The sequence below is a fragment of the Paenibacillus sp. IITD108 genome (assembly GCF_036541265.1).
GTDB lineage: Bacteria > Bacillota > Bacilli > Paenibacillales > Paenibacillaceae > Pristimantibacillus.
Genome location: NZ_JAZHCT010000027.1, coordinates 1 through 57,671, shown reverse-complemented (window position 1 = coordinate 57,671; position 57,671 = coordinate 1). Strand labels below are relative to the sequence as shown.

Sequence of the window (57,671 nt, the reverse complement as noted above, 5' to 3'; positions counted from 1 at the left end):
TCCGCCGATCGGCCGTTCGCTCGCTTACCGCAGCGGCGCCTTCCAAAGTCTCGCGCAAAGCGCACTGCGCGATGAACTGCCGGAGGAGCTTGCACAGGGAAGCGTGCGCAGCGCGCTTACGGCTGTTATCCGGCGCACGCTTGAAGCACCAGGAACGTTTACGGACGCCGGATGGCTGACGATTGGCCTGGCGGGACATCAGCCTGGGCTTGGAGAGGGATATATTTCGACGGGCAGCCTGTACTTATGCTCTACAGTGTTCCTACCGTTGGGGCTTCCCGCCTCGCATCCGTTTTGGAGCGATCCTGCTGCACCTTGGACCTCGCAGCTCGCGTGGGGTGGAGCGGATATTCAGATTGATTCTGCATTAACATAACGAAACAGAGGGCCTGCAATTGCCGCTTTACGGCATGCAGGCTCTTTGCTTGCTGGACACCGCCGCGTAGACGGGCGGTGGGAGCAGCCATTCGAAAGCACTACAGCCGCGAACTGCGTCTTCCTTTGTTAAGACTGCTCTAACGGTTGCTATGAGACTGTCGATTAATTGTGGATAGTTGCAACAAGCAATAGAAAGGGGACCACTGCACTCAAGATTTGGATTCCGACCGCTGTTGTAGTCCAATTACTAATTTAATAATTACGGTAAACATAAGGGTCCTCTGGCTCGGTAATCGGCTCCCATGATGTCACTCTCAGTATGGGTATCGTTTGCTTGAACGGTTGGTAAAATTCTGATGAGAGCTTGCCCGTAACACGCACCCAATCATCGTCATGAAGGACAGTTCCTTTTGGAAATTGAACCAGCATGCCAAAGATACCAGAATCCGCGGCGCAATGAATGAATCCAAAACGGAAAACGAAATAATAGTTTTCAGCAGCCTGCTCGCCTTTATAGGCAAAACCTTCAAAGGAAAGCGTATTGCCCATAAATTCGCCTGGATAATTATAAATGACTTCCATGCCTTTCATATAGTTGTCGTCATCCAAGGAAATGTCGCCGCGGTTCAGAAATTGCTTCAGTTCTTTATTTTTAAGCTTCTCATAGTTTTCTTTTCCATAAAACACGCTGGAGTCAGGTTTAAGAAACTGATGCTCACCTGGAGCATCATCAGACATGTATTCTGTACCAACGGGCAAGGTGAAGCCCTTAGCCCTGACGAAGCTCGAATCCAATGTTTGAACGGGCAGAAAAATGCCAGTAATGATTGGGAAAAAGAGAATCATATAACCAAATGTACGCTTCCACTTGGAGGACGATTCGTGAGAATGACCGAAATCGTCATGGTCATGGCGATGGCCGCTTGGATGCTGTGCTTGGCAATGGCTATGATCGCAGTTTTGTGCAATATCAAGATTGTGATTGTCTTGAACTGGATCATTAGCACGCTCAATCTGCTTCTGCTTGGCTTTATCAATCAGTTGAAGACGAATAAATTCAATTAAACACAAGATTAATAATAAAATAATGGCACTAATAGAAAGATAAGAATATTTCGTATTAATATATTTATTCAAATCCCCTTGCTTATGGATTAATGCAAACATAAGTGCAAATCCAACCAAAATGACAAATCGAATCAATTGAATAACCTCCCGACGATTAATGATCCTGCAAGTGTACACACACTGACGAGAGCAATGAGCACAATGACAAATTTAGTACGGAATGAACCTAGCAGCATTAACGTATTTTTGATATCAATCATAGGTCCATAAACCAGGAACGCGGATAGTGATCCAATTGAAAACGTGCTGCGGAACGAAGAGGCGATAAAGGCATCCGCTTCTGAACAGAGCGACATGGTGAATGCAAGGAACATCATGACCAAAGAGGCCATTACTGGATTGCTTCCGACGTGCAGAAGCGAAGATGTTGGGATGAACGTCTGCATGCTGGCTGCTATAAATGCGCCCAAAACAAGATATTTGCCAACGGAGAAAAACTCATCTACGGCATGTGTCAAAACAGAGCCAATTTTTTGAAAAATAGGAACACGGGGCTGTTCAATGATAGCGAACTCTGAAGTCGCAGCTGTTTCTGAAGCTGTTGTTCTTGGGATGTCTGCCTCCCTAAGGGGAAGCACTGGGAATAAGAGGGCCAACGTCATCGAAACGACCAAAGCTACGGCGAAAGCCATACCTGCACGGATTGCCACAAACCGCCAATCGTGCCCAAAGGCGATGAATGTTGAGAAGAGCACGATTGGGTTAATGATCGGCCCCGTCAGCATAAAACCAATGCCCGCACTCAGTGGCACCCCTTTCTTCAGCAATCGTCGTGTAATTGGAACGATACCGCATTCGCAGGAAGGAAACAGAATACCGATGCTGCAGCCAAACAATGAAGCCATAAATTGATTCTTCGGCATAATGCGTGCGATCCAGCGTTCTGTAATAAAGGATTGAATAAACCCGGAGATAATTACACCTATAAGTACAAACGGGATAGCTTCCATGATCATGCTAAGAAAGACCGTATTTAATTGAAGAAAGGTTTTCAATTCTATCACCTGTTAAATTAGAATGATAACTTTTATGCCAGTACACTTAAACGTTCCATAACCAACTAGGTCCGCCTCTGAACAAAAGTTTACTTCAGTAAAAATTATTGCGTATGCTCAAATAATTTTTAGTATACAATAACTTCGAATCAAAATAAAGGATTCGTTCCAGTCGTGCGCTCATATTGTAGGTGCAGGATTTTGCTATTGGTTGTAATAAATAGAAAATTATCTTAATATGAGTTCATATTTATCGTTACTTTTGCAATCGCTTTCATTCTATCTCCAATATTGTATAGGGAGGCATTCGATGTACAGCATATTGATCGTCGATAATGAACGGATTGATCGGGAAGGAATTAAGCTGCTGATTCAAAAGTTTAATTTGCCCCTGCACGTCACTGAGGCGGATAGCGGCAAACAAGCGCTCGCTTATTTGCAAAATGGCGAGTTTGATATTTTACTGTCTGATATAAAAATGCCAATAATGGACGGTTTGGAGCTGGCGCAGCGGGCCCGCGAATTAAAGCCGCAATTGAAAATCGTTATATTCAGCGCCTATGGTGAATTTGATTATGCCAAACAAGCGATTCATATCGGTGTTGCCCAATATATTTTGAAGCCGATACGGATGGAAGAATTTTTGAAGGTAATGGATCAGGTGCTGTCCTTATGCAAGGAGGAAGAGGAAGCGCGGGTTCATAATGAAATGCTTTTGCGAGGGTACAAGAAGGGGCTGCAGTATGAGAAGGAAAAGGTGCTTTTGGATATTTTGCAAGGAAATGAGCTGGAGAACAATCAAATCAATGAGTTAAAGCTGCACATCGTAGAGAAGCCTGCACTATTGGTCTTGTTTGATTTCAAAGACCGCTTTTTTGATACTCGGGGTGCTGAATTCGAGCAGCATTTGCCTGCTTGGTTCCCGGCTTTTGCGGTTTTGGAGTATGTCAATTTGAATGAATATCAGAGTATGGTATTTATACAGCTGGATGATTCACTTGATTCGGCAAGCACGGATCAATTAGGAGAAATGCTTAAGCATGCCGTGACGGATACGTTTAAGTCTAATGTTTGTATTGTTTTAAGCAATCCGGTTAATAGCAAAGAACAGATACATATGGAATATATGAATATGGAAAAAAGTATAGAAAGCAAGTTTTTTTATGACCGAAGTGTTGTTTTGTTTTCATCGGGGACAGATAAAGCGACTCAAAGCAATATGTCTGATGCCGAATTTTACATTGCGCAAATGGATCGTCATATCGAATTAAGAGAATATAGCGAAGCAGGCAAAATGATCGAACAATTTTTTGATGCTTTGCAGATGGACAGAAAACTGCCCGTAACCTATTTGAAATTTGTATGCACTTCGATTATGCAAAAGCTATTTAAAAGCTCAGACCGCCATCATCAGCTGATTCCGGATATGGCGGAAAATATTTATGCCTCTTCCACGCTGCTGGAATTAAAATCGATTTTGATGCAAATCGTGTGGCAATACGGTGAAAATGCACTTGCTGTCAAACAAGGGGGCAAACTGATCACAGATGTGCTCGATGTGATTCACAAGGAATACAGCAATGATATCAGCCTGGAGTACGTTGCCGATAAAGTTTATCTATCCCCCAGCTATTTAAGTCACCTTTTCAAAAAAGAGACAGGCCAAAGCTTTATGAAATATGTTACGTCCTTTCGTTTCAATAAGGCGCTTGATCTATTGCAAAATACGAACATGAAAATATCGGATATTAGCCGGGAGGTTGGCTATAACAGCCATTCCTATTTTTGTTCGATTTTTAAAAACTACTATGGCCTAAGCCCGGCGCAATCCCGCGAACGGGGGAGCTCATAATGCATAAGATGCTTGCCAGTTTTAGAAATTTACCTTTCAAGTATAAAATCTTGCTTTCCTATATGATTGTCATTTTAATTCCGGTTTTAAGTCTCGGCATCTATTCTTTTCAGCAATCGCAAGCTTTTCTGGTCAATCAAGAGAAGCGTAACTTAACTGCCTCTGCGGAGAAAATAGTCGATCATCTTAGCTATAAAATAAGCTTGTACAATAACATTACGGATTTCATTGTTTATAACACGCGGCTGCAGCAATTGTTCAATAACAATTATAAAGATAAAGTTTCCCTGGCCGCGGATTTGAAAACAGTTTTGGTGCCCACTATTACGAATATTCAATTTATTAATCAGGGAATAAAGGAGATTACCTTTTATTCCAAGCAAGGTATTCCTGAGTTCGGCAGCCTCGTGCTCGATTATTCGAGAATAGCCGATGAATTGTGGGCAGTTGAAACAGAAGGCGCTTATCATCCCAGATGGGTATCGCGAAACGGCGAGTTATTTATTACAAAAAAATTCATTGATATATACAGCGACAGAGAACTGGGCATCGTCAGCATTGCACTCGATTACGATGAGATTTTCAAGGAGAGCTTGTTTATGAGCGCGCAAGAATATGGCGTGGTCATAACGGATGAAAGCAACAGTCTGATTTATTCGAACCGGAGCGCCGACACGGCCGATTATGCGCTGACCAGCAGCCGCTATATGAAGACGGAGCTTCCGATCACAATTTCCGGCTGGACGCTGCAAAGTTTTGTACCCTACGATTTTTTTCTGAAAGAAAGCGATCAAATTTTGCGGGCTACGATTGTTGTATGCGCAGCTTGCATTCTGTTTCTGCTACTACTTATTTGGATATTTTCCAGTACCCTGGTGAAACGTATTCGGCATTTGAACGCCAAAATGAAGCAGGTGGAAATAGGTCAATTGGCGATGGATGTATCAAGCGACGCATCGGACGAAATTGGGCAGCTGACGAATCGCTTCGGCAAAATGCTGAAAACGATCAATCATTTGATAGAGGATGTATACCGCAGCAAGCTAGTACAAAAAGAAGCGGAGCTGAGGGCGCTGCAAGCGCAAATCCGTCCGCATTTTTTGTATAACAGCTTGAACATTATTAATTGGAGAGCGATTATGAACAACGATACGGAAACGAGCAGCATTGCAACAAGGCTGTCAGAGTTTTATCGGACAACACTGAATAAAGGCGACAATATTATCTCAATTGGGGACGAGCTGCAAAATATGAAAGCTTATATTGATATTCAATTGATTATGCATGAGCATAATTTCGATGTGATTTACGAGCTGGATGATGAAATTTATGCCTTCGATATGCTTAATCTTATTTTGCAGCCTATTGTAGAAAATGCAATTGAGCATGGGATAGATTGCAAAACAGAAGGAAAAGGGAAATTGATCATAAGCGGAAAAACTGAAGGAAACTATATTCAATTTACAATTGCTGATAACGGCCCCGGAATGGAGCAAGAGCGGGCCAATCAAATTTTGTACGAGCAATCTTCCGGTTACGGTCTGAAAAATGTAAATGAGCGACTTTCTCTCTATTTCGAAAATAAAGCAAGCATGTTCATTGAAAGTGTGCCGGGTAATGGGACAATTTGCCGAATCCAAATTCCGAAGTATAATCGCAGGCTTAGCCAGGCTGAAGTCGGGTAAGAGAGGGGCGGGAGCAATGAAAAAGGAATAACGGTTTAAGCTTCAGTTATTGGGAAGCTTCTTGGCATTGGCAGTTTTATCAAGCTGTTTTGGGAAAACAGCGATCAAGCCGGAAGGTGAGCCTGTTTATTTGGAGCAGCGTACACCATATAACCCTCAGATCCAGCAGATGCTGTTACAACAAAAAAGCAAATGGTTCATTGGGGAAGAGTTCAATTTCAACTGGTATATTAACTTGCCAAACTGGAAGTTTAACGGAAAATGGACGGATTATCCGATTCTGAGGGATGTAAGTGAAATTACAGGAGCAATCCCTGTTATTAAATACCCAAAAGGCAATTTCAATGACAATATGAATCTTATGATAGCTTCCGGTACGCTGCCGGATATGATTACATTCGAAATGAATGATCCGACGATAGACCGGCTTATTCGCCAAGGTCTGTTGTATTCCTACGATGAATTGATTGATAAGTATGTTCCGGAGTTCCGTGATGAAATTCCCGAAGATGTATATCAATACACAAAGTCCGAGCTGGACAATCAGTTGTATGGCTTGCCGAGCTTTTTTATTTCACAATGGCGGTTTGATCAAAAAAATAATATTGGCGTACTTGCGTATCATGTACGCGAAGATATGTATGAGGAGCTGGGCTCACCGGATATGACGACGCCAGAAGGCTTTATCGCTGCGCTGCGCGCTTTCAAGCAGAAATTTCCAACAATTGAAGGTAAGCCATCCATTCCATTGTCGGCGGGGGAGAACGGCTGGTCGCTAGAGATTATGGAGCAATCCTTTGGCATTAAGCCCTTATATATCGATCAAGAGGGTAATGCTCATCTTAAATTTAAAGATCCGCAATTCATTCCCTTTATTAAATTTGCCAATCAATTATATCGGGAAGGACTGCTCGATCCGGATTATATGCTGAAGCAGCAGCCGCAATTGCAGGAAGACTTCGAGAATCGTGTATTTGCCGTGCCCCTTCATTATTTCGGACTAGGCGATGCCTCACAGAAATATGTGGCGATAGAACCTATGCAAGCTGTTCCTCATGTAGAGTTTCCAAGCCATAATCGCTTAGGTTGGACCTTTACTGCTATTACGAAAAATGCTAAAAATCCTGAAGCATTAATTAAGTTCGCCAGATATATGTGGAGCTCTGACGGCAATTTACTTGTCAACTACGGCCATGATCGGGAAAACTATATCATTAGGGATAATCTTATTGAAAGTACAATCGGCGCTGAAAAAGACGGTGCCTGGACGTTTCGTTTTTTTTATCACGAATGGATTCCTTTAAAAGAAAAGCTTCAGGATGTAAGAGGTCCTGTTATTAATAAGTATGCGGCCGATTGGTCAGCCTTCTATTCCAAAATTAATCCGCCTGCAACGAGCCATGAAGGAATCATCGAGACGCAAATACTAAATATTATCGTATCTGAATATCCGAAAATTATTGTCGCCGAATCAGAAAAAAAGGCATTAGAGCTGTACGGAAGCATGCTGGATATGATGAAAGAAGCCGGTCTTGAGCAATTGGAGCAATACTATGACAAAAGATATAAGAAAAACATAGAGCAGTTTTTTTGAAATTAAGCTTAAAACCTAAAGCTTTCAAAAAAAAGTGGAATTTAAATCCTCCCTTTAATCACCCATAATTAAATTATCAATCGATGATTGCATAAGTGAGATGAAAGCGCTGCCTTTATGGCAGAGCAGAACATGCAATCGGGATTGACAGTTTAATAACAATAGGGTCAAAGGGGAGGATTTTTAGTGAGAAAAATCAGTCTTTATGGCAAAATGCTAGCGGTTGCAATGGTTGTTGTTTTAATTTTAGCCGCATGCTCCAAGGAAACAGGTAATTCGGGTAAAGACGGGAACGTGCAGCCTAGCGGGGAACAGCAAACAAATAAACCAGAGGAAAGCAAGTCGGCGGAAGGGAACAAGTCAGACGATGAAAAAATTAAAAATATCGATCTTACTTTTTATGTGCAGTGGGTTCCTACTGAAGAGCAATTAGCTAAATTCAACAAGGCTGGAGATGCATGGATTAAAGATCATGGGGGCACCTTCACCATCGTTAACGCTCCGGACTGGTCACAGCACAACTCCAAGCTGGTCACATTAATTGCAACCGGAGATTCGCCAGATATTACAACGGCCGGCTCAGCAGATATTCCAGAAATGATTGTAAAAAATGCCTTCTTGCCGATAGACGAGTATTTAATGAGTGATAATCCCTATTCGGACTCCAAGATGACAGACGTCGCTTTTAAGTGGGGGGACAAGCGCTACGGATTTACGACTAATAACGCGGATATGGTTGTCGTTATGTATAACAAAACGATGTTCTCGAATAATGGATTGCCGACACCTAGCGAGCTGTATGTGCAAGGCAATTGGAACTGGGATACGTTCAGAGAAGCAGCAATTGCGCTCACACAGGACTTGGACAACGATGGCTCGACTGATCAATGGGGCTACGGCTCATGGATGGATGAAGTGTTTTTCCTTACCAATGGCGTGTCTGACCTTATAAAGGTTGCGGATGACGGAAAAGTAACACCGTCCACAGATAATCCGAAATTCGTAGAGGCGGCTCAATTTATACAGGATCTTGCATCGAAGGACAAAGTGGTCTTCCCGGATCAGTGGGGCGGAACAGAAGGATTCAAAAACAAAAAAATTGCCATGATCATCGACTACAGCTGGGTAATGGCATCGATTATTAATCAAGGCTTTAACGATGAGTGGGACTTTGTTCCTCTGCCTAAGGGGCGTAGTGCAGATAGCCATGTCAACTATGTAGTTCCGGGCGGCGCAACTGTTGTGAGCGGCTCGAAGCACCCGGAGGCAGCGGCTAAATTTATTCAGGAATATTTGCTCAAGGCCTATGATGATGAGGCGAAAAATCCAGTATATAACGATATTTGGCAAGGCTGGTCGCCAGAACAGAAAAAGCTTATGGATGATATGAAAGCAAACTTACCTGCTGTACTGCCGAAATACTTGGGAATTGGAGAATTCGGCAGCCATAAGACTAGCTTTTTCGCGGAAATAAAAAATGAAGGACTATCGGTTAGCTCTGCCATTGAAAAGTATAATCCGCTGTTTCAGGCGCAAATCGATTTAACGATGTCGGGAACGGAATAATGCTCCGAAAAACAACCCTGTTCATTCTATGCATGGCAGCAGCCTTTAGCATAATGATTACAGGCTGGATCTACTTAATATCCAAAGATTATAAAAGTAATGGAGTGGATACGATGGAACCGGTACAGAAGCAGTTCAGTGCAAGCGGCATATGGCAAGCACCGGCTAATCCGCATTCAACTGAAGCAGTATATGCGGAAAAGTATCGTCCTCAATATCATTATTCGCCTAAGGAAGGTTGGTTGAATGATCCAAACGGGCTTGTTTACTACGAAGGCGAATATCATTTGTTTTACCAAAATCACCCGTACAGCAAGCAATGGGGCCCTATGCATTGGGGGCATGCGGTGAGTGAAGATTTGCTCCATTGGGAGGAGCTTCCAATAGCGATGTATCCAGACGAACTGGGCATGATTTTTTCTGGATCGGTTGTCGTAGATTGGCAGGATACTAGCGGTTTTTTTAATGGAAGCTCTGGTCTGACAGCTATATTTACTCATCATACGGAAGAGGGGCAGGCACAGAGTGTAGCTTACAGTAAGAATAAAGGAAGAACATGGACCAAGTATGAGGGAAATCCTGTGCTCCCTAATTTCGGTGAAGAAGGCTTTCGTGATCCAAAAGTTTTCTGGCATGAGCCTACGCAGCGATGGGTCATGATCGTTGCCGGGGGGAAGGTGCGTTTTTACTCATCCAGTAATTTGAAACAATGGGCTTTAATGAGTGAAAATGACATTTGGACCGAGTGCCCGGACTTTTTCGAATTAGCTGTTGACGGCAATCCCGAAAAGAAAAAATGGGTGCTTAATTTAGGGGGGAGGGAATATATTATCGGCCAGTTTGACGGGGAACGGTTTATACCCGAAACGGCCGCTCTTCCGCTTAACTACGGACCGGATTCCTACGCTGCGCAGACGTTTAGCGATATGCCTGAGGCAGACGGCAGGCGCGTTATGATCAACTGGATGATGAACTGGGAATATGCAGCAGCACTTGGGGATGTGACGGATCCCTGGAACGGCGCGATGACGATTCCGCATGAGCTATCGCTGCGGACTTATTTCGAAGGCATCAGACTGGTGCAATCTCCAGTTAAAGAATTGCGATCCCTTCGCAAGCAGCATGCCCGTTTCGAGAATGAGGACATTGCCGAAAATTCCAATCTTCTTGATGCGATCCACGGCGGGCTGCTGGAGCTTGTCGCTGAAATTGAACTGGATACAGCGGCTGAATTCGGTTTTAAAGTCCGACAAGGAGATGGTGAGAAGACGGTTATCGGCTACGACGTGAGCAATGGCGAATTGTTTGTTGATCGGTCAAGTGCGGGAAAAGTCGTAACCGGCAAGTTCTCGGCTCCGTTATATCCCGAGAATAAACGAGTGAAGATGCAAATTTTCATAGACAGCTCCTCGGTTGAAGTGTTCGGGAATGAGGGGAAAGGCATTATTACAAGTCTTATATTTCCTGACCCGGCCAGCGATAAGCTTGAAATTTATGCAAATAACGGCAATGTCCGGCTTGTTTCCCTCGACATCTATGAGCTTAAGCCAGTATGGGATATTGCAGGGACAAAGCAAGCGGACACCGCTATGGAGGAACAATGAAGCAAAGAAGTGCGATTTTGCTTGCGGGGAGCATCGTTATTGCGATGCTTCTCCTAATTGGAGCAGGGCTGTATGTTATAGGCAAAGGAGCTGGAGAGGACAAAATGAGCATGGAGTCTAATAGACCAATCGAGACGGCAGGTCATAAGGCAGAGCCGGTTAATTATACGATTGCAGCAGCAAGCAGCATGGTGAAAGTGATGCCTAAGGATATGCTGCCCGACAATCGGGATATCAAGCTTTCGCTTGCGGGCAATGAATATGAAAGCTTCCAAATCGTGGTAAGAGCGGATGCAGACGTCGAAGAAGTGAAGGTGACTTTGGGTGAGTTTCGAAATGGCGAGCATCAACTTACCGATGTGCAATGGTATCAAGTCGGCTATGTGTGGATCGAAACATTCAAAGGGCATCCGACTCCCGAAGTTGCAGAGCTGCAAGAGCCCGGCTGGTATCCCGACCCCCTTCTTCCGAGCGACAGCGCGCAGTTAATCAAGGATTGGTCCAATCCGATTTGGGTTACTGTACATGCGCCAAAAGACGCGGCACCGGGCATTTATAAAGGAACGGTCGAGCTGGAAATTAACGGTGTAAGCAATGTGGTAGACGCGGAAGTTGAAGTATATGGCTTTCAACTGCCGGATAAGCCGCAGCTGCCTAATTTATTCTCTTTAAACTTTAAATATTTGCAAGAGGTTTATGGCCACGTCAAACCTGAAATGCGGGAAAAATGGCTGCAATATGCAGCTGATTATCGGATTAGCCCGGATGATATGACCGTTCATCCAGACTATGTGGAGTGGGCGCTTAATCTGTCGGCAGAGGAACGTGCTCATTATGCAGACAAAGTAAACGGCTTTACTGTTTATCCGATTACTTCCACATGGGCAGACCGCGAAGCGCCGGCGGAGAAGCTAATTGAGCGCTTTGAACGAATGCGCCCCTATATCGATCAATTGATCAGCGCAGGCGCTGTCGAGAAAGGCAACGGTGTATTTTACGGGTTTGATGAGGCTGAAGTAGAGCATTTTGAGACGATGAAGCAAGTGAACGCCCATGTTAAGAAAGTGTATCCTAACATTCCTATTGCGGCAACTTCTCAATATATCGATTCCTTCGAAAAAATGGAAGAATTGAATGTAGATATTTTAATTTTGCACTTGGTTGACGGTATTTACAACAATGAGTTTGCAGACCAAATTCGCGAGCGTGGAAAAGAGGTATGGGCGTACATTTCACTGCAGCCATACGATCCGCAGCCAAACTGGCGGATTGAGAACAGTCCGCTTGAGGCAAGGATACTGCTTAGCGCTATGACTTTGCACGAGAGGTTCGACGGATTTCTATACTGGTCACTGAATTATTATTACAAGGGAGTGGGCGTACCGTCTCCGCCAATTAAGCGCAATGGGCCGCTCTTAACAAACTGGTCCATTACAACGCCGGGTGAAGAACATCAGTGGCTGCATGGCGACGGGGTGCTTCTGTATGCAGGAACAGACGGGCCTATAGGCAGCATTCGAATGGAAAATATTCGAGATGGATTAGAAGACTTCGAGTATTATAAGCTGCTTGAGCAAAAATCAGGCTTTGAAGAAGCTTATAGGGCAGCATCCGAAATCGTAACGTCTTCCTTGGAATTCAGCCGCAGTCCTGAGCAACTGTACGATGTAAGGAAGCGCATTGCCACTACTATTTCCGGCGATTAAATGAAGGCGATGAGCTAGGAGGGAAAACTATTTTGCGGTTAAAAAAACAATTCATCGCTTCTTTGCTCGTTGTGATATTGGGTTTGGGCTCAGCTTCAGGGACGTTCATGCCGGCGGGTGTGAATGCAAATTTGGAAGCGGATGAAAGGCAAGCATTGCCAGATAGAAAAATCATAGCCCGCTATGAAAATGATTACGAGCAATACAGGCAAAGGCATGAGCAGGCGGAATCTCCGGATGTAACAATCCGGATTCCTGCCGCAACCTACACGGCTGTTAGCAACCTTGAATTTGCTGTTGCTGAGCAATTTGAAGGCAAACAAGACGTGCTTCAATGGCAGAATGATGGGGGATGGATAGAGTGGACCGTAAACGTTCCACAGACTGGACGTTATGAGATGGCGCTTCACTATTTTCCGCTTGAAGGGACAGGGCGTCCAATTGAGCTGGGGCTGGAGCTGGATGGCGAAATACCGTTCGCTGAAGCGGGAAGTGTGTTTTTTCATCGCATATGGAAAGACGACGGGCCAATTAAGCAAGACAGCCAAGGAAATGATTACAGTCCCAAGCAAGTTGAAGCGCCAAGCTGGCTGGAACGGGATTTTCAAGACGCTGACGGCTTGTACAGCGAGCCGTTCCAATTTTATTTGACGAAAGGAACGCATAGATTGCGGTTAAACGCGATACGTGAACCTTTTGCACTATCAGAAATCAAGCTTTATAAGCGGGAAGCGCCTCCTCCATATACAGAAGTGAAGCAGAAATATGACGAGCTTATGTACAAGGAAGCAGAAGGCGAAATCATTAAAGTGCAGGCGGAGCAAGCATTTCTAAAGTCAGATCCGGCGCTGAGACCGGCCTATGATCGTTCCAGCCCGCTGACAGAGCCGATGGATATATCCAAAATCAAGCTGAATATAATCGGACAGCAAAACTGGTCATTGCCGAGGCAATGGGTCAGATGGCAAGTTGATGTGCCCGAGAGCGGTCTGTATAAGCTTGGCTTTAAGTATCAGCAAAGCTATGTAAGGGGCTTCTTTATAAACCGGGCGCTGACGATTGATGGAGAAATTCCGTTTCAAGAAGCAGCGGCGATTCGCTTCCCTTACGGTACGGAATGGAAAATGAATGTGCCTGGTGATGAGAAGGGGGAGCCGTATTTATTTTATTTGTCAAAAGGGACGCATGAGATTGGGCTCGAGGTAGTGCTCGGCGAGGTTACGTCTACGATTCGCCGTATGGAGGCGGTTGTCTACGATTTGAACGAAATCTATCGAAAAATAATGATGATTACGAGCACGCAGCCTGATATGTACCGCGATTATACGCTTGATAAAGAAATTCCAGGCTTGTTCGAAGCGTTGGAGAATGCGGCAGTCACTTTGGATGCTGAGGCTGCTCATATCGAGCAATTATTGGGGCAAAAGGGCAGCGAGGCAGCGCTGCTGAGCTCATTTGCAGAGCAGCTGTCTGCGATGGCCGCTAATCCGGATACGATACCTCAGCGGCTTGAACATTTCAAATCCAACATAAGCGCGGCTTCACAATGGATGCTGGACATAAGAATGCAGCCGCTCGACCTTGATTATATCGTCGTTATGCCTGCCCAGGCAAAAGCGCCAAAGGTCAAACCAGGTTTTTTCCAGTCTGCTGCGTTTGAGATCAAATCATTTTTTAACTCCTTTGTAAATGATTACAGCTTATCGAATGAAGACGGTACGGCTGGAGAGACGATTACACTATGGCTTGGCTGGGGGCGTGATCAGGCGCAGGTGTTGAATACGATGATCAATGATATGTTTACACCGCAAACCAATATTCAAGTAAAGGTAAAGCTTGTGCAAGCGTCGAGCATTCAAGCTGTGCTGGCCAAGGATGGGCCGGATGCCTCCATTATGCTGGGAAGAGGCCAGCCGGTTAACTTGGCAATGCGCGGCGCACTGACGGATTTGTCTAGATTTGACGACTTTGCAGAGGTGAAAGAGCGATTTATGAAGGATGCTACTGTTCCATATACGTATAACAACGGTGTATATGGACTTCCAGATACAGAAACCTTCTATATGATGTTTTACCGCAAAGATATATTTGAAGCGCTCGAAGTGGACCCGCCGCAAACATGGGATGATGTGTACGCAATTGCGCCAGTCATTCAACGAAATAATATGCAAATCGGCATGCCTTATACGTCAGCAGATGCGTGGGAGGCCGTCGATCAAGGAATGGGAACGCGCCATCTGTTTTCTTCCTTGCTGTTTCAGCAGCAAGAAGATTTTTACGAGGGCGAGGGGACAGGACTGCGCGATAATGCCGGTGCGCTTGCTGCCTTCAAGCAATGGACCGATTTTTATGCGGAGTACAGCTTTCCGATATCTTACGATTTTTATAACCGATTTCGTACAGGCGAAATGCCGCTTGCGATTGCACCATATAGCGAATACAACCGTATAGTTGCGGCAGCCCCGGAAATTCGTAATTTATGGGCAATGACCAAAATTCCGGGAACGAAGCGGGAGGACGGCACAATTGATCATGCAGCGGGCGGTTCAGGGACAGCGGCCGTTATATATAACCATAGCAAGCATAAGGAAGCAAGCTGGGAATTTCTAAAATGGTGGACGAGTAAAGAGGTTCAGGAGCGTTACGCCAAGGAGCTGGAAGCGCTTATGGGAGCTGCCGCTCGGCAGCCGGTTGCTAACGTGGAAGCATTTCAGCGGCTGCCTTGGAGCAGAAATGAGCTGGAAAACCTGATGGAGCAGTGGGAGCAAGTGCGGGAAATACGTGAGGTTCCCGGTGGATATTACACGGTAAGAAGCTTGGATAATGCATTTCGTGAAGTTGTCATCAATGGGCAAAATGCGCGTGAATCGTTCAACAAACGAATGAGGGAAGCCGATGCGGAAATTATCCGAAAACGAGACGAGTTTGGACTGGAGTGAGCGTTATTGCAAGCAGTGAAGCAAAAACGTAGACCGAATATGGCAAAGGAGCTCAGGCGGCATAATCAGCTGCGGTTTATAAAAGAGCTCAAGCAGCATAAAGAGCTGTACATCATGCTGCTGCCATTTACCATTTTATTTTTCCTTTTTGTCATATTGCCGGTATTGTCATCGGCAGTTCTAAGCTTTACGGATTACAATATGCTGCAATTTCCAAAGTGGCGCGGTATTGATAATTATGTCCGGTTATTTCTCGACGACGACGTATTTTTAATCGCATTTAAAAATACGATGCAGTTCGCGATTATAACCGGGCCAATCAGCTATATGATGTGTTTTGTATTCGCATGGCTCATTAACGAATTGCGTCCGAAGGTTCGTTCCTTTGTTACGCTTGTATTTTATGCGCCGGCGCTTACAGGCAATGTATTTTTTATATGGCAATTTATATTCAGCGGAGATACGTATGGCTTAATTAATGGCAATTTGCTCAAGCTTGGCTTGATCCATCAGCCGATTCAGTGGTTAATCGACCCGCGCTACAATCTGACGATCATAATTATTATCCAATTATGGATGAGCCTTGGGACAAGTTTTTTGGCCTTCATAGCCGGGCTACAATCCGTTGACCGTACGCTGTATGAAGCGGGCGCGATTGACGGTGTTCGCAACCGCTGGCAAGAGCTGTGGTATATAACGTTTCCATCTATGAAGCCGCAGCTGTTATTTGGAGCGATTATGCAAATTGCTGCATCGTTCTCTGTAAGCACGATCTCGATGTCATTAGCCGGCTTTCCAAGCACGAACTATTCTGCCCATACTATCGTTCTCCATATGCTGGATTTTGGAACGATACGGTATGAGATGGGCTATGCCTCAGCTATTGCCGTCATCTTGTTCATTGTGATGCTGGTAGTGAAAAATCTGATAGAACGGATGCTGCGATATGTTGGAAATTAAACTAAGAAGGTCTCGGATTAAATCGAACCGCAGCCGAATCGGAACGTTTTTTATTTTTATGTTATTGGCCGCATTTGGCTCATTTATGGTGCTGCCTCTCGTATTTGCTATAGTTAATGCTTTTAAGCCGATCAATGAATTATTTTTGTTTCCGCCAAGATTTTTTGTGGAGCATCCGACCTTAGGCAATTTTTCGATGCTGTTTAAGCTGGCGGGTAATTTATGGGTCCCGTTCAGCAGATACATCTTTAACAGTTTGTTTATATGTATCGTGACGACAGGCGGCAGTGTTATCATTTGCTCCTTGGCTGCTTACCCGCTTGCCAAATACAATCTCAGCTTCAAATGGCTGTTTCCGATTGTCGTTATGACACTGCTGTTTAATGCCACCGTGCTGGATATCCCTAACTTCATCATCATTTCCAAGCTGAATATTTTGAACACCTATTGGGCTTATATTTTGCCTAATTTGGCTGTCCCGCTGGGTTTGTTTTTGATGAAGCAGTTTATGACGCAAATACCGGACTCCTTAATTGAGGCGGCGAGAATTGACGGTGCCAGCCAATACGCGATTTTTTGGAAAATAGTAATGCCTGCTGTCAAGCCGGCATGGCTTACGCTTGTTATTTTTTCTTTTCAAGCGATTTGGAATCAGCAGGGGATCGGTGTCATTTTTGATGAGGAATTAAAAACGATGCCGGCGGCCATCAGTCAAATTGTATCAGGGGGAATTGCCAGAACCGGAGCGGCTATGGCTGGCAGCCTGTTCCTGATGACCCCGCCGATTGTTATTTTTCTGCTTACTCAAAAGAGCGTCATTGAGACGATGGTCCATTCCGGTATTAAAGAATAGTTACTTATGGCATTCGGGGAGAGCAAAAAAATGACGGATAACATGCAAAAATTCAAGTGTTGGTTCATTTTGATACTAGCTGCTGCAATATTTATGCAGCCGGCAACGATTTGGGCAAGCGATTTTAAAGAAGCGCCCTACAAAGCGTACAGCTATAATGCGCAGAATGAATCCGTTCCAGCGCCCAGCGGTTATTTGCCGGAGGCTGCCTATACGGGGGAGCAGCTGGGGACAGGAAATTGGAGCAATCCGCAAGATGTATTTGTGGATGAGCGTAAGCAAATCTACGTTTTGGACTCCGGCAATAACCGGATTATCGTGCTTAACGATAAGCTGGAAGTTAAACATATCATTGACCATGTTCAAAAAGGAGAGCAGCAGGAGCAGTTTAACAATCCCGGCGGGCTTTTTGTAGGAGCTGAAGGCAAAATCTATGTAGCGGACACGGACAACAGGCGTGTTTTGGTGATAGACGAAGCAGGGCGGCTGCTGCAGGAAATTGGAAAGCCTGATTCCGAGCTGCTCTCGGAAAGTACAGATTTCAAGCCTGCTAAACTGGTTGTGGATCAATCTGGAACTATATATGTGTTAAGCCGGGGAATTTATCAAGGCGCACTGACATTCGATGTGAAGGGCCGGTTTATTGGCTTTTATGGAAGCAGCCGGATTGAGCCTTCCTTATCGATGCTGCAGGATTATTTTTGGAAGAAGCTGCTTAACCGGACGCAGCGCTCAAAAATGGCCCGCTATGTTCCGATAGAGTATGCCAATTTTGATATTGATCAAAAAAACTTTGTTTTTACCGTCATCAGCAATTTGCAATCGATGTCCAATCAAATTAAAAAAATTAACCCTAGCGGTAATAATACGATGCGTGCCAGTTCCTTCGGTGATTTCGAGACCGTATGGGAGGGCGGTAAAAATCTGGCGACTTCCTTCGTGGATATTTTTGTAGATGATGAAGGCTTTATTAGCTCATTGGATCAGCAAAAGGGAAGAATTTTTCAATATGACATGAGTGGAAACTTGTTGTTTATTGAAGGAGGCTTAGGCACTCAGACTGGAGGCTTCAAAACGCCGTCAGCAATTGCCGGCTTGAATGAGTCGCTGCTTATCGTTGATTCAGCCAAAAATAATTTAACCGTCTATAAACAAACCTCTTACGGCCATTATGTCAGAGAAGCGGTTAAGCGTTACGATGACGGACAGTATGCGGAAGCTGTTGAATTATGGCGCGAAGTGCTTAAGCGCAATGGAAATTTAGAGCTGGCTTACACGGGAATTGGAAAAGCACTATATAGCTCAGAGCAGTATAAAGAGGCGATGAAGTACTACAAATGGGGATACGATATGGATGGCTATTCCGACGCCTATAAAGGTTACCGCAAGCAGGCTCTGCGCCATAATGCCTTGCTGGTTATGCTTTTAATCGGCTTATTGCTGGCTGCCATTGGATTTACCAATTATAAGCGCAAACAAAGGGCAGCGCTTGGGAAGAGCGAGCGCGAGCCGGGAGCAGCTGCCTATCCGTTTTATATTGTTCTCCATCCTGTCAAAGGGTTTGAGGAGCTTGCCTGGAACAAGAAAGCGTCGCTTCCGGTTTCTATCATTTTAATAGCCGCCTGGTTTCTAGTAACGGCTGCAGCGCAGCAATGGAGCGGGTTTATCTTTAATCCGTCAGGTGCGGAGCAATTAAATGTGCTGCTCATTTTTACACGCACCGTAGGTTTGTTTGTGCTGTGGGTAACGGCAAATTGGGCATTATGCACATTGCTGGACGGCAAGGGCAAGGCCAAAGAAATTTGGATTTACAGCTCGTATGCGCTCACGCCTATTATTGCAGCAACCTTAATCTCGATTATCGCAACCAACGTTTTGACGAAAGATGAAGGTATGTTTATCGAATATTTAATGATAGTCGCCTATATTTGGTCTCTTGCATTGCTGCTAATCGGAATGAGTACAGTTCATGAATACACACTCAATAAAACATTGGCCTCGTCTCTGTTCAGCGTTGCCGGAATGTCATTTATTTTATTTTTAGGCGTATTAGTTTTTGGAGTGATTCAACAGATTTACGCATTCGCAGATACCATATACAAAGAATTGCTGTTCCGACTTTAGCTGCGAGGAAAGGAGGTTATTATATGAACCGTGTTCGAATGTTCATAGCCGTATTTGTAATGATGTCAGCCCTGTTTGCAGCGAATTGCTTTGCAGGAAATGTGGAAGCCAGCCCGGATGCTTTGGCAGGCAAAGGCTTTGAGCCTGCTGCCGAGAACAACAATCTGATCCTCTATATGAATGCTGCAGACGGGCAGTTCGTTGTAGAGAATAAACGGTCAGGCGAGCGCTGGTGGAGCAATCCGGAGAAGAAGGATGAGGATGAGCTTGCCAAAGGCGTGCAAAAAATGCAGTTGAGCTCGCAGCTGCTAGTTACGTATGCGACCAGCAAGGGAGATGCCTCCACGGTCAACAATTTCGTCTCCAGCACGAACGAAAAAGGAGCAGCGATCGAGAAGACGAAGAGAGGCTTTAAGGCTGTCTATCATTTTCCAAAACAGAAGTTTACGATCCCGGTCGAGTATACGCTGGAAAACGACCATTTAATAGCGGATATTGTCATTTCAGAAATTGAAGAGCAAGACCCGGAGAGCATGATTACGCTGATTGGATTCCTGCCATACTTTGGCGCGGGAAGCACTGCTGACAGCGGTTATATGCTGGTGCCGGACGGGTCAGGCGCATTAATCAACTTCAACAACGGCAAGGCGGGCTACGAAACGTACAGGCAAAAAATTTATGATAATGATAATGTGCTGACTCAAACACAGGAAATTATTTCAAGGCAAAGAGCGAGCTTGCCCGTTTTCGGATTGAAAAACGGCAGCCAGGCTTTTATTGCCGTCGTTGATCAGGGAGATGCGTTAGGCACGATACGCGCATCGGTAAGCGGTACAGGCACTTCATATAATCAAGTGTACAGCGAATTTACTTATAGGCAGTTGGATACAGTTAAGCTGCTGAGCCGGACCTGGGCTGCGAAGGATGTCAGACTGCTTGCGAATACGGCGTCTCAATTGGAAAGAGTATCGCTTCATTTTTATTTTTTGACCGGGGATGATAGTAATTACAGTGGTATGGCAAGCCGTTACCAGCAGTATTTAATAGAGGAGAAAGGATTGCGTAAAACAGCAATGGCAGGGCAGGTCCCATTATTTTTGGATCTGTATGGTGCAGCAGCCAAGCAAAAAACATTTCTCGGGTTGCCGTTTACAAGCATGGAAGCATTAACGACCTATGCCCAGGCTGAAAAAATAACGGAGCAATTGCTGGAGGCTGATATTGAGCATATTGTGCTGCAGTATAAAGGATGGGCCAATGAAGGGCTGACCAATAACAAGCTTCCTGCATCAGTCAAGGCGATTTCCAAACTGGGAGGGGAAGCAGGCTTTAAGCGGCTGCTATCCTATATGGACCGGCAGCGAATCACCTTTTATCCTGCCGTCGACATGATGTATTTTCGCTCTAGCGGCAACGGCTTTTCCAGCCGCTCGGATGTTGCAAGCGCGGTTACGAAGCTCGCAGCTCCGCAGTATGCTTTTTTACGCAGCACATACCAAATTGACAGCAAGGTGAAGCCGCAATATTTGTTATCGCCGCTAAAAATGCCGGAAGCTATTCGTAAGTTTATGAAGTCTTACGCGCAGTTTTCTTTTCCTCAGCTGGCGTTAAACGAGCTCGGAAGTCAAATTTACTCCGATTATCGCAAAGGCGGTGTGGATCGAGGAGCAGCCGTTAATATATGGAAAGATGTTTTTGAAGGCTTTAAGGATAAGGAGTATTCTATCCTGCTGCAGCAGCCAAACGGTTATGCGCTCCCCTTTGCTTCACATGCGGCTCAGCTTCCGATAGAATCCAGCCGCTTTGATATTGAGGACGAAAGTGTTCCGTTCTATCAAATGGTGTTGCATGGAATTATTCCCTATTCTATCCCGGCGGTTAATGTAAGCAGTGACCCGGAAACGATGCTGCTAAAGGCAGTCGAAACGGGAAGCAGCTTGCAGTACTCTTGGATGTACGCAGCGGCATCGCTGCTAAAGGGGACGCCTTACAGTCATTTGTACAGTATCCGCTATCAGGATTGGATAGATTCAGCCATCAGCTCGTACAAGAAGCTATTTCAGGCTTTGTACAAGGTTGCGGATAAGCGAATAACCGGACACAGTCAGCTGCGCCAAGGCGTTTATGAGACAGAGTACGAAAACGGCATACGAATTATTGTGAATTACAACGAGGTTAACGCTGCTGTGGAAGGCAAAACCGTTGAAGCAAGAGGCTATTTAGTAGTGGATGGGGCTGACAAAAAATGAAACTGTTAAAAGTGGCAGCGACGATTGAGCAGCGAAGGGCTTGGGCCGGTTTTATTTTTATTTTGCCGTGGCTGATCGGATTCATCTATTTTTTTCTTATGCCGTTTATTAAAACGATATGGTTTTCATTTTCTACGATACAAATTAGCGGCGAAGGGATGAAGACTACATTTATTGGGATGCAAAATTACAGGAAAACGTTTTTGGAGGATCCCGATAATGTCAGGCTAATCTTTTCATCGCTGGGCGATATGGTTTATCAGGTTTCGATCATCGTTGTGCTAAGTTTATTTGTTGCAGTTATTCTTAATCAAAAATTTAGAGGAAGAGTGCTGGCCCGGGCGATATTTGCTCTGCCCATCATTATTTCTTCTGGAGTCGTTATTTATTTGCTCAAATACGATGTGCTGGCGCAATCGATGCAGGGCAGTAATCAAGGAGCGGATTTGTTTCAAAGCTCAGAGCTTATGCAAATGCTTATACAATCAGGCTTCAACGTGCAACTGGTTTCTTATTTCATGGGCATTGTGAATGGGATTTATGAGCTGATCTGGAAATCGGGCGTGCAAATTTTACTGTTTCTAGCGGCATTGCAATCGATCCCTGGATATTTGTATGAAGCTTCGAGCTTGGAGGGTGCGACGAAGTGGGAAGCTTTTTGGAAAATTACGTTTCCCTTGGTGTCTCCTTTTATTCTAGTAGTGGCTGTCTATAGTATAATCGATACTTTTACAGACTTTGAAAATCCGGTGATGAAAAAAATATTTAATCTGGTAGCCGGTATGCACTACGAAACGGTATCTACACTTGGCTTGGTCTATTTTTTACTCGTTCTAATCGTAATCGGCGTTGTGACGGCGCTTATATCAAGAAGAGTGTTTTATATCGAAAAATAGAGATCGGGGGACGGAGAAGGTGACGTTAAAAGGATATTTGCGGCAAACGGGAAAAATTGCCCAATGGCTGCTGCGCACAGTGCTGCTGATCGGAATGAGCTTTATTATTTTGTATCCGCTAATTTATATGGCGAGCACAGTATTTCGCAACGCCAAGGATTACTATGACCCGAGTATTGTATGGATTCCGAGTGAATTAACAATAAACAATTTGATCAGAACATATCATGCCATTGATTTTCCAGTTGTTTTTGCAAATACGGCCATGTTCACATTAGTTAGCGCGGTTTTGCAGGTTTTCACTTGCGCTTTAGTCGGCTACGGCTTTGCCCGTTTCAATTTTAAATTTAAAAACGTGTTTTTTATAATGGTTTTATTTACGATCATCGTTCCGACACAAACGATTATATTGCCTCTTTATACTCAGTATCGCTATTTTGATTTTTTCGGTTTATCCGAAGTAATCGCATGGTTTACTGGCAATAAGCCCACGATTGCTTTGACGAATACGGGGTGGATCTATTATTTGCCATCGTTGCTGGGAGTAGGCATTCGCTCGGGATTGTTCATTTATATTTTCCGGCAATTTTTTCGCGGTTTGCCAAATGGGCTGGAGGATGCGGCACTTATTGATGGGTGCGGCCCCTTCCGCTGCTATTTCAAAGTAATGCTGCCCAATGCGGTGACGTCGATCGTAACCGTGTTTTTATTTTCAATCGTTTGGCACTGGAACGATTATTATTTTTCGGGCATGCTGCTGAGCTCGAAAGTAACGTTGTCGATGGTGCTCGCCAGTTTACCCGCCAAAATTCAGGATTTGAACGGGGTTTCCAATCCCGTTGAAAATTCGATTCAGGTGCAGGCGGGCGTGTTAATGCTTATACTGCCGCTGTTGATCCTCTTTATATTCGGGCAGAAATATTTTACGGAAAGTATTGAGCGGTCAGGTTTAGTAGAGTAGTAGGTGTACGAGCCTCTGGGACGTTTGTTGACCTGGGGGCTTTTTTAACTTCGCAGGAAAATCACACTGTATTTACACTATATTTTTTAAAATTGAAGGGAGCGCTTGCCATTGTAAGTTTATTTGGAAGGGTGATGAATGCTTGTGAAAAAAGTGTATTTGGTTGTATTTTTTGCGGCTTGTCTGACTGTCATTGTCTGGGCAAGTATTTTTATCCGTTCCGATCAAACAAAAATAAATCCGATGGACCAGCAAGATGACAATGACTGGGGAAAAATGTTTATTCTCTTCGACCAAGCGGATCTGAATAAGACTACCGTTTACTTTACCGATACGCACGAGGTGCTTCATGGTAATCCTTATAGGGGGATTGCATTCGATATCAATACGGTAGGGTACAAGTTTACAAACGATCCTGCCGTTACGGATTTAATTCATGGGGTGAGGTCGATTCCGGAGGATGCGGATATTGTTCGTGTTCTGATAACGTGGTCGGATTTCGAGCCGAACGATAATGAATGGGATTGGAAAAGGATCGATCAGTTTCTGGATAAAATTCACGAACAGGGAAAGACGGCTGAAATCCAACTGTTGATGTCTGAAGCACCGGCGTCGGCCGACTCAGGTTTTCCGTTTGAATATCCGCCCGCTTGGCTGTTTGATGTTAAAAATTGCTCTTATCGGATGGCGCCATACGGTGAGGGTATATTTTCTGCCAAGCAACCAATATACTACGATCCTATTTATTTAAGCGAATTGGAGGAAGCCATTAGCTCATTCGCCGATCGTTACGATGGGCATCCAGGTATCGCCTGGGTGGATTTGCGGGCATTTTCGTTGTTTGGCGAGTGGTCAGGATGGCTCGATGGCCAGCAATTCCCATGGCCCGATGCAGAAACAAGAACGAGGACATTACGCCAGATCATCGATATCTATAAGAATGCTTTTAATAAAACTATGGTCATGATGCAAAATGCAGGCGCAGCCGTGAACCGCGATGATCCAGACGCTGATACACAAGTGAAGCGTTATTCAGCATTCGCGTTCGATTATGCCGCGGCTAATCCCTTTTGGGGCTTCCGCTCGGATACTGTGACCAGCGAAGGAAAGTGGACCGGGTATTCGAAGAAGACTCAAACACAATGGGTGAATAAAAAAACACGACGCGACCATATTCAGGTGGCAGAGGGATCCAACTGGAATAACAGTATACTTATGCTCAATAACCCCCGGAAAGTGGTCCAGAACGCATTGGAGGACTATCGCGCCAATCTGCAAGCACTCAACAATGTCTCATTTCATGATTGGGATGCTATGAAAAATGCTTATGGCGAATGGTTTACAACGTTAGGCAGGTATGTCGGCTACCGTTTCCTGTTGGCAAAAGCAACGTATAATACGAAGGTTCAACCAGGAGGAGACTTTACGTTATCCCAAACCTGGACCAATAATGGCGTCGGATTTAGTCCAAAGCAGTACCCGCTGAAAGTATATTTTACGGATCAGTCTACCGGAAGCATCATATGGAGCGGGACAGACTACAGCTTTGATCAGCGGAAATGGTTTAAGGGCGATTTTTACGATGTCAATACTTCGTTTACCTTGCCGCCCGATCTCCCAATTCGGAACGTATGATCTTCAAATCGCCATGGTTGATTCTTCAGGAAATCCAACAATTCGGTTGCCTATGCCCGATGAAACCGAGAAAATGTACAAAATCGGAGCAATAACGGTAGCTTCAACTGCAAATTCATACACTGCACCGGAGCCAAGAGCCCAGTTTAGTATTGATGCTCAGGATTATACGGGTTCTGATGGAGCGTATGGCGTTTATTACACGCCAGATGGCGGATATGATGCATTGTACATGGAGCATAAGGGAGAATGGGCGGAGTACGATAACATCGACGTACCAATGAGCGGTATGTATACCGTTGAATTCAGGGTATCGGCCAAGGAAGCGAATAAGTTCAGACTGGAAATCGATGGAGTAGACGCAACGGGATCGATGAAAACTCCTGATGCTGGAGGAGAACTAAAATTTCGGACGATGGAAAGGCCAATCAATCTTACGGCTGGACGACACACATTCAAAATCGTCAATGAATCGGCTGATAAATTGTATGTAAACTGGATGCGCTTTACGTTACAGCATCCGTATGATTTTACAATTCAGGCGGAGAGTCCTGATCACTCGTCAGACGTATCGCTCCATGCAACCAAATTTATTGACAATGATGGTACCGCAGGCGTATCCGTCATCGATACAGGAGATTGGTTGCAGTACGATAATATCCATGTTCCGGAAAGCGGACCGTATCTATTGCAAATGAGATATGCAACACCAGCTGGCTCTCCCGTGCAAAGGTTTAAATTGCTTGTGAATGAGGTCGATGTTTCAGGAGAATTGAGCTTGTATGATTCTGGCGGTACGAAGCGCATGGCAAGTCAGGGCTATATCGTGAATTTGCCCGCAGGAACCCATTCCTTTAAAGTGCTGTGGACGGATGTGGAATCGGATGTGATCTGGAACTGGATGAAATGGAGTTATCAGGGGCCGTTTACCAAAACGATAGAAGCCGAGCATTACACGATGCAATGGAATGTGGACAAGGAAGAGGAATGGGATGGGCCAAATACTGGAGTAATTACGGAAACCTATCTGGATGGCGAGCGATCTATCACTGCCGCATGTTCTCTTCACAAGAACGATTATATAAGATACGAAAACATCTACGTTCCATACACTGGTTATTATTTTTTTGAATTCAACCTGTCTGCCAGCAAGCAGCAGCAATTTGCATTTGAAGTTGAAGGTGACAGTACGTTAATAGAAGTGCCGGATACGGGAGGAGATAGTCATTTTACAACTGTTTCAACATGGATCAAATTAACGGAAGGGATCAATAACTTCAGGATAGTCACTAATGATTCGCCCATTGGTTCCGGCATTTGTTTTGACTGGTTCAGGTTTACGAAATAAACCCACAGGGGCGATTGCTTTTCTACTAGCACAATGGTTGAATAAGGGCTGGCTTTACACTATGTTTACATCGAATTTACACTACATTTACAAAGAAAAATGTAATATTTGTAATGCAAGCGCTTACCAAAAAGACTGGCGACGATGTCTCTATTTAAACGGGGAGGAATAAGGTTTACATTTTTTCATTTATTATGTGTAGAGAGGGTAGAGGTCATGAAAAGATTATTGAATGTAGTATGGGTAATGCTTCTTATCGGAACATTAGTATTGGCAGGCTGCAGCGGAAAGGATAAGGTAGAAAAAGAAGCGACGGCGCAGCCGGAAACGACGATGGCAGATCCTGAACCAGCGCCTACACAAGAACCCACACAAGAACCCACACAAGAACCCACACAAGAACCTGCTTCATCTGAGGAGGAGAAACTGCCTGCTTTAAATGCGAGCAAGTTTCTCGAAATCAAGGAGCGTCTTGAAGTTGAGTCAGCAGCCATTACATTGGACGGTCAGTTGGATGATTGGAAGGGGATTACAAGCTATTCTATCGAGAAGGACACATCTGGTGCTGATTTAAAATATAAGCATGAGGTTGCGCTAGCCTGGGATGGCAATAGCAAATTGTTTATACGCGGTGCCATTAGTGTTCCAGAGAAAATGTTTGCCGATCGTCCGAAGGATTCGGCTGACTGGTGGAATGATGATGTGTTTGAGGTATTCTTGACGCCAAGGCTAGGTAAGGACGATGAAGATACTATCGCGATGACGAAGCATTATGGAATGAATGCTAAGAATGTATTTGACAATACTGCTGCAAAAACCAATACTACGCTTAACACAATAGGTGTAGCCGATGGCAAATGGGAGTTTGAACTCGAAATCGTAATGGATGGCGATTTGCAGCAAGCGATTCAGGAGAAGGGCTTGATCTTAGCCAAATTCGGCGTAGAAGTCAATAGTGGAGGCAACGAGTATTCCTTACTCGGCAGAATCGGCGGCTTCTGGGATGCAGATAACTATATTCAGCTACTATTTAAGCAATAGAGCATACAGCTTTAGAGATCATTCACCGGAATAGCCCAGCTTCACAGGTGGCTGTGAGGCTGGGCTGTATTATACTTCTAAGTCTATGACAAGACATGACATGAGATAATCTTCCTCAGAACATTGCGAGGAGGATTTTTTTGACTTCGGAAGAGAGCACCATGGTTGAGGAGATGGGCTGCAAAGGTTCTGGAACAACAAGAGACTTGTGCAAAAACCGATGGTATATTATGTTGAATATGGAGGGGGCTACAATTTCGGACAAAAAACGAGCAAACTTGCAAACTTAATCAGTTTAAACGGGGGGGAATTGTATGAATATTCTGATCGTTGAAGACGAATCGGCAATCTGTAATGTTCTGAAATCTTACTTTTTGAATGAGGGCTGGGAAGTGGAACTGTGCAATGATGGTGCCGAAGCGGCTCGCATGAACGCCATGCAGAAATTTGACCTGATTATTCTCGATCTGATGCTCCCAGGCTGGTCTGGGGAAGAAGTATGTCGTGCCATCCGGAAGGAATCCAATGTTCCGATCATTATGCTTACTTCGAAGGCGGAAGAAAAGGATACGATCCACGGACTGAATTTGGGTGCCGACGATTATATAACGAAGCCATTTCGTATGAAGGAGGTCGTCGCGCGCATATATGCGCTGCAGCGCCGAATGAATATGCTAAGTGCTGCCAATGATGTGCTGGTCACATTCAACAATGGGAAAATGCTTGTCAATTTCGAAACAAAAGAAATCTTAGTGAATGGCAAGCCGGCAAACTTGACCTCAACTGAATTCAAAATATTGAGTGTGCTTATTAAAAGACCAGGCAAAATTTACTCAAGAAGTGATTTATCTTACGAAGTTCTAGGCTATCGGTTTATCGGCGACGGGCGAACAGTGGACATGCATATTAAAAACATTCGCAGGAAAATAGAAGAAGATCCAAGAACGCCAGCCTATATTACGACGAAGGTAGGAGAAGGATACAGATTTAATTTCCATGTGGATGAGGGGCAGCAATGAAATCAAGATTCCGATTAAAAACACACTTAATTCTTTTTTGCACTATGTTTAGCCTATTTATTGTACTTTTAATATTTATATATTTTCTGTTTTCAATAGGATGGGAACGGATGCTGCATCATAGTAAAGATCAGTATATGAATGATCAAATCCACAAAGTTGCTTATATGATGAAACCGCAAATTAAGGAAGGTCCTTTTTCAGATGAAGATAAATCTTGGCTTGATAATGTGTCCAGGCTCTACTCCGTTGCACTCCGATTTACTGCTCCTGATCATAATGAGATATGGTACGATTCGGCCGAGAAAGGGGCGTTGACGCCAACAAACGATACTGCAGCGATTGAAGTTCCCTATATTGTGAATGGCGAGTTAATAGGTTATTTGAGCCTGGTGTATGAGTATAGCAGCAGTCATTTTATGCCGTATTTTAAGGAGCTTGACCGGGATGTGCAAATCTGGCTGAAATTCGGTGTGACGGCTCTTATAGTTGTGACAGGTGTTTTGTGTTATTTACTTGCGCTGAACTTAGCTCGCCCGATTCGGATAAGCAGCAGGTTTGCTGAAAAAGTGGCTGAAGGCTACCGGGACATCACGCTTCCGGAAAAAGGCTCCAGGGAAACAGCCCTCATCTCTCAATCGGTTAACGGATTGTTGATGGAGTTCAATCGCCAGGAAACGTGGCGCAGGCAAATGCTGCAGGATTTGTCTCATGAATTGCGAACGCCTCTTACGACAGTTCTTTCTGAACTTGAAGCGATGATCGACGGCATCTACCCGCTTACAGAAGCACACATCCAGAGAATCTATTCACAAATCGATCGCCTTGCCCGTCTTGTCGCAGATGTTGGAAAACTAAGTGAAGCAGAAGGCGCGCGTTTTAAGCTGAATATTGAACGAATTGATCTTGAACAAGTTGCCAAGTCCGCATACGAAGGTTTTTTATTTTTTGCAAATGAAAAAGGAATTACTTTGAAGTTTAACTCTCCCTTTGTACCCTGTTATGCCGATGTTGATCAGGATCGAATTACTCAGGTGCTGCTAAATATCATTTCAAATGCGATTAAATATACAGCTGCTGGAGGAATGATCGAGATCGGTATGTCATCTAATGCTAAGGAAGCACTGATATATTGTTCAGATAATGGTATAGGCATATCGGAGCAGGATATTCCGCTCATTTTTAATCGGTTTTACCGTACGGATAAATCCCGCTCACGCGATAGCGGAGGGCTCGGGGTTGGCCTCAGCATAGCAAAGGCGCTTGTGGAAGCTCATGGTGGTACGATATCGGTAGAAAGCGAGCTGGGCAAGGGCTCGACGTTCAATATCCGCCTTCCCTTAACGGTTACTTCGAATGATGGCAATGACTGACAGTATGGCTGAAGCTCCATGATTATAAGGTTTTCTAATCCTCTCCAAGCTTACACCCTGTTTACATCGTATTTACACTACATTTACATGAATTTTAGTAAGATTTAAATGCAAGCGCTTACTAGAAGGGGCCTGCGATGTCTCGATTCAAAAAAAGGGAGGAATTTGACATGCAATTAAGAAGAAAAGGGGTTTTGGTTATTTTCGTGCTTGTCATGGTTTTGTCAGCTTTGGCGGGTTGTTCGGGAAAAAATCAACCAGGGGAGGGGACTAAAAATCCAGAATCATCAAGTACTGCTTCTCCGAAGTCGTCGGATCCAGTTGTCATTACGATCGCATGGCCTTGGGGGGAGAAGGAATACGAAGCGCGTTTCGGCGGGATCAGAGAAAAGCTGAAGGGCGAAATCGACGTCAGAATGGTACAAGTGGATGGAACAAAGGAAAAGCTGCAGGAATTATTTGCCTCCAAAACGATACCAGATATTATAGTCGCCAATCATGGGCTGCGGCCGCTTGAAGAACTGGACACGCTTATGTCAATTGAAGAGTTGATGAAGAAACACAACTTCGAAGAAAGCATCGTCAATCCTTTTGCGCTTGCTTACGTTCGCGCGATTGATACGAAAGGCAGATTGGTAGGCTTGCCAGATGGCCTTGGCGGCCAAACGCTTTATTACAATAAAGAAGTATTCGATTTGTTCGGAGAGCCGTATCCGGATCCACAAACCCCGATGACGTGGGACGAGCTACTGGATTTGGTACAACGATTGACGACAACTCGCGACGGAAAGACCTATATTGGACTGCACTTATTCGACACGATGGCCTATGCGCCATTAGAAGAATTTCCGGCGAATGCGACTGATCCTGATACCGGTGAAATGAGACTGACCAAGGATCCGGCATTCACAAGGCATTTCGAGTTTCTAAAAAGATTATATAGCATTCCTGGAATCAAGGAAGCGCGCGGCAGAGATATGTTCATGGAGCGCAGCGCTGCCATGGTTTTGCAAAATCACAACTTTCTGGCGCCTGATTGGCAAGAAAACGAAAGTCTTAAGAAAAGTGTGGATATGATACCGATTCCGGTATGGCCAGATCAGCCTACCTTGACGCCGGTCGGCAGCAATGCGCCAATTACGATCAACAAATACAGTCAAAAGCAGGACGATGCGTTCCGCGTATTGGCTGAATATTATTCGCCTGACATCCAGCTTCAAATGATTCGGCCGGCTCATGCGACTCCAGCTGTTTCCGATATGGAAATCGTGAAGCAATGGGCAGCTGATGTACCAGGCTTCCAGGGCAAGAACATGGATGCGAACTTTATATTTAACAAAAACCGCGCGACTTACAATCCGCGCAAGAGCCCGTGGGATGCTTACATCGACAGAGCTGAGGCTATCGAAAAATTCGTTCAATCAGACATGGATATCGTTAAATTCCTAAGAGAGTGGGAAGAAGAGGCTGCAGGCAAAGTGAAGGATGCTATGGCCCAGTACAGTAACTAGAAGGAATGGACGGTAAGAGGGAGGATTACATTGGCGAGAATATTGTTCAACCATGTTTATAAACGGTATGGGAAGTATAGGGAGCTGGCCGTTAATGATTTCAATCTGGCGGTGGAGGATCAAGAGTTTCTCGTATTTGTCGGACCGTCCGGCTGCGGCAAGTCGACGACGCTGCGCATGCTCGCTGGACTGGAAGATATATCGGAGGGCGAAATATATATTGGTGATACGATCGTCAATGACTTTCCCCCGAAGGATCGGGATATATCCATGGTATTTCAAAACTATGCACTGTATCCAAATATGACCGTATTCGAAAATATCGCTTTCGGTCTGCGCCTGCGCAAGCAGCCGAAGCATGAAATTGAGCTTGCAGTAAAGCGAGCGGCTCGTGTGCTGGAGATTGAAAATTTCTTGAACCGGAAGCCGCAGGAGCTTTCCGGCGGCCAGCGCCAACGTGTTGCACTTGGCCGGGCTATCGTCCGCACGCCCCAAGCATTTTTGATGGATGAGCCGTTGTCCAATTTGGATGCCAGACTGCGCGTGCAGATGAGGTCGGAGATTATCGGCTTGCACAAAAAAATCGGAGTGACCACGATCTATGTTACGCACGATCAAGTCGAAGCGATGACGATGGGAGACCGGGTCGTCGTTATGAACAAGGGCGTTATTCAGCAGGCGGATAAGCCGGAGAACGTTTATAACAAACCGGTCAACCTATTTGTAGCTAATTTCATCGGAAATCCGCCTATGAACTTCATCACCGGCAAGCTGATGGAGAACGAGGGAAGGCTTGAATTCCATACGTCTCGCTTCGCCTTGCGATTGACCGATAAGCAAGCTTATCAATTAAAGGAGCACCGCCTCATTGACCGTTCTGTCGTGCTCGGTATCAGGCCCGAATATATCGGCTTTGATGAAGCGATGCTGGAAGCCCATTCTGATTCACTTGTAACCGGTATTCTTGCTTTTAACGAGTTCGTCGGTTCCGATCGCTATTATCATATCAGCATTGGCATGGATAAATACTTTGTGGTGAGGGCGGACTCCCGTTATCAGGTCGATGACGGCATGAAAGTGACTGTGGCCGTGGATATGTCAAAAGCATTATTTTACCACAAAGATACAGAACTGTTATTAACGGACTGACGATGGACGAAAGCGCCATGTTCGTCTTACTCGGGAGGGAAAACGATGGCAATAAGGAGACGTTTGATCGGAGGCCTGCTATCCATTATTCTGCTTTCCGCCACAATTAGCGGCGCTCCGGGGCTCCTTAGTTCCGTACATGGAGAACAGGCTGCCGATACCGAAGCTGCATCATCGGTTTTGGAGGATTTGACGGAGCGGGCTCAATATACGAGTGACAGTCTCGAGCCCTTTTATGCTGAAACGTTGAAGAGCTGGCTGGAAGAAGGTATCCCGTCAGGATCGGGCGACCAGAAAATTGCTGCAGTTTCGTATGTCCGAGCCTCATCGGATGCCGAGCTGGAAGCGGGCTACTACAAAGGGAAGAGCGATGTGCTGTTATGGCCGAATCAAAAGGGCTGGGTGGAATACGAGGTCGAGGTACAACAAGAGGGGTTATATCAACTTTCCATTGAATATTATCCTTTTGGTGAAAAGGACGGCGGCAGCAACCAGCCAGTCATATTTGGCACTCGGATAAACGGTGAGTATCCGTTTCGCGAAGCCCGTTCGATCGCTTTCGCACGAAGCTTCTACAACAAGCCATTCGAGTTTGATGAGTTCGGAAACCAGATTCGTCCTTTGGTTAATGAAATGGGAGAATGGAGAAAAAGTCCGTTCTCCGATTCCGGCGGGGCCTACGCGCTGCCGCAGCTATGGCGTTTGAAGAAGGGGAAAAATACGATCCGGCTTGAATCCTTGCGAGAGCCAGTCGCTATTCGCGAGATTGAGATCGCCCCGCCGAAGATACTGCCTGCTTACAGTGAAGTGAAAGAGGGAGTTCCAACGGGAGAAGCTCAGCAAAATGAAGCTGTCGTTATTGAAGCCGAACACTTTAATGCCAAAAACTCGTCAAGCATTCAAATTCAGTACGACAAGGACCCATTAACGACCCCGCATTCTTTAACATCAAAAATATTCAACACAGTAGGCGGCAACTCTTGGAATAAAGGGAGGCAGTCGGTTACTTGGGAGTTCGATGTTCCAGAAGACGGATTGTACAAAATAGCTTTCCGCGCGTATCAAGGTTTTCGTAAAAACTCGACAGTTTTTAGAAAAGTTTATATAGACGGCGAGGTTCCGTTTGCTGAAATGGTTCATTATCCGTTCCCCTATAAGGGGGGATGGCACAGAGCTGCTCTGCAGGATGACGATGATAAACCATACGAATTTTATTTAACCCAAGGAAGGCATTCGATTACATTGGAAGCACATTATGAACCCTATGCGACTGCGGTTGCCAGCCTCGAGCGGATGGGCGCGGAATTAAGGAGCATTGCCTGGGAAATACGCGTTGCAACAGGCAATCGAGAAGACAAGCTGCGAGTATGGAATGTTGAAAAGGAAATTCCTGGCGTAACAGACCGGCTTAAAAAGCTGCAGCAGCAATTGACAGAACTATCCGAGCAGATCATCTCTGTCAACGGAGCTGCTAACAACGTTTCGCAGGCTCTAAAATCGGGCGCGAAAGATATCGAAAGTTTGCTCAAGCGGCCGGATGAAATTCCTTATAGAAACAATAACATTGCAATATTGCAAGAAAAGCTGGAAGGCCAGCTTACTGAACTGCAGGAAAGTCCGCTGCAGCTCGACAAGCTGTTTATCGTACCGGCAAAGGGGTCATTTCCACGTATGAGCGCAAACTTCTTCGAGAAAGTGTCGGGATCGGTGAAGTCGCTGTACCATTCATTCTCCGATCAGAATCAGTTCAGCAAGCAGCAAGACGATGAACTGAACGTATGGATGATGTGGGGAAGGGATTATGTAGATGAACTGCAGCAGCTGGCTAATGAGAAATTCACGCCAGAATACGGAGTCAAGGTAAGAGTCAATTTGATCCAGTCAAGTGATCTGCTTGTGCTGGGCAAAGCAGCTGGCATACTGCCTGACCTTGCCCTGGGCATACCCGGCGATATGCCGTTTCAATTGGCGCTGCGCAATGCCGCGCTTGATGTATCTGAGCTGCCCGGAGGAAAGGAACTGCTGGATAGCTATCATCCAGGCTCGCTGCTGCCCTATTATTATGACGGCGGCTATTACGCAGTGCCGGAGACGATGAACTTTAAAGTGTTGTTTTACCGAAAAGATATTCTTGGCGAGCTTGGACTAAATGTTCCGGATACTTGGGATGATGTATATGCCATGATGCCGGCACTGTTGCAGAATGAATACAATTTTTATATTGACCCTGCCGATTTCTCCTATATTTTCTTCCAGAATGGTGTCGAGCTTTATTCGCCGGACGGCATGTCCACTGCACTAAATAGGCCAGAAGCGTTCGACGCTTTTGGAAAGTGGCTGGATATGTTCAACGTATATGGGATGGAGCGCCAGGTTCAAAGCTTCTATAACCAGTTCAGGAGAGGGACGATGCCGATCGGCGTAGCTGACTTCAACATGTATATTCAGCTGCTCGTTGCCGCCCCGGAAATTTTAAATGAATGGGGAATCGCCCCTGTACCTGGAACGTTGAAAGATGACGGCTCTCTCGTCCGCTGGTCGGGAGCAAGCGGCAACGGGGCGATGCTGTTCAAGGATACGCCGGAGAACAAGCAGAAACTGGCATGGCAATTTTTGCAGTGGTATGTTTCCGACGAAGTACAGACGGAATTCGGTATGAATTTGGAGCAATATAGAGGGGAAACCTTCCGTTGGAATTCTGCCAATGTCCGTGCTTTTGCGCGAATGCCATGGAAGAAGGACGATCTGAAGATCATTCTTGAACAATGGCAATGGATTAAAGAAATACCAAGCGTCCCCGGAGGGTATATGACGACACGTGAGCTTTCGTTCGCTTGGAACCGTTCTGCCATCTCGGGCGGGGGAGGCACTACCGCACTTGAAAACCCGCGCATTTCGCTGGAAAAGGCAGTCAGAGAAATTAATCGCGAGCTGACCAGAAAGCAGCTTGAATTTGACTTTATCGATCATAACGGAAAAGTACTCAAGACTCAGAAGCTGCCTCAAGTTACCGAGCCGTGGAAAGGAGCTGACATCGATGTCCGTTAACTCGCAAACACGTTCTCCTGCCAATGAGGCTTCCTTGACTGCAAGTAGAGGGATAGGAGCAAGGTTATTCTCTTCCATCCGAATAACGATGATTGAAATTTGGAAGAATCGATTGTCCTATCTCTTTATTGCACCGTTTTATCTTTTGTTCGTTATCTTTATTATGATTCCTGTTATTAGCGGCATATTTCTTAGTTTTACTGACTTTAATACGATTGAATTTCCGAGATGGGTCGGCTGGCGCAATTATCAAAATTTGCTGTCGCAGGACACCGTTTTCCTGCAGCATGTGCTGCCTAACACATTCAAATTTGCGCTTTTTGTCGGTCCGCTCGGTTATGTGTGCGCCTTCCTGCTGGCTGCCGTGATTGCCCAGTTGCCGCGTTTGCCCCGTACGAGCTTCGCCCTAGCGATGTATGCGCCTTCGCTCACGGGCGGAATCGCCATGGTCGTGATATGGCAAGTGATGTTTACAGGAGATCGAACGGGTTATATTAACAGCTTTTTATTGAAATGGGGAATTATCCACCAGCCGATATTTTTTGTGCTCGATGAAAAATGGCTGCTTCCGGTCATGATTATCGTCGCGATCTGGGCAAGTATGGGAATCGGTTTTTTGGCAATTCTCGCTGGCATATTGAATGTCGACAAGCAACTGTACGAGGCGGCAAGAATTGACGGAACCTCTAACAATCTGCAGGAGCTATGGTATATTACGATACCATCAATGAAGCCGCAAATGCTGTTCGCTGCGATTATGTCGATTGTTCATACTTTAAAAACCGGGGGGATAGGGGCGCAATTATCAGGCAGCAATCCGACACCTAATTATGCGGGACAGCTCATGATGAATCATATCGATGACTATGCCTTTATCCGCTTTGAACTCGGTTATGCCAGCACTGTTGCGGTTGTTCTTCTATTGATGATGTACGGTTTAAGCAAATTGTTCGGTTATTTATTTGGTACGAAGGAGGGGGTATAGTGCGTTCAAAGATGGAATATGCGGCCAGGCAATTGCAAGATAGTGGGAAAATTATGGCCCGCTCATTGCGCAATACAAGCCGTGTCCAATGGATCATTATGCTGCTGCTTGCCCTGCTCTCCGTATTTATGCTGCTGCCGCTGGTCTATATTTTTAACCATGCGTTCAAGCCGTTGCATGAGCTGTTCCTGTTTCCGCCGACCTTTATCGCAAGGGATGCAACGTTGCAAAACTTCTTGGAATTGTTCTCTATGACGCAGAGCACCTTCATCCCAGTGTCACGGTATATCTTCAACAGTCTCGTCGTGACGGTGTTGTCCACGGTATTAATGGTCGCAACCGGGGCGTTATGCGCCTTTGCATTATCGAAGCATCGTTTTCCAGGCTCGAAGCTTATTTTTGGGACGATTATCGCATCTTTGCTGTTTGCAACTGAAACGATCGCGATTCCGAGGTACGTCGTTGTTCAAAGCCTTGGCATTATGAATACTTACTGGGCACATATATTACCTGTAATCGCTATGCCCGTCGGCGTTTTTTTATTAAAGCAGTTTATTGATCAAGTGCCAAACGAGCTGCTGGAGTCTGCAAAAATTGACCGCGCAAGCGAATTTCGCATATTTATGACCATCGTTATGCCTATTGTAAAACCTGCTGTGGCCACGATTACCATTCTGGCTTTTCAGTCGGCATGGTCGAATGTGGAAACATCGCATCTGTTTATGCAGGATGATTCGATGAAAACATTGCCGTTCTATTTGAGCACGCTCACCTCCAATCTGGCCAATGCTGTTGCCCGGCAAGGAGCGGTGGCCGCAGGATCGTTGATCATGTTTTTGCCTTCTTTGCTCATTTTCCTCTTCTATCAGCGGAAAGTGATTGCTACGATGGCGCATTCAGGCATCAAATAAGCCAAGTTTTCAGGAGGTTCAGGGTGAGGAAGATGCAAAGAAAATGGCTGACAGTCCTGATCGTCGTTGGATGCCTAATGCTGCCAAGGACGGCTGGAGCGGAAGAGCCTTATTACACCTATACGGTAGACAGTTATGATCGTATTGTAAGCACACAGCCGGCGTATGCCTCAACCGGGGTCATTGCGCAAAATATCTATATTGACGACGGCAACGGGGGGAAGGTTTATTCTCCTTTAAAGAGGCCGCAGGATCTTTTTATCGATGCAAAGGACGAAATGTATATTGCGGATACCGATAATAATCGGATCGTTCATTTGGATCCAGAAGGCAATGTAATGCGGGTTATAACCGTTCCGGAAAGCCCGTTGAACAGTCCGCAAGGCGTGTTCGTCGATGACAAGGGAGATATATTTATTGCCGATACCGGCAATAAAAGAGTGATTCGGCTGGATCCATCGGGGCAGCTCGTGCATGAATATGCGAAGCCACAATCTCGTTTTATCGACGAATCCTTCTCATATGAGCCTTCGGGTGTTTCAGTTGATAGGAGAGGATTTGTTTACGTCATTCCTCGGGGAAGTTATCAGGGAATCGTACAGTTCGATCCGGAGGGCCGTTTTTATGGATTTTTCGGAACAAACTGGACAGAGGCATCCTTAATGGACCGCATTAAAAAAAATTTTTACACAAAAGAACAGTTAAGCCGTCAAAAAAGACTGCTGCCTGCTGCGATCAGCAGCATCCATATTGATGAGAAGGGCTATTTGTACTCGGTATCCGCCTCGGAAACAGAGCAGATCAAAAAGCTGAACATTCGGGGCGATAACCTGTGGGGCAAGAAGAGCTTCGGCGAAATGAATTATGTCATTGAGAGGGAACAGGTGCCGCCGCAGCAAAAGCCGCTGCCGCAATTCGCCGATATAACCGTTGACCGTTTTGGCAATTTGACGGCGATTGAGAAGACGAAAAATATTATATACCAATATGACGCGAACGGAGAATTGCTATTTTTTTGGGCGGGTCCCGTATCGGTAGGCGTGCCTCGCGCAGGGCTCAATCAAAGCCCTGTGGCGATTGCCTCTAATTCCCAAAATGAGCTATTCATATTGGACGATAACTTGAACCTGATTCAGGCTTTTAAGCCGACCACGTTTGGGGAGACGGTATACCGGGCTTTCAGGCTCATGCAGGAAGGGAAGTATGCGGAAAGCGTGAAGGACTGGGAGGAGATCGTGCGCATAAATGCACATTTTTCTCCGGCTTACAAAGGGTTAGCTGATGCCGCTTATTACAGTGAAGATTTTACAAACGCACTGGAATTATATCAGCAGGCAGGCAGTGAAACCGGATATTCCGAAGCGTTTTGGCGGCTCCGGCTGGAGTGGTTTCAACAAAATTTCTCATTATTTGCGACCTTGATCGTCGTACTGTTCGTTTTATTTAAGGCAACAAAAAAGCTGATTAAGCCTGGTTGGAGACGATTAGTCTTGTATCTGAGCCGTTGGCGCAAATATAGGATTATCAATCAGCTGCGACACGCCTTTACGATTATGCGTCACCCTATTGACGGCTTTGTAGATTTACGTTTTCTAAACATGGGCGGCTATTGGAGCGCTGGCATTATACTTCTCCTTAGCATAGCGGCCATGTTGGGAAATGTCTATTTGACTAGTTTCACATTTAATCCTTATCCCGTAAATGAAAGAAGCGGCATAACGCTTGCTTTCGCGGGAGGGGCAATCTGGCTTTCTTGGGTCATATGCAATTATTTGGTTGGGTCGATCCGTCATGGAGAAGCAAGATATAAGGATGTTTTTGTCGGCGGGGCGTATGCTTTATTTCCTTTCGTTTTATTCGCGATTCCATTGGCGTTGGTTTCCAATGTCATGACGCTCAACGAAGAGCCGATTTATCACTTTCTCCAATACGCGATTTATATTTGGTGCGCTCTGTTATTTTTTTGGAAAATTCAGGCGCTGCAAAACTATACCGTTTGGGAAGCGGTGGTCAATGTGCTGCTTACCGCCTTTACAATGTTAATGCTCTGGGTGCTTCTCTTTATTATTGCTGGACTATTTTCAGAAACTATTAATTTCATTCAAACGATTTATCAGGAGGTATCGATGTGATACGATTTGTCCGCGCCAATCGTCTTCAGCTGTTCATGATCGTCTCGATCCTCTGTATATTGGTTTATGCATATTTGTCGATTCAAACGTGGAAAAAAGGTTCTGAATATTCGGAACAATCTGGTTTGTCATCTCCTGTCGTGTCAAATAATTCTGCGCAGGGCAAAGTTAGCCCTGCAGATCCGGGAAAAGCTGCGGAAGATGGTTTTCCTGATGAAAGCACCTTTAGCCTTGCGGCTGAAAACAGCAACTTGGAGCTTCGTGCAAGCCCGGAAACCGGTCATTTTATCGTAAAAGATAAAAGGACGGGGCATGTTTGGAGGTCATTCGCAAGTCCAGAAGGCTGGCAGGAAAAAGAAAATGCTGCTGCATGGAACATCCGCCTGCGTTCTCCCTTCATTCTCCGCTATGTGGAATTCAATGTGCGGAAGGATTTGCTCAAAGAAACGAATTTTATTGAGCAGGGAGGTTCCATTACCCGCTTCGAGCATTTAGACAACGGGGTCCGCTTTGAGTTTTCACTTCCAGAGCTGGGCTTCGTTATTCCAATTGAAGTGCGTCTGTATGACGACTACGTCGAAACGAAAATTATCGACAGCGGGCTTGTAGATGGCAAAGATAGCACAGAAAAGGAAGATCCAATGTCACGGCTTGTTTCTATTCAGCCATACCCTTTTCTTGGCGCTGTAACTTCCGGCGGTCAGGACGGCTATCTGCTCGTTCCAGACGGTTCAGGAGCACTTATACGTTTCCGCAGTGACCGTGCCCCGAGCTCAAGCCTTTATGAAGGCAAAATTTACGGTGAGGACTGGTCATACAGCTATAATAGCAACTTGTCGACTCGCCTGCCGATTAAAATGCCAGTGTATGGCATCAAATCCGGCAGCCAGGCGATGATCGGGATTGTACACGATGGGGCTGAGTACGCTAATATACTGGCTGCGCCGTCCAAAGCGTTTAGCCAGTACAACTGGGTGACGCAGGAGTTCCAGTACAGATTCAAATATGTGCAGCCGGCCAATACGCAAAGATGGTGGGGCATAACAGTGTACAGCGAAGAACGCATTCACTCCGATATGGGGACGCGTTATTACTTCTTGGACAACAAGGAGCCGCAATACGCCGATATGGCTGCATATTATCGCAATTACTTAATAGATGAAGCCGGCGTTAAACCGGCAGAAGGCTTGGACGGCCCTATACCACTGCACTTGAATTTGCTTGCTGCAGATACGAAAAGAGGCTTCCTGGCAGATTCTTACTTGCCGCTCACGACGACGGATGAAGCCAAAAGTATAGTCAGCGAGCTAAACGGTCTTGGCATCGACCATCTTTCGATCGTTTATACAGGCTGGCAAAATGGCGGATACAGCAAATACGGCGGCCCGTTTCCAGTTGATTCGGGTATCGGCGGCAACCAGGGAATGAAGGAGTTTATTGATTATGCTCATTCCAAAAGCTTCCCGGTTTATCTGAATGGACAGCATTATTCGTACAACAATACAGGAAGAGGCGGATTTCGCAAGAGCCGGGACGGTTTGCGGGATTTGGGGCAAGCCGTTATCGACTACCGCACCTGGGGCAGTCAGACAAGGAATACATTCGTCAGCCCTAAGTTTGTGGAGAAAACCATCTTGAATGATCTGGCAAAAGCGAAGTCGTTGAACGCAGACGGCTTTCAGTTTGGGACAGCCATCGGCGCCATCGTCAATAGCGATTATAATGATCAGCATGCAGTCACGCGCACGGAATCCCGGCTTATACAGGAACGAATCTTCCAAGAAACAAAAGAAGTGCTGGGTAAAGTGCAAGTTTCTAATGGCAACAGTTATGTAATGCCGTATGTTTCACACATGCGTAGTGGAAATGCGGATTATTCCAAGGATCTATTCATTGATGAAGCTGTTCCTTTTGCCCAGATCGCTATGCATGGTCTCATCTCTTATTCGTTCGGTTATGCTAACGAAAGTGATGATTATATTATCGATTTTTTGAAAGCAATCGAATATGGGGCAGAGCCGTCTTTCGTTATCACCTATGCACCAACCCGCAGTCTGATCGAGACTTACTCGCTAAGAGGATATTACAGCACCGACTACCGGGACTGGACGACGCAGATGGTAACCGCCTATCAGAAATTTAACGGAGCGCTCGGTGACGTACGGAATGCATTTATTTCCGGTCACCGCAAGATAACGGATGGCGTGTATGAAACGACGTATTCAAGCGGCAAACGGATCGTAGTAAATTATAAGGATACACCGTATGCCTTCGAAGGCGTGACCGTACAAGCAAAGGATTTTGCAGTAATAAAGGAGGGAAGCTGAGATGGGAAAGAGCAGAAGAATGAATGCGAAATCGAAGCGCAAGCTGGAAGGGCTTCTGTTCATGTCGCCATGGCTGCTGGGATTTGCCGTTTTTATGGTTTTTCCCCTTGGCTTCTCGTTATATATGAGTTTTCATAACATGAAGGTGCTGCCAAACCGGATGGTCTATGAATTTGTCGGCTTGAAGCATTATAAAGAGATTTTGTTCGGAAGCTCGGCGCTTTACGATCAAATGCTCCCTTTCTTTCGTGAAGAATTCATCATGATTCCCATTATAATTGTTTTTTCACTGATGATCGCGATTCTTCTCAACCAGAATTTACGAGGCCGGTTTTTGTTCAGAGCTATTTTCTTTCTCCCTGTCATATTTTCTTCCGGCTACGTGCTCACAGAACTGGTGAATCAGGGGGAGGGCAGCCTCGGCTTTTTGGAACGGTTTGAGCTAGGCAGTTATTTGGACATGATGCTTGGCAACAACCCTTGGGGCGATTCGGTTAAAGCCGTGCTCAACCGGTTTGTTTTGGTGCTCTGGTATTCCGGCGTGCAAATTTTGATCTTTCTCGCTGGCCGGCAAACAATATCCAATTCTGCCTACGAGGCTGCCAGAATCGACGGCGCTTCTCCGTGGGAAATGTTTTGGAAAATAACGCTGCCTGCGCTGTCTCCATTCGTTTTGCTAAATTTGATCTATACCGTAGTGGATCTGTTCACCTATCCGTTTAATCCGATTATGAATCTGATCGGGCTAAACCAGGGGGAGTACGGCTTTAACAGCGCCTTGGCATGGATTTATTTTCTTATCATTATTGTCTTTTTAAGCGTTATTGTCCTTATCTATAGCAGATTCAACAAAAACAGTGTTCTTAAACGAAAGTAAGGAGAGTGCTCTATGAAAACCACCCGGATTCTGGAAAGAGTCAAGACGGCTTCCATCAGAGTTGGATACGGGCGGGGGCTGCGGCGTATACGGTATTTGGTGCTTGGCCGCGAGATCAATAACGGACTGTTGTTTAAACTGGTTTTGTATGCTGTGTTCATTTCTGCTTCGTATATCTACTTGAACCCTATTTTCCGGATGATGGTCAAGATGGTGATGAATTCCAAGGATCTGCTCGACCCTATGGTAACATGGATCCCGTCATCGATATTTTGGGGACATATAGATACAGCATGGCAGCTTTTAAAATACGAGCAGTCTACTCTTATTAGTTTAGGGGTATCTGTGGCGGTTGCGGTTTTTCATTGTTTATCCTGCGGGCTGGCCGGTTATGCACTGGCCCGACTTGATGTGCCGTTCAAAAAGCTGATCACGGTATTGCTGATTATCGCCTTTGTTATTCCGCCGCAGGTAATTATTTTGCCGACCATTATTGCTTATAACGAGCTCAATATGATTAATCATCCCATTTCTCTTGTCCTGCCGTCCTTGTTTGGATTCGGGACAAAAGGGGCTCTATTCGTTATTATATTCCGGCAATTTTTCATGACCCAGCCGAAGGAATTAGAGGAGGCGGCGAAAATCGACGGTGCGAATGCTTTTCGATTTTACGTCAAAGTGATGTTTCCGCTAGCGAAGCCGGCCATACTCGTCGTTTTTCTGTTTTCATTCGTATGGACATGGAACGACACCTATTTGCCGCGAATGTTTTTGACGGCAGCAGAAAATGTCCCGCTCGCCGTGGAGATGACAAAACTGGGCGGAAGTGTTACCGAATTTATTACAAAGTATAATCTTCCACTATATATGGCCGATCCGATCCGTATGGCAGCCAGCTTTCTAACGATTTTGCCGCCGCTTCTCATTTATTTATTCGCTCAGCGGTATTTTACAGAAAGTGTAGAAAGAACCGGTTTGGTAGAATAGCTGAATTTTGAAAAAATAGGGAGGTTAAAAGAATGGCTTCCAGTATTTTTAAAGATTTGAAAATGCAATTTGTGATCGCCAGTATCATTATCATCTCAATTGTTATTCTGGTCATCTACTTCACGGTTCGGCAGTCTAGTTTTTTAAGTAAAGACGAATCGGTACCAAAGCATTCTTTCTCTGGTGCAGCAGATGAATGGCGAAATGTGGTTCATACCGCTGCAACAAGTAAAAGCAGTTTAGCGTCATTCAAAGCACTGCAAATAGATACAAGCTTGTACTTCCTAGTAACCGGAAGTCAATTAAATGTACCTGGCACTACTTTTTATATAGATTCCGATAACCATTCTGCAACCGGATATCATGTAGACATTTGGCGAAATTCGTCAGGGATGGATTATAAAATTGTGGATGATGAATTGTTTAAATACAAGGGAGGCGAATGGGAGAACGCCGGAAAGGTGGAAATCGTCAAGCGGGACGATGTGATTGAAGGGAAGCTGGACATATCTCAGCTGGAACTGACGTCCTCGCAGCGAATGAACATGGGGTTTTATAAGGATGGCAATAGCATGCTTCCCGAAGCCGGCCAGCCGCTGTTAGTAGTAGATACGGCTGACGAAACTTTCGGTCCGGATGTTTCCTTCCATGAAGACGGAAAGGTAAATTGGGAAGGGATCGATGCAGTAGCTGTTTCGGCTGATCTCCACTCGAAGATGTACGCGGTTATGGTGAGCGGCATGCTGCACATTCTTGTTACGGGAAAGATCGAGGGAGGCGGAATCTTTATCAATACGGACAATTCCCACGAAACGGGCTTTCAGAGCTGGGCATGGCCTGAATTCGGAGGGGATTACCTGATCGAAGGAGACACGCTGTTTAAGAGTAAGGGAAATGATTGGCAGTGGGATATGGTAAGTAATGTAACTTACACCGCAACTGGCGAAGGGGACGAAAGAACGATTGAAGTATCTGTCCCTGTCAGCAGCTTGGAGCTATCCGCGGGAATAAATATTCAACTAGCCTTCAGCGCAGGCGAGACGCTGATACCGGCGCCAGTGCCGGAACCTTACCTGCCTGCAATCGTATATCCTTCACTGCCTACAATTACAGAAGCTACTGGTGATCCTGCGAGATGGCTGGGCTTGAATCCGCTCGCCAAGGGAACGGGTGTGCTAGACGAACTGTACGCCTTCGTTAGGGGCAGCAATCTTCATGTGCTCGTAATCGGGACGGACTTTACAGCTGAGAAAAATTTGTTTATCAATGTTGACAACAATACGGAGACAGGTTACAGCGGATGGCAGCATCCGAACTGCGGCGCCGATTTCCTAATTCAAAACGGATACGCTTGGAGAAGTACAGGTACGGGCTGGAACTGGGAATCGATGGGGCCCGCCTATGACCCGCAAACCGTTATAACCTCGGAATTTGCCCCCGAGGGAAAACAAGTGATGGAAATGATTATCGATATGAGCGATTGGAATCAGTGGGCAGATGTTACTACTAACATTCGTATGACGCAGGGGATTGGCGGTGATTATGCCCCTCCGACGACATCAGACAAAGATTTCACGCTTCCTGCGGCCGTCAAGACATCAGGCCTTCGTATTGCTATAGACGGCATTACGGATGATTGGGCCGAGATAGATGCAGAAGCTAAAGCAAGTGGCGTTGCTTACGAACTAAAAGCTGTGCAAGATGACAAGAAATTGTACGTTATGGTGACCGGGGAAAATTTGAATACGCAGAATGTGTTCTATATCGATACTGTAATGGATGACGATGCTGAATTTATAAGTTCCCATTGGATGAACTCGAGAACGAATTATAAAGTAGAATACAACACGTTATACCGTTATAATGCCACTGCCGCCACTGCCCATTCAAGGTGGGAAGAAGTCGGACCGGTGAACATGGAAGTTACTCCGACTTCTATTAACATGTCTTTGTATCTGGATATGATAGACAAGCAAAATTCTAAAGCGATAAAAATAGGTTATGTCAGTAAAAATGCGTTTCTTGTGCCGGCACAGAGTCAGGAAATGATGACTGTTGATAAACAATTAAAAAATAAGGATAAATCGAAAGCGTTTTATCCTCGTGAAAGCTTTGAAGCGCTCAATAATCCGTTTATGGGCTGGGTGCCTTGGACGACTCATTCGGGTGATGTTTCTCAGCCGTACAGCCTGATGTATGCCGGTATTACTTGGAGAGAGATTGAGCCTGTGAAAGAGCAGTTCGATTGGGAAGGCATCGAAACAAAATACAATTTGAACTATTGGGGAGATAGGGGTAAAAAAGTTATTTTACGACTTATTTTGACTTATCCGACTGGGACCAATACTCCTGATCGTAAAGACATCCCTGATTGGCTTTATGATGAACTGGTTGAAGCAGAAGGAGCGGAGAACGCTGGAAAGTGGTTTGCTTCCCCGGATATCGGGAACGGATTTGCACCGAATTACAGCAGCCCGGTTCTCATCCGCGAGCATGAACGATTAATCAAGGCAATGGCTGAGCGATATGACAACGATCCACGAATCGCATTTATCCAGATCGGCAGCTTGGGACAATGGGGAGAATTTCATAATTGGCCGGAGGATCTTGCAGGGAAATTCCCTAATGTAAGTATTTCAGATCAATACATTCAGCATTATGTTGATCATTTTAAGAATAAGCTCTCGGGAGTTAGAAAACCGTTCCCGATTGCTAGAGAACATCAGCTTGGTCTATTTAATGATGTGTTTGGCGCACCAGGGGATGATTGGCTGAAATGGACGCAACAAGGCTGGGATGGCATTAAAGGGTATATTGCTCCTGTACCTGGGGAAACCACGGAGGAATTGGCTGCTCGAAGTGAGGTAATTGTAGCGGATTCCGCTATGCCGGATTTTTGGAAAACGAATTTTTCCGGTGGTGAGTTTCATAGCGGCAATCCTAGATTATCATTGGACGACCGCGCAATTATGGAAACGTTAAGACAATTGCGAGACGGTCATACCTCATGGATCGGGCTGACAATAGGAGCAGTTGAAGAAAATATTCAGGCTAATTTGGATTTGCTATTAAAAACGATGGGATACAGATATGTTATTGAATCGGTTACCCACGTTCCAAAGGCAAAGGCAGGGAAAACAATTGAAATTACACTCGATTGGGCCAACAAAGGTATTGCTCCGATGTATTATAAATGGCCATTAACATTTGCATTGGCTGATCATGACGGGAATATTGTACCGGAAAGCATTACGGCACAGGATAATGATATTCGTCTATGGCTGCCCGGGAAGTTCACTGTAACCTCTTCCTTGCACATTCCAAAGCATTTGGTAAAAGGCAATTATACGGTGCTTGTTTCTATTATAGATCCGGATACCGGAGAACCTGGCATAAGCTTGGCGATTGAAGGAAAACGCTCCGATGGCTGGTACGAATTGGACAGCATAGCAGTAAAATAAGCAATTCAATTTTATATGAAAGGCGTGAGTGAAGATGAGTAAGGACAAGAACCGTTTTGGGGAAGCAGCGGGCCAGCCGGTTGAGGCGATCATTGTTGGTGCGGGGCATCGTGGTTTGCTGTATGCTTCTTATTCGGAACAGCACCCAGAACAATTGAGGATAGTCGGTGTCGTCGATCCAGATCCCAGCCGGCGTAAAAAAACTGCAGAGCGATTCGGCTTTAGCTCAGATCGCTGCTGGGCATCGGTCGGGGAACTGACGGCTTTGGAACGAATGGCTGATGTGGCTATTAACGGGACAATGGACCAGCTTCATGTAGAGACGACGCTGCCGCTTCTACATGCCGGATACGATGTACTGCTGGAGAAGCCGATCGGCGTCAGCGAAGCGGAGGTGCTTCAGCTGCAGCAGACGGCAAAAGCTCTTAACCGTAAGGTTGTTATTGGTCATGTGCTGCGTTACGCACCGTTCTATGCAGCAATTCGCCAAAGGATCGAAGACGGAGAAGTAGGTGAAATCGTTAGCCTGCAGACGACGGAGAATGTCAGCTACCACCATATGGCGACCGCGTTCGTTCGTGGCAAATGGAACAGCTTGGAAAACTGTCAATCGACCTTGCTGATGGCCAAATGCTGCCACGATTTGGATTTGATTGTATGGATGAAAAGCGGCGTCCATCCAGTCAAGGCGGCAAGCTTTGGCAGCTTGATGCAATTCAGGCCGGAGAAAGCGCCGGCAGGAGCGGGGACGCGCTGTCTGGTAGATTGTCCGCTTGAGGCCGAATGTACTTATTCGGCAAGGAAGATGTACGTGGATCCGGGATTGCAGGGAGCTTACGCATGGGATTTTACGAATCTTTCTCCTCAGTCCAGCGAGGCGGAGAAGCTGGAATCGCTTCGTACAGACAATCCTTACGGTCGATGTGTATGGCGTTGCGATAATGATGTTGTCGATCATCAAACGGTTATTGTTGAATTTGAAGACGGGAGTACGGCAACACATAACCTTGTGGGCGCAACCTCGCGGCCATGCCGCTCGATTCACATTATTGGCACTCGGGGCGAGATTCAAGGAGTTATGGAAGAAGGGCGTTTTGTCATCCGTCATCCGGATTATTCAGCAATGGATGGCTATTCGGAAGAATGGGTTGAACTAGATGTTTCGGCCGATATGCACGGAGGCGGCGATATGCGGCTTGTCGCTGACTTCTTGAACGTCTTGCGGGGAGGAGAACATTCTTTGTCTTCCACTTCTTTGGATCAATCGATTTTAAGTCATCAAATCGGTTTTGCCGCTGACCGTTCCCGTTTGGAGAATCGGGTAATAAATATTGAAGTGTAATCTGTTAGAATCAATCGAAACAAAAGCTGCCGGACTAGTGCCGGCAGCTTTTTTGTTTATACTCAACTTTCGCAGATTGAAAAAGATCTTTTTGTCCGACGATTTCATAGCTAAGATTCAAAAATGAAGCACATCATTTTTTCCAATTTTATCACTAATTTTGAAAAATCCTGCGATTATGCAGGGTTTATTGGAAATAAGCCCATTTTTAGCCGTGACGGCTTGAAGATCCTGTATATTTGCAGGATTTCCCTTGAATTACTATGAAGATCCTGAGTACCATAATAAATTAGAAAATGCTAAAACAGGCATGGGACTTGGGTTTACGAACCTATTTTTTTCTATTCTTCAAGTGATTCAATTGATAATTTCATTGCTTGGTCTAATTTTTATAACTATAAATGGTCACTGGCTTGTACCTTTTATAGTGTTGGCAGCGGGTATTCCGGTTCTATGGGTTCAACGTAAGCACAATGTTGAACGTTACTCACTGGTATTTGCTCGAACACCAAAAAAACGGCTCATGGGATATCTATCGAGCCTATTAACGACACGTGATGCTGTAAAAGAAGTGCGCCTATATAGATTGGGACAATACATTGTAGATAAATGGAAAAACACTTTTGAGGAGGTTAGAATTGAAGCCTTTAAACTAGCTGTAAAACAAAGATTATGGTTAGCATTGCGGAATTATTACCAATTTTCTGATGATTAGAACTATAAGTTCCGAGAAAATAGATCTGGGTACATCGGTATCAGTCATTTATGCAGTGTTCCAATTTCAGTCTAGGATTGAGGTGATTATTGGAACTGCTATTGAGATCCAGCAGGCATATCTTAGATTTTTAGGGGATGTACTTACTTTCCTCAATATTCGAAAAGAAGTAATAATAACTAACAATGAACAAAAAGAAAAGACAAACTTATCAATGGATATATTAAATCCTTCCAATGAACCTCAAGAAAAAAGCATTATAGAGGTGAAAAATGTCTCTTTCTCTTATCCTGGTTCAAATAGTCGGCATGTCCTAAAAAATATTTCTTTTGAAATTATGAAAGGTGAAAAAATTGCTTTACTTGGTGAAAATGGTGCAGGAAAAAGCACTCTTGTGAAACTGCTTTTGGGACTATATGAACCAACGAATGGTGCAATACGCTTTAACAATCAGGAGTCATCCCAAGAAGGAACTGCGCAACTAGGCGGATTTGTTTCTGCCGTTTTCCAAGATTATGCATGTTACCACTTAACAGCGCGCGAAAACATCGGATTCGGGCAAATAGAAAAAGTAAACGACCTTATAACGATAAAAAAAGCAGCAGTCCAGGGCGGAGCGGCAGATTTTATAGAATCTTTAGATTCTAGCTATGACACAGTTCTCGGTCCTACATTCGGCGGGCATGACCTTTCGGGAGGTCAATGGCAAAAGCTGGGCATTGCTAGAGGCTTTATAAGAGAAGAAGCAGAATTTTTCGTTCTTGACGAACCGACCGCGGCACTTGATCCGCAAGCTGAGGCGGATATATATAAGCACTTCTTAGAAATGGCTGGCGGCCGTGCTGCTCTTCTTATTTCACATCGCATGTTTTGCGCGGTTAGCGGATCGTATAATGGTTCTGAAAAACGGGGAACTCGTTGAAGCAGGCACGCATGATGAATTGATCACTCAAAATGGGGAGTACGCAAAATTGCTAAAAGTTCAATCGCAGTGGTATTTGTAGGTATGCTCCACTCTCATTTAACGAACAGTAAATTCTTCAGGAACGGTTAAAAATATTTGCATAAACTGTTGCCTTTCGCATGCCCTACTATTTAATGATTTACATTGGGAGAACCGTATGATGGATCGGGCCATAGCTGGCAATAATAAATACCATTATAGGGTGTCAGCCAGTTCCTTTTATGCCGTAATCACTTTTGTTTACAGTAAAGTATGAAATTAATTCCTGATTCTTAGTAAATAACTTCAAAACTGGACAACCCATTTACATTTAGTCTTGGAGGGTGCAAACGTTGTCAATATTCTAGATGAAATACATGGAGGTTTAATGGAACAAAAAAATTCTAAGCTTTACACCTTGTTTACATTGTATTTACACTACATTTACATGAATTTTAGTAAAATTTAATTGTAAGCGCTTACCTAAAAGAGAGCTGCGAAACCTGGATTCAATAAAATGGAGGAATGGGATATGCAATTTAGAAGAAAAGGGGTTTTGGTTTTTTTCATGCTTGTCATGGTTTTGTTAGCTTTGGCAGCCTGCTCAGGTACAGTATCAAATGGTAACGGCAAGACAGAAGAGTCGTCTGCACCAAGTAATAATCAAGAACAAAAACAAGGTGAGAGCAAAAACAAAGTCAAGCTTTCTTTAGGATTATGGGACAAAAATGCTGTACCTGCCTTTGAGGTGATGATGGAGAAATTTCATGCCAAGCATGACAATATCGAGGTATCGATTGAATTGACGCCGTGGGATCAGTATTGGATGAAGATGGAGGCGGCAGCGACTGGGGGAGCTTTGCCGGATGTGTTCTGGATGAATGGTCCCAACTTTGTGAAGTATGCATCGAATGGAATTATTATGCCTTTGCAGGAGAGAATTAACGGCTCTAACATGAGTTTTGAAAATTATCCGCAAGCTTTAATTAATCTATATTCCTATGAGAATTCCTGCTATGCGATTCCGTTCAGTTTTGACACGATCGGCTTGTGGTATAACAAAAAAATGTTCGATGCAGCTAACCTGGACTACCCTGATGCGTCATGGGACTGGGCAAAATTTAAAGATGCAGCAGTCCAATTAACAGATAAAGATGCTGGCATATATGGATTTACAGCTGATTTATGGAATCAAGGCGGCTATTATAATACGATCTACCAAAATGGAGGATTTGTAATATCTGATGACAAAAAATCATCCGGCTATGATCAGCAAGAAGCAATAGAGGGCTTGAAGTTTTGGACTGATTTTATTGAACAAGGCATATCGCCAACCGCTTCTCAGCTTAGCGAAACGCCAGGAGTAACGATATTTGAATCAGGAAAATCTGCTTTATATTTTGGCGGATCGTGGATTCAGTCACAATTTTCCGCTAACGATGCGATACGTGATGATCTGGACGTAACCGATCTACCAAAAGGGAAAAAGCAAGCAACCATTATTCATGGTCTTGGATTTGCAATGGCAGCAAACACTAAGCATAGCGATGAAGCCTGGACGTTAATTCAATATTTGTCCTCTGAAGAGGCGCAGCAAATTCTTGGCTCCACGGGCACTACGATACCAGCCTTTAAGAATACACAGGATGCTTGGGTAAATTCCGCTCCGGCATTCAATCTGCAAGTCTTTGTTGATGCAGCGAATTATGCTGTGCCGCTTCCAGTTTCCAAAAATACAGCAAAGTGGCAGGACAAGGAGTTCGAGCTGTTTAGCAAAGCGTGGGAAGGGCAAATATCCATTGAAAACGCAGCTAAGCAACTGGGAGAGTTTATGAATAAAGCGCTAGAGGAAGAGTAGTGCGATGAATAGCCGAATAAGGAGAAATGATTATTTTTGGGCTTATATGATGATTGCTCCAACCTCTATAGGTCTGCTTATTTTCTATATATGGCCATTATTTCAGTCTGTTTATTTTAGCATGACGAAGTGGGGGGATTTTGGCAAATACGAATGGACCGGACTTGATAATTATAAACGGCTAATTGAGGATAGTGAGCTGTGGCTGGCATTAAAAAATACAGTTGTATACACCGTTCTTACTGTGCCTGCAAGTATTATTATTTCTACAGTTATTTCAGTTTTATTGGCGCGCAAAGTTAAAGGGTTGCCTGTATATAGGATGCTTTATTTTTTGCCAGTAGTTACAATGCCAAGCGCCATTGCGATGGTATGGAGATGGCTGTATCACGCAGATTTCGGGATTATCAACTATATGCTTGGATTTTTGTCCATGGATAAGATCCGATGGCTGACTGATCCCGACCTAGCTTTATACAGTGTCATTATTGTTGCGGTATGGAGCTCAATAGGTACGAATATGATACTGTTGTTATCCGGGTTGCAGGGCATATCCTCACAGTATTATGAAGCGGCATCCATTGACGGAGCTAGTGCATTTTCCCAATTTACGAAAATAACAGTGCCTTTATTGACGCCAACTTTATTTTTTGTTTCGGTCATGTCTTTAATTAGCGCTTTTCAGGTGTTCGATCTAATCTTTATGATGCTACCGCAAAGCGCAGCGTTGGAATCGGCGCAAACCGTTGTATATCTGTACTATAAGTATGCTTTCATGACCGGAGATAAGGGCTATGCAACTACTATAGCGATGTTGTTGTTTGTCATTATTATGTTGGTGACCTATGTCCAATTAAAATTGCAGAAAAACTGGGTGCATTATCAGTAGAAAGGGGGAATATGACTGTGGTAATTAAAAGAAGATCGCCTGTTTATCTGGTGCACGCTGTTCTAACTATTGGAGCGCTCGCAATGGTTATTCCATTTGTATGGATGTTTTTAACCTCGCTTAAATCTTTAGCAGAATCAACGTCTGTTCCTCCCGTACTGATCCCGCCTGTTTTGCGTTGGGAAAATTATAGGGAGGCGGTCACTAACTTGCCGTTTGGCGTTTTTTTTCGCAATACGGCAATTGTTGCAGCTGCAAGAACTGTTGGCCAGCTGTTGCTTTGCTCAATGGCTGCGTATGCTTTCGCTAGAATCAAGTTTCCGGGCCGTGAATTAATTTTTATTTTATTTTTATCGGTGCTTATGATCCCTTATCAAATTTTTATTATTCCGCAATACATGATTATGAAAGATTTGGGATGGCTGAATACGATTAAGGGGCTGATCGTGCCGGGCTTATTCAGTTCCTTTGGAACATTCTTGCTGCGTCAATTTTTTATGACGTTGCCGAAAGAATTGGAGGAGGCGGCGAAGCTCGACGGTTGTAACCATTTTCGAATTTATCGTTCCATTATGCTGCCGGTTGTAGTGCCGGGGTTGATAGCTTTAGCCATTTTTACAGCTTTGGCAGGGTGGAATGACCTATTATGGCCTATTATTGTTAATAATTCGCCAGAGAAACTAACACTGGCTGCCGGACTGGCGTCGCTAAGAGGAGAGCATACAACTAACTATCCTGTCTTAATGGCAGGTACGATGCTGGCTACATTGCCGATGATTGTTTTATTTATGTTGTTGCAAAAATATTTTATTGAAGGTATCGTACTTTCGGGTATTAAAGGATAGGTTAGCAGTTTGCATATTCAATCGTATATTACGAAGGAGTGCTAAATCTATGAAGATGCTTTTTAGAAAAGTAATAATGATTGCTTTAGCCGTTTTATTATTGACGACTTATTCAGTATGGAGTTCTGAACCGAATACTATAGTTAGTGCGAATAATGGGCTGATCAGTGTGGGCAAGCCTGTTTCCGCGCTCGATTCGGAAGCTGGACATGGGCCTGAATTTGCTGTTGATGCAGATGCGACTAACAATGGTTATTGGGGCTCCGTTATCGGCGATCAACGAAAAAATACTTGGTGGCAAATTGATCTACAGCAGCCCCATCATATTTCGCAAATTGTATTGCGAACCTATGTGGATGGATCGCGTTTCTATCATTATTACATCAGAGGCAGCATGGACGGAGAAAACTGGTATCCGATCGCCATTAAAGGTAATAACAGCCCTGCAACAAATGCAGGCGACGTATATGATATAAGCACGGCAGCCCGGTATATAAGAGTTAATTTCACTCGTGGTTCTGCCAATAGCATTGCTCATTTAACAGACTTCAAGGTATATGGTCATTTGCTCAGTACAATGTCCTCTCCTTCAAAAATACAGTTAACAGATACAGCGATTGATAAGCACTCTTATCAAAGAGGAGAGGCGATCAAGCTTACTTATACGTTAAGCAATCAATCTTTGGTTGATTCCTATGAGCTGACTGGTGTTAAGGTGAAAATAGCAGGCTTAACTTCTCCTTATGATCTGTTATTGGGGCAGCAGGTACTTGGGCAGATTGATTTGTTGCCTGGGCAAAGCCATATAGCGACAAATGTACCGATATGGACCATTCCCACGGGATTTAAACCAGGCGCATATGCTGTATATTTGCAATATTCATTTTCTGATGGAAGTGTTTGGGAAAACTATATTTCCTCGTTTCAGATTGCATCACCAGGTGACAAATATGTCTATACCATAGATAAAGAGCTATATAATGGTCTGCCCGTATTTAAACTGGATGGTGATATGAGCACAGGAGTTGTTGTTCAGAAGGCAGTTGCTTCCTTGGCGGCTGGCGTATCCCATATGTGGGAAACAACAGGCGGCATGCTGACGCCGATTCATGCAACTCCGTCCTTCTTAGTGGATTCAGTGCAACAAACGGTTGACCTATACGATCAGGAATTTGGCACGAACGCTTCCTTCGATACCGTCATCATCGGTACGGGCAGCTTTGGAGCTCCTTATTTGTCGCGAGTGCTTAAAGCGCCGTTTCTGCCGACACATTTTTTAGTAAGCGCCGATACAGTTCAGCAGCTAAAGGATATACACAAATATGCGAGCGAACAAGGCATATCTTCCTATAGTATGTTTGGAGCAGACGGATCAATAAGTAAAGGTGTCGCATGGGTAGAATTGCTTGATTTGCCTGAAGCTTATATTACATTTTTGCAAAATCATAATGTGAAAAATATTGTGATTATGGGAGCGCTTGGAGCGGGCGGAGAAAGTCTTGTAAGAAAGGTGTTAATTGATGACGCTGTGGATGGGGTGATGCAAAATAATGATATCTATTTGGGCTATAATTTTGCAGGAGTATCTGTTACACAAAATGTTGCAAATATGAATGTGAAAATAAAAGATTACAATGACTACTCTCTGGGAGTATTTCACGATTTGAAAGACTGGGAGAGCGGGCTTCTGGAGCAGCAGAAAAGCAATTATATTTATACAATCGATCAGAAGGTCCCGTCTGTAACTGCAGTGGATGAAGCAACGGCTTATCTATGGGAGATGGCTTCACATGCGATGCTGTCCTTTTATAAGAAAAATAATATTGCTTTAAAGGGAGTAGCCATTAACCCTTACATGAACACACATCCTTTTTATGAATCATATAAAGGCTATATTCCGTTGTTAATGCTGCAATGGGGGACGAATGTCAATACGCTTATTGATCAACAGTTGAATACAGCTTACCGTGCTCAAATTAATCATTACTTTCCTTCTGTAGATTTTGACCAGCTAGATTTTTGGGTGAACTTTACTCGAAATGCAGGCAACAATGATGCTCCAGTTGGTAATGGCAAGTGGCTATCTGAGCAGATCCAACAAAGATTGCTGCATAATGGGCTTAATCAAGTTATTCGCAACATGAATGACACGACAGTAAACGAAATTTGGAATTTGGCGGACGGTATTAATTCACCAAGTGAAAAAATTGCTGTTGAACTGACGACGGCTACGACGCCAGCAGCGCTTAAATTGTGGGAGGAAAACTTGCAGCCGCTAACATTGGAAGAGCTTGAAGAGATTTCAAATGTTGATCCAAATATTGTAATCCAGCAAAGTTATAGACGCTAGAGAAGATGAAAAACAAATAGCAAGTAAAAGCATCCTGCAGCAGGATGCTTTTACTTGTAAAAAAGCAGAGTTTTCTGTATTCGCACAAACACTGTGCAAACACAAATTCGCCGAAAATACTTACAAAGGGAACGAATAAGCAGCTAGGAAAGAGATCAGCGAGCGTCTCTCTCATGTTGTTCACATGAGTTTATTTCATTTATAAAAGAAACGGTAGATCTAAACATGCCAATTTTATGGAGAACAAACTATTATAAACTCATATTCAGAAGAATATATTAATGAAGTAGAAGGCAGTTATGCCACAATTATTAATGGATATTGCCCGAATAAAAAAATTATTGCGATAAAAGAAACATCGTTTGGGGATATAACACATTTGCAGCGTTTCACCGGAGCACATTCACTAATTAGCTTTTATTTAAAAGAATATAATATTAGTGATATTTGGAATGAAATGAATGAATATTATAAGAGAAACACTCCCCATTTTATAATGTTGTTTTTAGACTTGAAAAACCAGACAATAATAAAACATTGACGTTCGATCAAATGTAATATGGACTTATAAGTAATACAGAAAACTCCCCAAATATTCTTAATGATAATTTTTAAAAAATTAATAATAAATTTCAATGAAAATAGAGATCTATATAAGAGTAATTCAGATTATTTTATCTTTAGAAGAATTTCATTATACGGCAGTTTAGAGGCTTTCTTTCTCAAATCCAGATCTCAACAAAATGATATTAAGTTAGTTAATTATGCTTTAAGAGCTCAAGCATGCGCTGATAGCGAAGTCAACAATTGGAAAGCTTCTCATGCGATTAATGGAAGTTGGAATTCATGGCAAACTGATTTATGGCATTCGAATGCTTTTGAAAAAGAACACTAGTTTCAGCTTGATTTGCACAAGTCAAAAACTATAAATTAAATAAGTTCGTTGTAAATCCTCGCATTAATTTGCCAATCAATTATATCGGGAAGGACTGCTCGATCCAGATTATATGCTGAAGCAGCAGCTGCAATTGCAGGAGGACTTCGAGAAGCGGGTATTTGCTGTGCCGCTCCATTATTTCGGTTTAGGCGACGCCTCCCAGAAATATGTGGCGATTGAACCAATGCAAGCTGTCCCACATGAGCTTGGCTTTATCAATCAGCCGATTCAGTGATTAATCGACCCGCGATTTTTTCGCGGTTTGCCAAATGGGCTGGAGGATGCGGCGCTTATTGATGGGTGCGGCCCCTTCCGCTGCTATTTCAAAGTAATGCTGCCCAATGCGGTGACGTCGATCGTAACTGATAAGCATGGCAGCCGGCGGGCAGTATCTTGCTTGTTGAAGACTGATCTAATGGTTGCTGGTGCGGCTATTTCGATTATTTTCACTCATTTGAAAATGTAACGGTTGCTATGAGCGTTATTGCACCATTTTAC

The 57,671-nt window shown here is 44.6% G+C and carries 41 protein-coding genes (1 of these 41 running past the window's edge); 39 read left to right on the top strand and 2 right to left on the bottom strand.

All coding sequences use genetic code 11. The features are described from left to right. Positions 1–376: the 3' end of a DUF2264 domain-containing protein gene (locus V1L65_RS20955; RefSeq protein WP_331701198.1), read on the top strand. The gene continues 806 nt to the left of window position 1, outside the view; the window shows 376 of its 1,182 coding nt (coding positions 807–1,182); the start codon falls outside the window, past its left edge; its stop codon occupies positions 374–376. A gap of 254 nt (positions 377–630) precedes the next feature. Here V1L65_RS20955 and V1L65_RS20950 read toward each other — a convergent pair whose 3' ends face one another. Both V1L65_RS20950 and V1L65_RS20945 read right to left on the bottom strand, forming a co-directional pair. Then, on the bottom strand, positions 631–1,581 hold the full coding sequence (locus V1L65_RS20950) for a TIGR03943 family putative permease subunit (protein ID WP_331701197.1): 951 nt from the start codon (positions 1,579–1,581) through the stop codon (positions 631–633). Beyond that, positions 1,578–2,462: a permease gene (locus V1L65_RS20945; protein WP_442955710.1), complete on the bottom strand. Its 885-nt coding sequence runs from the start codon at positions 2,460–2,462 to the stop codon at positions 1,578–1,580. Before V1L65_RS20945 ends, V1L65_RS20950 begins: the two co-directional genes overlap by 4 nt. Positions 2,463–2,811: 349 nt before the next feature. Between V1L65_RS20945 and V1L65_RS20940 the strand changes: the two genes are divergently transcribed. The 38 genes from V1L65_RS20940 (at position 2,812) to V1L65_RS20755 (ending at position 57,639) form a co-directional block, all read left to right on the top strand. Beyond that, entirely contained in the window at positions 2,812–4,353 is a 1,542-nt protein-coding gene (locus V1L65_RS20940; RefSeq protein ID WP_331701196.1) for a response regulator transcription factor, read from the top strand. After that, positions 4,353–6,038, top strand: coding sequence for a sensor histidine kinase (locus V1L65_RS20935; protein WP_331701195.1), 1,686 nt, complete (start codon positions 4,353–4,355; stop codon positions 6,036–6,038). The genes V1L65_RS20940 and V1L65_RS20935 overlap by 1 nt, the downstream gene beginning before the upstream one ends. Before the next feature lie 67 nt (positions 6,039–6,105). After that, a complete protein-coding gene (locus tag V1L65_RS20930; protein WP_331701194.1) occupies positions 6,106–7,632 on the top strand; it encodes an extracellular solute-binding protein in 1,527 nt (508 codons plus the stop codon). Positions 7,633–7,818: 186 nt separating this feature from the next. Then, positions 7,819–9,198 (top strand): ABC transporter substrate-binding protein, encoded by a 1,380-nt coding sequence (locus tag V1L65_RS20925; protein ID WP_331701193.1) that lies wholly within the window; start codon positions 7,819–7,821, stop codon positions 9,196–9,198. Between the two features lie 53 nt (positions 9,199–9,251). Next, positions 9,252–10,802 carry a glycoside hydrolase family 32 protein gene (locus tag V1L65_RS20920; RefSeq protein ID WP_331701192.1) on the top strand — a complete coding sequence of 517 codons (1,551 nt, stop codon included), beginning with the start codon at positions 9,252–9,254 and terminating at the stop codon, positions 10,800–10,802. Continuing rightward, positions 10,799–12,508 carry a DUF4091 domain-containing protein gene (locus tag V1L65_RS20915; RefSeq protein WP_331701191.1) on the top strand — a complete coding sequence of 570 codons (1,710 nt, stop codon included), beginning with the start codon at positions 10,799–10,801 and terminating at the stop codon, positions 12,506–12,508. Before V1L65_RS20920 ends, V1L65_RS20915 begins: the two co-directional genes overlap by 4 nt. A gap of 32 nt (positions 12,509–12,540) precedes the next feature. Next, positions 12,541–15,447, top strand: a complete 2,907-nt coding sequence (locus V1L65_RS20910; protein ID WP_331701190.1) for an extracellular solute-binding protein — start codon at positions 12,541–12,543, stop codon at positions 15,445–15,447. Between the two features lie 39 nt (positions 15,448–15,486). Continuing rightward, entirely contained in the window at positions 15,487–16,407 is a 921-nt protein-coding gene (locus tag V1L65_RS20905; protein WP_331701218.1) for a carbohydrate ABC transporter permease, read from the top strand. Continuing rightward, positions 16,394–17,260 (top strand): carbohydrate ABC transporter permease, encoded by an 867-nt coding sequence (locus V1L65_RS20900; RefSeq protein ID WP_331701189.1) that lies wholly within the window; start codon positions 16,394–16,396, stop codon positions 17,258–17,260. Before V1L65_RS20905 ends, V1L65_RS20900 begins: the two co-directional genes overlap by 14 nt. Before the next feature lie 30 nt (positions 17,261–17,290). Further along, entirely contained in the window at positions 17,291–19,384 is a 2,094-nt protein-coding gene (locus tag V1L65_RS20895; RefSeq protein ID WP_331701188.1) for a YIP1 family protein, read from the top strand. Positions 19,385–19,407: 23 nt separating this feature from the next. Beyond that, positions 19,408–21,633 (top strand): DUF5696 domain-containing protein, encoded by a 2,226-nt coding sequence (locus V1L65_RS20890; protein WP_331701187.1) that lies wholly within the window; start codon positions 19,408–19,410, stop codon positions 21,631–21,633. Next, positions 21,630–22,529: a carbohydrate ABC transporter permease gene (locus tag V1L65_RS20885; protein ID WP_331701186.1), complete on the top strand. Its 900-nt coding sequence runs from the start codon at positions 21,630–21,632 to the stop codon at positions 22,527–22,529. The genes V1L65_RS20890 and V1L65_RS20885 overlap by 4 nt, the downstream gene beginning before the upstream one ends. Before the next feature lie 19 nt (positions 22,530–22,548). Beyond that, positions 22,549–23,490 (top strand): carbohydrate ABC transporter permease, encoded by a 942-nt coding sequence (locus V1L65_RS20880; RefSeq protein WP_331701185.1) that lies wholly within the window; start codon positions 22,549–22,551, stop codon positions 23,488–23,490. A 138-nt stretch (positions 23,491–23,628) separates the two neighbouring features. Beyond that, positions 23,629–25,125, top strand: coding sequence for a DUF4832 domain-containing protein (locus V1L65_RS20875; protein ID WP_331701183.1), 1,497 nt, complete (start codon positions 23,629–23,631; stop codon positions 25,123–25,125). Further along, entirely contained in the window at positions 25,073–26,473 is a 1,401-nt protein-coding gene (locus tag V1L65_RS20870) for a carbohydrate-binding protein (protein WP_331701182.1), read from the top strand. Before V1L65_RS20875 ends, V1L65_RS20870 begins: the two co-directional genes overlap by 53 nt. Before the next feature lie 216 nt (positions 26,474–26,689). After that, positions 26,690–27,514 carry a hypothetical protein gene (locus V1L65_RS20865; RefSeq protein WP_331701181.1) on the top strand — a complete coding sequence of 275 codons (825 nt, stop codon included), beginning with the start codon at positions 26,690–26,692 and terminating at the stop codon, positions 27,512–27,514. A 314-nt stretch (positions 27,515–27,828) separates the two neighbouring features. Beyond that, positions 27,829–28,533 carry a response regulator transcription factor gene (locus V1L65_RS20860; protein ID WP_331701180.1) on the top strand — a complete coding sequence of 235 codons (705 nt, stop codon included), beginning with the start codon at positions 27,829–27,831 and terminating at the stop codon, positions 28,531–28,533. 110 nt (positions 28,534–28,643) lie between these two features. Then, positions 28,644–29,906, top strand: a complete 1,263-nt coding sequence (locus tag V1L65_RS20855; protein WP_331701179.1) for a sensor histidine kinase — start codon at positions 28,644–28,646, stop codon at positions 29,904–29,906. Positions 29,907–30,076: 170 nt separating this feature from the next. Further along, the gene (locus V1L65_RS20850) at positions 30,077–31,417 is read left to right on the top strand and encodes an ABC transporter substrate-binding protein (RefSeq protein WP_331701178.1); all 1,341 of its coding nucleotides are present in this window, start codon (positions 30,077–30,079) and stop codon (positions 31,415–31,417) included. A 30-nt stretch (positions 31,418–31,447) separates the two neighbouring features. After that, positions 31,448–32,566 carry an ABC transporter ATP-binding protein gene (locus V1L65_RS20845; RefSeq protein ID WP_331701177.1) on the top strand — a complete coding sequence of 373 codons (1,119 nt, stop codon included), beginning with the start codon at positions 31,448–31,450 and terminating at the stop codon, positions 32,564–32,566. 45 nt (positions 32,567–32,611) lie between these two features. After that, positions 32,612–35,614, top strand: a complete 3,003-nt coding sequence (locus V1L65_RS20840) for an extracellular solute-binding protein (RefSeq protein WP_331701176.1) — start codon at positions 32,612–32,614, stop codon at positions 35,612–35,614. 88 nt (positions 35,615–35,702) lie between these two features. Then, the gene (locus tag V1L65_RS20835; protein ID WP_331701217.1) at positions 35,703–36,599 is read left to right on the top strand and encodes a carbohydrate ABC transporter permease; all 897 of its coding nucleotides are present in this window, start codon (positions 35,703–35,705) and stop codon (positions 36,597–36,599) included. Between the two features lie 53 nt (positions 36,600–36,652). Then, positions 36,653–37,510 (top strand): carbohydrate ABC transporter permease, encoded by an 858-nt coding sequence (locus V1L65_RS20830; RefSeq protein ID WP_331701216.1) that lies wholly within the window; start codon positions 36,653–36,655, stop codon positions 37,508–37,510. A gap of 32 nt (positions 37,511–37,542) precedes the next feature. Further along, a complete protein-coding gene (locus V1L65_RS20825; protein WP_331701215.1) occupies positions 37,543–39,642 on the top strand; it encodes a YIP1 family protein in 2,100 nt (699 codons plus the stop codon). Continuing rightward, positions 39,639–41,969, top strand: coding sequence for a DUF5696 domain-containing protein (locus tag V1L65_RS20820; RefSeq protein WP_331701175.1), 2,331 nt, complete (start codon positions 39,639–39,641; stop codon positions 41,967–41,969). Before V1L65_RS20825 ends, V1L65_RS20820 begins: the two co-directional genes overlap by 4 nt. 1 nt (position 41,970) lies before the next feature. Further along, positions 41,971–42,846 carry a carbohydrate ABC transporter permease gene (locus V1L65_RS20815; RefSeq protein ID WP_331701174.1) on the top strand — a complete coding sequence of 292 codons (876 nt, stop codon included), beginning with the start codon at positions 41,971–41,973 and terminating at the stop codon, positions 42,844–42,846. A 12-nt stretch (positions 42,847–42,858) separates the two neighbouring features. Then, positions 42,859–43,833: a carbohydrate ABC transporter permease gene (locus tag V1L65_RS20810; RefSeq protein WP_331701173.1), complete on the top strand. Its 975-nt coding sequence runs from the start codon at positions 42,859–42,861 to the stop codon at positions 43,831–43,833. Between the two features lie 32 nt (positions 43,834–43,865). Further along, a complete protein-coding gene (locus V1L65_RS20805) occupies positions 43,866–47,294 on the top strand; it encodes a DUF4832 domain-containing protein (RefSeq protein ID WP_331701172.1) in 3,429 nt (1,142 codons plus the stop codon). A 34-nt stretch (positions 47,295–47,328) separates the two neighbouring features. After that, a complete protein-coding gene (locus tag V1L65_RS20800; RefSeq protein ID WP_331701171.1) occupies positions 47,329–48,636 on the top strand; it encodes a Gfo/Idh/MocA family protein in 1,308 nt (435 codons plus the stop codon). 253 nt (positions 48,637–48,889) lie between these two features. After that, positions 48,890–49,351 (top strand): hypothetical protein, encoded by a 462-nt coding sequence (locus V1L65_RS20795; protein WP_331701170.1) that lies wholly within the window; start codon positions 48,890–48,892, stop codon positions 49,349–49,351. Beyond that, on the top strand, positions 49,344–50,273 hold the full coding sequence (locus V1L65_RS20790) for an ABC transporter ATP-binding protein (RefSeq protein WP_331701169.1): 930 nt from the start codon (positions 49,344–49,346) through the stop codon (positions 50,271–50,273). Before V1L65_RS20795 ends, V1L65_RS20790 begins: the two co-directional genes overlap by 8 nt. A gap of 553 nt (positions 50,274–50,826) precedes the next feature. Continuing rightward, on the top strand, positions 50,827–52,152 hold the full coding sequence (locus V1L65_RS20785; protein WP_331701168.1) for an ABC transporter substrate-binding protein: 1,326 nt from the start codon (positions 50,827–50,829) through the stop codon (positions 52,150–52,152). Between the two features lie 4 nt (positions 52,153–52,156). Beyond that, the gene (locus V1L65_RS20780) at positions 52,157–53,041 is read left to right on the top strand and encodes a carbohydrate ABC transporter permease (RefSeq protein WP_331701167.1); all 885 of its coding nucleotides are present in this window, start codon (positions 52,157–52,159) and stop codon (positions 53,039–53,041) included. A gap of 83 nt (positions 53,042–53,124) precedes the next feature. Beyond that, positions 53,125–53,886, top strand: coding sequence for a carbohydrate ABC transporter permease (locus tag V1L65_RS20775; RefSeq protein ID WP_331701214.1), 762 nt, complete (start codon positions 53,125–53,127; stop codon positions 53,884–53,886). A gap of 49 nt (positions 53,887–53,935) precedes the next feature. Continuing rightward, the gene (locus V1L65_RS20770) at positions 53,936–56,236 is read left to right on the top strand and encodes a discoidin domain-containing protein (RefSeq protein WP_331701166.1); all 2,301 of its coding nucleotides are present in this window, start codon (positions 53,936–53,938) and stop codon (positions 56,234–56,236) included. A 601-nt stretch (positions 56,237–56,837) separates the two neighbouring features. Beyond that, positions 56,838–57,131, top strand: a complete 294-nt coding sequence (locus V1L65_RS20765; RefSeq protein ID WP_331701164.1) for a hypothetical protein — start codon at positions 56,838–56,840, stop codon at positions 57,129–57,131. 112 nt (positions 57,132–57,243) lie between these two features. Continuing rightward, on the top strand, positions 57,244–57,408 hold the full coding sequence (locus tag V1L65_RS20760) for a hypothetical protein (RefSeq protein ID WP_331701163.1): 165 nt from the start codon (positions 57,244–57,246) through the stop codon (positions 57,406–57,408). A gap of 27 nt (positions 57,409–57,435) precedes the next feature. Beyond that, complete coding sequence (locus V1L65_RS20755; RefSeq protein ID WP_331701162.1) at positions 57,436–57,639, top strand: hypothetical protein; 204 nt, start codon at positions 57,436–57,438, stop codon at positions 57,637–57,639. Positions 57,640–57,671: the final 32 nt, after the last annotated feature.

Bases quoted from the DNA above. Each gene is read 5' to 3' on its own strand.
- V1L65_RS20945 (WP_442955710.1), bottom strand. From the start codon at position 2,462: ATGATCATGGAAGCTATCCCGTTTGTACTTATAGGTGTAATTATCTCC.
- V1L65_RS20850 (WP_331701178.1), top strand. From the start codon at position 30,077: ATGCAATTAAGAAGAAAAGGGGTTTTGGTTATTTTCGTGCTTGTCATG.
- V1L65_RS20875 (WP_331701183.1), top strand. From the start codon at position 23,629: ATGCTTGTGAAAAAAGTGTATTTGGTTGTATTTTTTGCGGCTTGTCTG.
- V1L65_RS20840 (WP_331701176.1), top strand. From the start codon at position 32,612: ATGGCAATAAGGAGACGTTTGATCGGAGGCCTGCTATCCATTATTCTG.
- V1L65_RS20920 (WP_331701192.1), top strand. From the start codon at position 9,252: ATGATTACAGGCTGGATCTACTTAATATCCAAAGATTATAAAAGTAAT.
- V1L65_RS20765 (WP_331701164.1), top strand. From the start codon at position 56,838: ATGATAATTTTTAAAAAATTAATAATAAATTTCAATGAAAATAGAGAT.
- V1L65_RS20855 (WP_331701179.1), top strand. From the start codon at position 28,644: ATGCTGCATCATAGTAAAGATCAGTATATGAATGATCAAATCCACAAA.
- V1L65_RS20815 (WP_331701174.1), top strand. From the start codon at position 41,971: ATGGGAAAGAGCAGAAGAATGAATGCGAAATCGAAGCGCAAGCTGGAA.
- V1L65_RS20800 (WP_331701171.1), top strand. From the start codon at position 47,329: ATGAGTAAGGACAAGAACCGTTTTGGGGAAGCAGCGGGCCAGCCGGTT.
- V1L65_RS20890 (WP_331701187.1), top strand. From the start codon at position 19,408: ATGAACCGTGTTCGAATGTTCATAGCCGTATTTGTAATGATGTCAGCC.
- V1L65_RS20860 (WP_331701180.1), top strand. From the start codon at position 27,829: ATGAATATTCTGATCGTTGAAGACGAATCGGCAATCTGTAATGTTCTG.
- V1L65_RS20780 (WP_331701167.1), top strand. From the start codon at position 52,157: ATGAATAGCCGAATAAGGAGAAATGATTATTTTTGGGCTTATATGATG.
- V1L65_RS20775 (WP_331701214.1), top strand. From the start codon at position 53,125: ATGGTTATTCCATTTGTATGGATGTTTTTAACCTCGCTTAAATCTTTA.
- V1L65_RS20785 (WP_331701168.1), top strand. From the start codon at position 50,827: ATGCAATTTAGAAGAAAAGGGGTTTTGGTTTTTTTCATGCTTGTCATG.
- V1L65_RS20825 (WP_331701215.1), top strand. From the start codon at position 37,543: ATGCAAAGAAAATGGCTGACAGTCCTGATCGTCGTTGGATGCCTAATG.
- V1L65_RS20915 (WP_331701191.1), top strand. From the start codon at position 10,799: ATGAAGCAAAGAAGTGCGATTTTGCTTGCGGGGAGCATCGTTATTGCG.
- V1L65_RS20810 (WP_331701173.1), top strand. From the start codon at position 42,859: ATGAAAACCACCCGGATTCTGGAAAGAGTCAAGACGGCTTCCATCAGA.
- V1L65_RS20905 (WP_331701218.1), top strand. From the start codon at position 15,487: ATGGCAAAGGAGCTCAGGCGGCATAATCAGCTGCGGTTTATAAAAGAG.
- V1L65_RS20790 (WP_331701169.1), top strand. From the start codon at position 49,344: ATGATTAGAACTATAAGTTCCGAGAAAATAGATCTGGGTACATCGGTA.
- V1L65_RS20770 (WP_331701166.1), top strand. From the start codon at position 53,936: ATGAAGATGCTTTTTAGAAAAGTAATAATGATTGCTTTAGCCGTTTTA.
- V1L65_RS20900 (WP_331701189.1), top strand. From the start codon at position 16,394: ATGTTGGAAATTAAACTAAGAAGGTCTCGGATTAAATCGAACCGCAGC.
- V1L65_RS20865 (WP_331701181.1), top strand. From the start codon at position 26,690: ATGAAAAGATTATTGAATGTAGTATGGGTAATGCTTCTTATCGGAACA.
- V1L65_RS20870 (WP_331701182.1), top strand. From the start codon at position 25,073: ATGTCAATACTTCGTTTACCTTGCCGCCCGATCTCCCAATTCGGAACG.
- V1L65_RS20835 (WP_331701217.1), top strand. From the start codon at position 35,703: ATGATTGAAATTTGGAAGAATCGATTGTCCTATCTCTTTATTGCACCG.
- V1L65_RS20940 (WP_331701196.1), top strand. From the start codon at position 2,812: ATGTACAGCATATTGATCGTCGATAATGAACGGATTGATCGGGAAGGA.
- V1L65_RS20885 (WP_331701186.1), top strand. From the start codon at position 21,630: ATGAAACTGTTAAAAGTGGCAGCGACGATTGAGCAGCGAAGGGCTTGG.
- V1L65_RS20805 (WP_331701172.1), top strand. From the start codon at position 43,866: ATGGCTTCCAGTATTTTTAAAGATTTGAAAATGCAATTTGTGATCGCC.
- V1L65_RS20760 (WP_331701163.1), top strand. From the start codon at position 57,244: ATGCTGAAGCAGCAGCTGCAATTGCAGGAGGACTTCGAGAAGCGGGTA.
- V1L65_RS20935 (WP_331701195.1), top strand. From the start codon at position 4,353: ATGCATAAGATGCTTGCCAGTTTTAGAAATTTACCTTTCAAGTATAAA.
- V1L65_RS20830 (WP_331701216.1), top strand. From the start codon at position 36,653: ATGGCCCGCTCATTGCGCAATACAAGCCGTGTCCAATGGATCATTATG.
- V1L65_RS20895 (WP_331701188.1), top strand. From the start codon at position 17,291: ATGACGGATAACATGCAAAAATTCAAGTGTTGGTTCATTTTGATACTA.